Raw genomic sequence first — 56,000 nt, 5'->3', positions numbered from 1 at the left:
TCCTGTCGGCAAACTCCTCGACGATCGCTACATCCCGCTGCACCCCCAACTGGTCGAGCTCATCGCCGATTACCGTGACCGCTTCGTCGACCCTGCCCACCCGCTGCTGTTGCCGCGGGAGAACGGCATACCCATGGACCGTTACAGCGTCACCCGCTGCCTGAACAACGTCGCCACCGCCGCCGGCCTCGGCCACGTCCACCCCCATCAGATGCGCCACACCCTGGCCACTCAGGCCATCAACCGCGGCATGAGTTTGGAGGCCATCGCTGCCCTGCTGGGGCATCACTCGATGGACATGACCCTTCGCTACGCCAAGATCGCGAATCGGACCGTCGCTGATGAGTACTTCGCCGTCACTGAGAAGGTCGAAGCGCTCTACGCCGCCCACGACCCCGACAACCTCGACGGCGAGAACACCGCACTACCGGCCTCCGTAGCCGGCCCGGAGATGGCCCGCCTGCACCGCGAGATGCATCAGCGGATGCTGGGCAATGGCTTCTGCACACGACCTCCGGCGCTGGATTGCACCTTCGAGTCGGTCTGCGAGACCTGCACGTTCTTCCAGACCTCGATCGCCTTCCGACCGACGTTGCAGGCCCAGTACGACCACGCCGCCGAACATGATCAACAAGGGCGTCAGCAGCTCTTCGCGGGCCTCCTCAGAGGCCTCGACCAGCCCGCGTCCTGACCCCCTTGACACCGATCACCTGCATAAGCGGGATGACCGTGCGCTTCGCGCGCACCGCGGGATGACCACGAAGTTGTCACGGCTCCGAGCTCCCGTCTTCCACGTCCTGCGCCGCTGACGTCCGCTCAGAGGACATCGCCTGCCCGCTCAGCGGTGCGTGAGCGGTCCAGCGGTGTGTAGTGGCTGGTGGCTGCTCACCCTCGATCGCGGTGAGGAGGTCGAGCAGGGCGGATCGGTCGCGTGCCAGGTCCGCCAGGTCCCCACCGGCCTCGACGTGCGTGCGCAGGACGTCCCCGGCCACCGTGTGGGCCTGCGGGCCGAGGAGGCGGCTGATGTGGTCGTGGATGAAGTGCAGGACCTCATCGGGTACGCCGCCTCGGGCGTAGGACTCCTCCAGGAGCAGCCACGCGCGGAGAGCGTCGAGGGCCTCAACCAGGTGCCTGCCTTCGTCGGCGGCGTTTTCCAGCTCGTCATCACCGTCCATCGCATGATCCTGACAGCGGCACCGCGCACCAGGACTCATCCGCACTTCGCCACGATCGCGACGTCGCTGGCAGCTCAGGACCGCGCACAACGCGGGATGACCGTGAAGTCGATGTGTCTCCGGGTCAGCTGCCGTGCACGATGGGCCGGTGCTGCAACCGCTGGTCGTCCCCGTAATCACCGGGGAGTCCGTCACTCTGCGTCCCTTCGAGGCCAGCGACGTCGACGCTGTGCTCGAAGCGACGACGGATCCACTGATTCCCTTGATCACCAGTGTGCCGGACACCGCAGATCACGAGCTCGCTGCCGCGTTCGTGGCGCGCCAGCACGAGCGGGCGGTGACGGGCGTGGGCTACTCGTTCGCGGTGGAGTCCGGGTCGGTGTGCGTCGGGCAGATCGGCCTGTGGTTGCGCGACCTTGATCAGGGACGGGCCACGATCGGTTACTGGATCCGGCCCGGCAGTCGCCGGCGAGGTCACGCCGCTGACGCCCTGAGCGCCGTGACTGGGTGGGCGTGGAGCTTGCCGGAGGTGCACCGTCTTCAGCTCTACATCGAGCCGTACAACGTCGGGTCCTGGCGCACTGCGGAGCGGGCCGGGTATGCGCGAGAGGGGCTGCTCCGCTCGTGGGAGGTCGTCGGGGATGAGCGGCGGGACATGTTCATGTACGGGATGACGCGGCCGCATTGAGCTGACGGCGGCCCTGCTGCAGCTGGCTGTTGTGCTCCCGTTCGGCCTTGGAGACCGCGCGCAAATCGGCATGTGAGGTTGTCGGTGCACCCAAGAACGCGCACAACGCGGGATGACCGCGACCTTGGGGGCGACGGGATGATCGGGTCTGTCACAGACCCAAGCTCTGACGCAGGTTGGCGTCAGTCACGATGGCTCGCAGGCTCTCGGGGGTGAAAGGAGACCCGGGGGGGAGGCGGTCGAGGTGCTCGGTCGGCCCTGCGTCTTCGACACCGATGGTCGCGGTCGCGGTAACCATGCCCCCGTCGAGGGTGACCAGGGTGGCGAACGGCTCGTTGCTGAGGTCGGCGGACAGGGGTTGGGGGTTCTCCTGATCCCCTCCGGTCCCGGTGGTGGACGTTCCCGGCCCAATAGTGCCGGTGATCAGACGGCTGCCGTCGGCCAGGACCACCTCGGTGCACCCGCTGACGTCCCCACCGTCGCAATTTGTCAGTGGTTCCCGCGGGCTCAGGGGGCCGGGGGCCACCTGCAGGAAGAGTTCCGTGGACGGGTCGGTGCTCCGGTCGTTGAGGCTGGCGCCCCATCCGGGTGTCGCCTCGTCATCGCGGGGCAGGGCTGAGACCGCGGTGACGTGTTTGCTGGGGACGGTGCTGGAGACGGCCTGATCGAGTGCCTGAACGACCTGGTCGCGGTCAAGGGCTCCGGCGGTGGCCGCGGGGACGACACGCAGGTCGTGGTGGGTGGGGGCGATGCGGCTCATCCCCATGACCGCCGTTGCGGCGAGGAGGACGGCTGGAGTGGCGACTGCGGTGCGCCGTGCCCAGCGCCGACGACGCCCGCGGCGTTGGATCGCGACCAGGTCGACCATGAGGTCTGGGGCCTGGAGGCTGTGGACCGCTGAGCTCAACGCCGAAGCCAAGGGGTCGCCGTCGTCATGGAACGAGCGGGGCTGCGTGGTCATGGCCGTCCTTCCTGCAGAGCATGTGTCGACGTCTCGTCGGAGCGGGCCGGTGTCCCGCTCGTGTAGGTCGGGTAGGTGAGGCCGAGGTGGGCCTGGAGGTTCGTGCGGGCGCGGTGGGCTTGGCTCTTGACCGTGCCCTCGCTGCAGTCCAGGGTGTCGGCGACTTCGGCCACGCTCAGGTCCTCGACGTAGCGCAGCAGCACCACTGCGCGCTGCCGCGGTGGTAGGGCGGTGAGTGCGTTCAGCAGGTCCAGGCTGAGTGCGGAGTCCACGCCGATGGCTGCGGGGTCGGGATCGCCGGCGGTGGTCGCGGAGACTTCGCGGCGTCGCCAGCTGCGCCGTTCGTCGGAGATCAGCCGCCGCAACATGGTCGTGCGCGCGTAGGCGAAGGCCTCGCCGTCGTTGCGGCGCACCCGGCCCCACGCGGCGCACACCCGTTCCAGGGTGTCTTGCACCAAATCGTCTGCCCGGTGCCAGTCGCGGCACCACGCGAACGCCAGGCGACGCAGTCGCGGCATCGCGTGGACCGCGAATGCGGCGAACGACTCGTCCGTGTCTCTTCGCATGTCCCACCTCCTGCTCTCACTACGCATCAGCGGGGCGGGAGGTTGTCGCCCGGGGGGAGAGTCTTCCGCGGTGCTGACCGCGTTCGACGCACGCCACGACCACGGTGTCGTGCCCGGGGCGCCATAGGTTCGCTGTCACGGTCGGGGATGGCGGGCGGCGCGGACTTTCCGTGCACACACCGAGGCCAACGGCGTGACCTGGCCGTCGCCGGCGGCCGGGACCGCGCATAACGCGGGATGACCATGCGATTCCGAGCAATGCGGGTGACCACGCGATTGTCCCGCGGGACAGGTCGCTACGGGCCTACGGTGATCACCGAAGGCAGCATCGCTGCCTGAACGGAAGGCTTGGCCGATGCGTGCTTGTGCTGCAGTGGTGCTGGTCCCTCTGCTGTTGCTGGGGGTCAGCTGTTCGCAGACTCCCGAACAGCAGCCCGACGCAGCGCCGACGACCCCAGCGACCTCCGCGGCGACTTCGTCCACCCCTTCGGGGACGGCCCGTCCCCCGCTCCCGGCGGTGCAGCCGCTGCAGTCGGTGGCGCAGTTCTACGCATCCGACCCCGCTGGCGCTCTGGGGCCCTCCGGTGCGGACGGTGCGCCACTGTTAGACGAAACCCAGGCCGGGAGTGTCACCTACGCCCTGCCCGATGTTCAGCAGGACGCGGCCCTCACCGTGGGCTTCACCTGCGATGCTCACGTCGCAGTGAGTGTCGAGATCGGAGACGCCGGCCAGTCGGGCGGTTACAGCAGTAGCAGCACGGACTGCGCCGGCATGGTCGGGTCCTACACGACGCCAGCTTTGGACCCCGGCCACTTGCCCCGGTCGGTGTCGGTGTCGGCGCCGGCAAACGTGTGGGTGTCTGTGGCCGTGTACGGCGTCACGACGCAGGAGCAGGCGGCGTCGTAGGTGTTCTGGCGAGATCACGCATGACGGGGACGTGGTTCTGGTCCAGGTCTCGCACGCTCGGACGTCGGCAAAACTGCGACGTCGCTACCAGCTCAGGACCGCGCACACCGCGGGATGACCGTGCGTTCCGCGCGCACCGTGACGTCGCGTACCGCGCAGCACAGCTGCAGGGCCCACTCCGCGGGATCAGCGCACCCGTGAAGCGGGCCGCCGGGTCACTGCGGCGCAGGAAGCGTCAGTGCCTGCAGACGCGGGTCGGTCACGATCGCCCGCAGGGCATCTGCCGTGGCCGGTGAGTTCGCTGGGTAGACGCTGTCAACGGGGATGTCGGGGGCGGCGATGGAGGCCGTGGCGGCGATCGACCGGCCATCGGGAAAGTCCAGCGACGCGAACGGCTCGACTGGTCGGGCGGGCTCGGGCATCGACCCCAACTGCACAAGCGTTTGCCTTGTACCGACCGTCAAGAAGCTGCCGTCGGCCAGCGTCTGCTGGGAGCAGGAGGCGCTGTCAGCGCACAGCACGTCCATGTCGCTGAAGTCCTTCGGGGCGGTCCGTCTCACCTCAACTCCAAGGGTGACTGCCGGCGAGGTGACGTTGCTGGTCGCCTCCCAGATCACGTTCGTGACACCAGGTGATCGCCAGCCTTGGACACTGCTGCCAGCGGACCAGCCCGGCAGGTGAGTATCGACAACGGTGGCCAGGGTGTCAGCGGCCGCGGCGGTCACACTGGGCTCAATTTCCACGGCGCCGCCTTGATCGGTCTTCAGCGGTGTCGGGGCCGGCTCGGATTGACCCAGGACAGGACCGGCCACGGACAGGCCCAACGCCGTAGGTTCCAGCAGATGCGCCCCACCGACAGCCCCGGCGGTCAACAGGACAGCGGCTAGGGAGCCGACGCCCCAGCGGGTCCGGCGTTGACGGCGCAGTCTGCTGCGCCCGCGGCCGGTGGCCTCGGCGATGAAGGCAGTGGAGTCCCCCACGGGGCCGGCGGCGGCGGGGTGAGTCCCCTCGAGTGGTGTAACTCCGGCCCGCCTCAGGACCCGCCCCAGCGTGTCCCACCAAGCAGGTGAGGGCCACCGCGTGAAGCTCTGCGAGTACCCGCCAAGGAACTCGTAGAAGGAGATCAACGCGATGGCCCTCATGGACCAGTCTGCCCTGTCCACCCTCACCGAAGCACTCACCACTGCCGACGACGGCACCTTCATGCGCCGAATCCTGCAAGGCGCCCTGCAAGCCCTCATCGATGCCGAAGCCGAGCACCACATCGGCGCCGGCCACCACGAACGCTCAGCCGGGCGCACGACCCAGCGCAACGGCACCCGCGACCGCCTCGTCGCCACCACCGCAGGTGACCTCGCACTGAAGATCCCCAAGACCAGGACGGGGTCGTTCTTCCCGACCCTGCTGCACCCTCGCCGGCGCATCGACCGGGCCCTGCACGCCGTCGTCATGGAGGCCTACGTCCACGGCGTATCCACCCGCAAGGTCGACGACCTCGTCGAGGCCCTGGGCGCTGAATCGGGCATCTCCAAGTCCGAGGTGTCCCGCATCTGCGCCGACCTCGACACCGAGGTCGCCACCTTCACCAGCCGCCCGTTGGACGCGCAGGCGACCCCATACGTGTTCCTCGATGCGACGTACTGCAAGGCCCGCGTCGGCGGTGACCAGCACGGCAAGGGCGCACGTGTCGTCTCTCAAGCAGTCGTCATCGCCACCGGCGTCACCGCGGATGGACACCGGGAAGTATTGGGCTGCAACGTCGGAGACGCCGAGACGTTGGCGTTCTGGAAGGAGTTCCTGACCTCACTGCGCGAGCGGGGTCTGCACGGGGTGCAGCTGGTGATCTCCGACCAGCACCGCGGTCTGGTCTCGGCGATCGAGCAGAGCATGACCGGCGCGTCCTGGCAGCGATGCCGGGTCCACTTCATGCGCAACGTCTTGAGTCGGGTCACGAAGGGGCAGTCAGACGCGGTCGCGGCGATGGTCCGCACCATCTTCGTCCAGCCCACCGCGGAGGCTGTCGGTGAGCAGGTCCGCGTCGTCGCCGACACCCTGCGCGCGCAGTTCCCTGCGGTCGCGGAGATGCTGGATGAGGCCGGTCCGGACGTGACGGCGTTCGCGGTGTTCCCCGAGGCGCACTGGAAGAAGATCTGGTCGACGAACCCGATCGAACGCCTGAATCGGGAGGTCAAGCGCCGCACTGACGTGGTGGGGATCTTTCCCAACGCCAAGGCCCTGCTGCGTCTGGCCGGGTGCGTGCTGATCGAGGCCCACGATGAGTGGCAGTCCGGGGAACGTCGCTACCTCTCCGAGGCCTCCATGGCCTTGCTGACTCCGCCCGAACCCACCGTCCTGCCCACCGCCGCGGTCACCGTGAACCCCGACACGGTCACCCCGCTCGACAGGACCGCCGCCCTCACGGCATAGTCCGAAACCGCAGCGCTTCACGCGCAGGAGTTACACCACTTCACGGGACTCCATCCGGCGGCGTGCAGGTCAGCGCGTAGGGCGGCGGGGAAGGAATCGTGGTTCTCGGTGTTCATGAGCGGTTCCAATCCACGAAAGAGGCAGCGGAGGAGGCGGTGGGGGAGGGAGTGTCTGGATTCGACCGGTCCGGCTGGGGCCGCTGCTTAGCCGCGAGGTCGGGCAGTGTCTGGCGCAACCGGGCCAGCGCGCGTGAGGCCTGGCTCTTGACGGTGCCGACGCTGATGTCGAGCAGGTCAGCGACCTGCTCGTCGCTGCGGTCGTCGAGGTAGCGCAGGACGATCACGGCACGTTGTCGTGGTGGCAGGGGACGCAGGACGGCCAGGAGGTCGGCGCGCTGTTCCAGGTCCACCAGCGGCTGAGAGCGTTCGGGGCCGGCGAGGTGGTCGTCGACGTCGCGGACGGCTTCGTGGCGGTGGGAGCGGCTGCGCCAGCGTGAGGTGGCGGCATTGGCCAGGGCACGACGGGCGTAGGCGCTGGGGTCTTGGATGCGGGGCCAGCGGGCATACATCTTGGCGTAGACGTCTTGGAGGAGGTCTTCACCGATGTGGAAGTCGCCGGCCAGTAGTCGGGCGATGCGCCGCAGCTGCGGGGTTGCCTCGTTGGCCCAGGAGGTGAAGTGCTCTTCCCGGTTCATGTCGTCCACACTGCCCTGACGCAGGGACTTCAAGATCTGGTTGCACGTCGAGGCGGTGTTTTTAAGCAGACCCTGATGTGGCTCAGGTACTGCTCGAGTTCCGTCTCCTCCGCTCGTCGATCGAAGCATGAAGTCGCCGCCGAGGATCGCCCGTATCGCGGGATGACCGAGCATTCCTGGGTGCGGTCGGCCTGACATCCTCCAGCGATGAGCAAGCCAAGCACCGTGTCGATTGATGCCCTACGGACGTCATTGATCCGGGTACTCGGTGAGGTGCAGCGTCGCCATGGCGATGAGATCGACCTGGAGGTCGACGCCTACTGGGCGTTGCCGGCGAGACACGCCTACGACCTCGACGTCCCCCCGCCCGCAGCGGCACACACGGTGGCCAGCCTGGTTGACGACCTCGACGCAGTGCGTGAGCTTGCGAACGGGCCAGACGAGGATTTGGACGACGAGTCAGGCGTCATCGTGTGGCATGACCTGGCGCACCTGGTGGGAGTGCTGCAGCGGCTGGCGGCTGTGGACCTGCCCTAACCGTACCGGTGCCTATCCGGCGATGACCTGCCTTGATCATCGTGTCCGCGGCCCGCTCGGTCATCGGCAAGAGCGTGACGTCACCGGCCGCCCGCGACGGCGCACAACGCGGGATGACCGAGTGGTCGTCAACGGGCGCGCCTGACTGGCAGCCCGCCGGTCAGCAGGTCTCCATCGGCCCGGCTGCGACGGGAGCCGAAGCGTCTCGATCCAGCGGTCGTGACCATGCGACTTCTTGCTGCAACTGCCCGCTGTGACGGAAGAGCTCGACCTGACGGGTCTCCGCGAGGGCGTCGGCCAGCTCGTCACGGTCGGCCGCGGTGAAGCCGAGTCGCTGCCAGAAGGGGCCTGAGCGGCGGCTGAACAGCCAGGCGCGTTCGGCGCCCTCTGCAGCAGCTCGCTGCAGTGCCCAGCTGGCCAGCTCCAGTCCGGTTCCGCTTCCTCGAAGGTGCTTCTCCACGGCCACGCTGCGGATGAGCGCGTGGCGTCCGTCTTTGGACAGCTCGTACCCGGTGCTGCCATGGACCCGCCCGTGCTCATCGCGCAGGAGCCACAGGCGCATCTCGGGGTCGTCCAGGCCGCTGAGGGTGAGGTCTGCCCGGGCGAGAAAGTCGAGCAGGTCGGGGACGTCGCTGGGGGTCATGCGGGCCAGGTCGATCATGGCCACGAGGGTAGATCGAGCGGTGTTCGTCCCTGATTCGTCGTCCGACATCGCCACCAGCGTGAAGTCGCCCGCCGCAGGCGACGGCGCACACAACGCGGGATGACCGTGCGTATCGTCACCGTTGCCCTCAAGACTCTGAGCTGACCCATACAGGGCAAGATCGACAGGAGTGCTCGTCGAGGTCAGTAGCCTCAGCCTGTGCACCTGGGGCCCGGGGTCTACGTCGGACCGATCTTCATCGTTGCGGGCTTGCTGCTGATCATTTGGCGCCGCCCGGTAGGTCACCGCTTGGGCAAGGTCTGGCCGCGGCACGAACTGGCGACGCCTGTGGGCGCGGCTTCGTTCGGGATCTCGAGCGTGATCGGTGGAGGTATCGCCGTGCTCGCCGGCTTCGGCATCACAGAGTGGTGGCCCTTGTAGGGGCATCTTCCCTTCCAACCCGCGCCGCAGCCGAACTACGACCGCGGACGGCGGGATGACCGTGCGCTTCGCGCGCACCGCGGGATGACCGCGACGTCGCTCGCCCGTGGGTCTCAGCGAACGGGAGGACCTGCCTGCCAACGGAAGCGGTCCACCACCGCGCGGACGGCCGGAACCCGATCGAGAAGTACCAACAGGCCAAAGCCGAAAAGGCCGCCTACGGCGTTGGACAACAGGTCGTTGACGTCTGCGATGTGACCTCCGCCCAGGGTGTTGGCGGTGACGAACTGGGTGACTTCGATGGTTGCGCTGATCGCCGTTGCGACGGCCAGAACGCGCGTCCATGAGGGACGAGTCATCACCAGGGCCACCAGGATCCCCACCGGGACGAAGACGGCGACGTTCAACGCGGCGTCGGCGGGTTCGTACCCCGCCACGGGAACGACGTTCAAGAAGTCTGACCACGGTCCGGTGCTGGCGGGCTTGTCCAGGAAGATCGGGAAAACGGTATTAGCGATGATGCCGGCGAGGTAGACGCACAGAGCGGCGGCCACAGCGGCCCGTGGCAGTGACAAGCGATCACGTCGTCGCAGCGACCAGAGCAGGCCCAGGAAGGCTGCGCCGGCGATCGGGACCACGACGGGGAGGACAGGTACCTGGCGGAACAACGTCTCAGCTCCTGGTGTGAGCACTGCCGTACTCGTGCTGTCGGTGGGGCTGCGGGCGAGGTGATCATCGCAGTGATCTGCTGATGGGCGGTGGACCGTTGTGGTGGCCCTTGCTCCCCGCAGGCCTCGCGCTCTCCATCGCGTACTCAGCGGTACGTGGTGCCAGTGGGCTTGGGCTGCGGCGTGCCCGTCTCGGTGTGAGTCGACAGCGCGCTCATCGACACGAGCGTGAAGTCGCGGCCGGCCGTGATCGCACCCGGAGGGCGGGATGACCGTGAGATCGACCGCACGGTGGTGTCGCGCGGCGATCAGCAGTTCAGGCAGGCAAGTCGGCCGCACGGAGGGGACGCAGACACCACGGAGCGCAAAGCCAAGCTGCGGTCGAGGCGACGACTCCAGCCAGGACGATCCACCCGAGCCGACCCATCTCGGGCCCCAGGCTCCACGCCGTCGCCAGAGCGATGAGGACACCGCTGCACACCGCCAGCAGCGTCCGGGCGAGCAGAACGTGTCGACGGACCACGTGTACCGCCAGGCAGCCTCCTACGGCGCCGGTCCCCACACCGAAGAGCGCCCCGAACGCGGCGCCGAACCCACCGCCGAAGAACAGAGCGGCGCCGGTGGAGAACCCATCGTCGCTCAGCAGTGAGGAGGTCCCGGCGACCGCTCCACCGATGGCTCCGATCAGCGCGCCGGCGGTTGCGGTGCGGGCGGTACCGGCCCAGCGGCGGCGGTACTCGTCCTTGGTCATCGGCGGCCTCTCAGCCTGGATCCACCACCGAATGACCGATGAGCTCGTGGTGACCTGCCGAAGGCAGGTCACCACGAGCAGGGCATCAGATAGCCGCCGACCGGGTGTCGGCTCTTCCACGGCGATTCCTGGTCGTGCCCTCTCGGGCGGTGGGCGTCGGGCAGTGCTCAGATCCGGCGGGTCACGACCGGCTGATGCCGGTCGATCTCAACGATGGCGGCCAACACGTTCTCCAAGCCGGACTGCCAGGGCCAGCCGGACGGGGCGTGCAACCGCAGCCGACGAGCCGAGAACGCGACCCGCGCAGGCAAGCTGATCAGCTTGCCCCGGATCGTCCCAGCACGTTCGCGACGGTGGGTCGTCCCCGCCAACGCGGCAATGGCTCGGGTCAGGTTGTGCGTGATCGCGGCCAACACCAACCAGGCAGCGTTGGCCTGGAACTTCCCCGACGGCAGATGCGCCAACGGCCCGTCCTTGGCCTCGGCGATCACCGACTCGATCACCGCGTGCGCGCGGTGATCTTTCTCCGCGACCAGCATCGGCAGCGGGGAGTCGGTGAACACCGCGTGATAGCGATAGGTCTCGAACAACTCACCCTGCCCCCGACCGAGAGCGGCGGGGTTCAACCGTTTGACGCGGCGGACGATCAACCGCGCCCTCACGTGCTCAGCCTTCCTGCGGCCGGTGAACGCGGTGTAGGTCGTCTCGGCGACCTCGGCATCAGAAACCCAGCGCCGGTCGTCTTCATCCCAGACCGCGTCGGTGTACTTGATCGGCGTCCAGGCATCGTCGGCGATGCCCGCGATCGCCCGCCGGACAGCGGGATTGCTGCGAGCGGTGAGGGAGAAGCGGGCCCGGCCGCGGCGGGCGGCGGCGATCACGGCGTGGTTGTAGTAAGCCGAATCGGCCCGCACGATCACCAACCCGCCACCGGTAGCCGCACCAGCACCAGCACCAGCACCGGTGCCGGTGCCGGTGCCGGCGCCGGTGCCGGTGCCGGTGCCGGTGCGTTTGAGGGTCGCCAGGGCATCGCCCAGTAGTTTCGGCGCACCCTTAGCGCTGGCGACCGATCCCTTTCGCAAGCGGGTTCCCACGATCACCGGCGTGCTGGCCGGGGTGGTCGCGGTCACCAGCATCGCGTTCAGGCCTTTGACTTTCGAGTAGCCGTATCCGGCGCCCTGCTTGGCGTAGCCGTAGGTCTGGCGGATGGTGTCGTCGACATCGACGTAGAGGATCTGGTCGGCATCGGCCAGTAGCGGTGACCCAACCGCGGCGGTCGTGGTCTGCAGGCCGGTCAGGAACCGGGCCGCGACGGCGTCGAGTTGGCGGACGTGGCCGTGAGTGAAGGTCCGCAGGAACGTCCCCAAGGTCGAGGGGGCGCGGACGTCGTCGAACAGTTTCGTGCTCGCGCCGTGTCGCAGGACGTCCATGTCGTCGATGCTGTCGGCGCCGACTAACATCCCGGCGACCAGGCCGGTGGCCTTGGCCGCAGCGTTAGCCGACCCGGGCCCGGCGAGGGTGAGGTGCTGGCCGAGCAGGTCGTGCAGGCCCGCGGTCTGGGCCAGTTGCAGGGCCGGGGCCAGGCCGGCGTGGGCGATGAGGTTTGGGTCGTCGAAGGTGATCGAGGACGCCGCCGCGGTGGTGGGGAGGGCGTGCGAGACTTGCATTTGGCGGGTGTCTTCCTTGCTGCTGCGTTGGAACCGTAGAGAAGTCCCATCGTTGCAGGTCAGAAGCCACCCGCCGCCTCACGTACTGGCCCCCGCAGCATCACGGGACGGTGGATCCAGGCTCAGGCGGTGTGGGTGCCGTAGTGGGCACGCTGAGGTGATCGTCGCATTGCCGGCACCGTCGTGTGGGAGATCCGGGCGGTTGATGTTGGCTCTGGTCTGTGCCAGTCGCCGGGCGGCAGAACAACCATTCGCAATTCGCCAAGAGCGTTAAGTTGTCGGCCGCTGCCGACCGCGCGCACCGCGGGATGACCGTGCCCTTAGCGCGCACCGCAAGACGTGCTGACAGCTGCCGCGACATGCGGGTCCGCATCGGCACCACAGCCACCCCCTCCCCCACCGGGCGGGCGCGTGATCAACGGTTTCCGCCTCGCCGATCCCGGCCTGTCAGGTGCGGTCAGGTGCGGTGACGACCCCGGTAGTCCGCAGGCCAGTCCGTGCGCTTGCGGAATGAGCGAGCCGCAGGCTTGAGCTGCCTCAGCCAGTCACCACGACGGGTGGCTGCACGACGCTCAACTTTGCGCTTCGTGGCGGCTGTCCGCGCGATTGCCTCCTGCTGCTTCACGGCGCGTAGTGCGGCGTCCTCGGCCGCGGAGCGAAAGCCCCGGCGGAGGTCCAGAACGATCCAGCCCGTCAACGTCAGCGCCGCTGCGGATCCCAGGAGGGTCAAGGCCAAGCCCAGCGACCGGTCGGTGTAGTCGGCCAAGCGCACGTTGGTGACGTCGTGGGGGTCGTAGGTGACCTGCACGACCTGCCCGACCCGCAGGTGTTCCGTGCGTGGCGGACAGTCCAGGAAGAGCAGGTCGCCCACGTCGGCGCGTACGTCGAAGGAGGCGGACCTGCCGTCCAGAGGGCCGCAGGTGACATCGGTGACCACGGCAGAAGTCGTCACGCCACGGGTGCGGAGGTCGTCGTCGAGACTCAGGGTCAGCGTGCCCGCGCCAAGGCCCAGGAACCCTGTCCCCGCCAGCCACAGCACGATGCCCTTGGCGTAGAACATCCGCGGAATGCGTGGGACGGGTTGGACGCGGGCGGTGGTGGGCTGAGTGCGTTCTGCTGCAGCAGGATCGGCCATGTCGATCTCCACCCTGGTCTGTGTGACCTCCACCTCGGTCGGTGCAGCACCTGCGGCAGGCTCAGATGCGCCGTGAGCGGTTCCATGATCTCACTGCGGGGCGGTGGTCGGGGTGGTGATGCCCCCGATCGGACGACGTCGGCAGGAGACGCCCATCGTCATCGATCACGATCGTGGAGGGCGCCCTGGCCGGAGGCCTCGGCGGGATGACCGGACGTTTCGGTGCGGATCAGGTGGGCCTCGGGTAGCCGATCGAGACGATGTCCTCGCCGAGCTGCGCCAGCGTCCGCTGGGGGTTGAGTCGTTGCACCAGATCTTCGCGCAGTGGCTGCAGCGCGAGGACATGAGCGATGTCGTCACGCTCGAGTTCGGTCTCGTAGTAGTCCGCAGCGAAGCTGCGGTAAGCCTCAGGGGAGGTGCCGGGATCGGCGTCGAACTCAGCCAGCAGCCACCCGCTGCCGTCGTTGAGATCGGCGGGGACGCTGCCGCGCAGCTGCACCGGGTGCCAGCGCTGCTCGCCTCCCGGGTGAGGGCCCCTCTCCGCGTCCGGTGCGAGGTGCAGCCACCAGCAGGCCAGGGTGAGCAGCGGTAGGTCCCCATCGGTGAAGGCCACTTCAGCAGCTGCACCGCGCAGCGGCTGAGGGACGGCGGCGAGCCAGTCGAGGTCGAAGGGTTCGCCGTAAGGGCTCATCGGGCTCTCGTGATCGAAGCCGCGCAGCCACGCCCCGTCGGGGGTGAAGGTGATCGACCAGGAGTTGCCGGAGCCGTCGTCCATCGACGCCAGTTGCTCTGTGGGGCTCCAGGAGGCGTCGAAGGAGTAGTAGCGGTCGGTGGGATCCTCGGCCTGGATCGCGTCCAGCATTGCTAGGCCCTGGCAGTGCTGGCGCAGCTCCTGCGGGTTCGGCAGCCGGCGGGCGAGCTGGACTACGCCGGCGGGCAGCGTGGTCGTCTCGAGGGGTTGGGTGTGTCGGCGTGGCCACCTCATCGCGCCAGCATGTCGCAGCCGGGTGCGGGGGGTGCTCTTTCAGCGGCACCAGCGGCTTGGCCTTGGTCATGACGCTCCTGTTCCTCGACTGCGATCGGGTGCTGTCAGGTGCAGGTAGCCAAGATCCGTCGAGTTGTGACCGCCGGTGGTGCACCAGACTCACCCACGCAGTCTTGAGAGGCTCCGACACCTTCGACGGATCGTGAGGACACGGGTCTGGCACGTGCGGTTGGTCCAGGTTCACCTTCGACGGTCAGGACCGCTTCAGAAAGGCCGCGCCGGGTTGGCGCCGGGTGCAGTTGAGTCAGGTGGGGTGCTACGAGCGGTGTGGCGTGCTGCGGACACTCGCTCACGCAGCCGACTGAAGTTGTAGCGCAGGGTCCGCCGCAACGGATGAGTAGCTTCGGCGGCGAGCGCAGTCTGGTAGTCGCCCAGAGGTATCCAGCCAATCCAGGCCTGACCGACAGCGACGTGGCTGAGACTGGGCTGCTCCCCTGCTGCTGCGGCGACCTGAAACCAATCCAAATCGCCGCTGATCAGGTTGACACCCCCGAACGCCCGGGTTTGGCGCTGGAACTCACTCCAGCTACCGCCCGGCACCGACAGCGGTGCCTGGAGGGACGCGTGGACAGCCCACCGGGTGCCACCAGGTCGTGCGGGAACCGGCATCTGCAGGAAGCCCAGGGCGTCGATGGGGACACGACGACCCGAGGACGTCTTGAACAGGGTCATGGATTCGGGATCGTCGGGGCGGTGATCCACACGCAGTTCGGCGATTTCCGGGATCGCCCGCTCGTGGAGATCAGCGGTGATGGAGTCGAAGTCCAAGCGCGCCAGGTCCGATTCCCGGACCTGCAACGTCTCCCACTTGGTGAGGACCGTAGGCCTGGTCAGGTCCCAGGTACCGGAGGGCAAGGCCGCCCATGTCGTGGGAGTCATGTCGTCACCGTCGTCATCCGCTCGTGCCTGTTTACCCGTGAGGTGGGTGTGTGGGGTGTCGTGTCTGTGAAGCGTCGACGGGGACGGTAGCCGACGCCCACACGGCCGCCTGGTCTGCTCGTAGGTCGCGCCTGCTTGGACGTGAACCCACCGAGGCCGCGATCAGGGTGGGATGCAACAGCATCACTGGCTGGGGCCATGAGGTGGTTACGGCTTGAATAACGTCCGCAGCGTGCATGTCGTCGTGCATTGCCAGCCTGTCCACTTCGGTGCCCCGTGCACTGACGACGGCCTCCGTCGGCCTGGTTCGGTTCGGTCCTTGCAGGAACTGGCGGTCTTGGGAGGTGGCCATGGTTGCCGAGTCGCTTCCTGTGGGGAGCAGAGCGTCACAGGTCAGTTGTGTGAGCGGATGACCTCGCGGCGGGCCTGATTCGTCGATCGAAGGTCAGTCCGGCCTTCCCACCGTTAGATCCGCAGACCCCATCACGCCCCGCTCCCTGCCTTGACGCCGCCCGCGCGCGCTGAGGAGTCGAGATCCCGATGGGCGGTGTGGTCGCTGACGATGGGGTAAGAGCTGAGCGTGGGGGTCGTCGTGGGCGCCTGCATGCGGCGTGGGCGCAGACGTGAGCGCAGTGAGGCCACCAGTAGGGGTGGGGTGAACAGCACGATCGGGTGCGACATCAGGTGCGTGACGGCCTGCAGAACGTCTGCTGCCCGCGCGTCGCCGGCGCCGGCCAGGCGAGCGACCTCCGCCCCCCACCAGCCAACGACTGCCTCGACGGGTCGCGCTCGTTGCGGGGTGGTGAGCAGTTGACGGTCCTGGGAGGTGGCCATCGTCCAGGGCAGATTCGCCGAACGCGCGAGGCTTCGCTGCAGGCGGGGGGTGTTCAGGTTGCCGTGTTGTGCCTTCTTGAAGGCTCGCTCCAGCAGCCGCCCCTGGCAGGCGGCCACGGTGATACCGCTGCCGTAGACGGGGTTCAGTGCGCACAAGGCGTCCCCGACGACGATGAGCCCGCTAGGCCAGCGCCGGCCGCGGCCGTAGTGGTGGCGGACGTTGGCGGTCTGGCGGTGGACGACCACATCGCTGACGGGAGTCATGTCCTTGACCATGTCCAGCGCCATCGGGTCCGGCAGCTTGGCCAGGTGCTCCATGAACTCATCGCCATCGCGGCCCGGGCGATGGTCACCTCGTCCCACCGAGGTGACCTGCCAGTACCCGTCTTCGATAGGACTCACGATGCACCCGCGACTCTGCTTGGCCGAGACCAGCATGAGCACGCCGGGGCCGGGAGGACGGGAGCTGGTGAAACGCCGGGTGGCGTAGCCGACGCGGGCATCGATCGTGGTCGTCGCTACCGGCGGCACGCCCAGTTGCTTCAGCCACGTGGGCAGTCGGGAGGAGCGCCCCGAGGCGTCGATGACCAGGTCGGCGACGAGGGCGTCGGAGTGGTCGCTGGAGTGGTCGTCCTGCGTCGTCGAGGGACTGTCCGTCGTCGAGGCGTTGTCCGTCGTCACGGGAATGTCCGTCGAGGCGTTATCGGTCGAGGCGTTGTCGGTCGACTGCAACTGCAGAGTCCAGGTGCCCGAGGAGTTCTGGCGCAGCGCCTGCACACGCCGTTGCTGAAGCACCTGCACGTTGGGCAGGGCCAGAACTCGCTTCCTGATCACGTGTTCCAGCAGCGTCCTGGAGGAACAGACCAGGGGAAACCCGTAGTCCCCGCGCGGGGCCCAGCCGTCGGCGCTGAGCAGGGCCATGAGCCCGACCTTGAACTCCGGGGCGCCGCGCTGGATGAGCTCGTCATGCAGGCCGGGGAGGAGATGTTCGGCTGAGACCAGACCGCGGTGCAGGAGGATGTGGGTCTGATCGCTCTGCGGAACGCCTCCGCGCGGTTGGGGTGTGGTCGGGATGCCGTCACGTTCGATGATCGTGACGTGGTGCCCCGAGGCGGCGGCGGCGGCGGCAGCGAACAAGCCGGCGAAGCTGGCACCGATGACGCTGACGTTCAGAGGCTTGACCTTGTTCACTGGTCCCCATCGATTCTGGTGAGTAGGCGGTCGTTTCTGTGCGTGCGCGTTCTCACTCGTTCTTGTTCGATCTCACTCGATCTCACTCGATCATCGCCACGAAGCCTGCGGTTCCAGCTTCCTGGACCTCGGGGCTGCGCAGAGCCCGCCACAGCAGACGCAAGTAGGCCACGGCTTCGTCGACATCGCGCGGGCTGATGGTCAAGATCGGGGTCACCGACCGGGGGCGCGCGCCCTCGTCTCCGCTGGCCAGGCGATCGAGGTGGAGCTGAATCGCCGCACTGGCGCAGGCAGCATCAGCTCGGGCCGTGGACTGCAACGGGCCTTCGGTGATCCGCCGCCACCACCGCCCAGCCGAGGAGGGGGCGAAACCGCCCACCACCGACAGGACAGCCCGGGCAAGGCTGGCGGCAGGACGACCCAGGCGTCGACGCAGGAAGGACGGCTGCTCCAGTCGCAGTAGTTGCTCGACGCGGCTGCGTGCAGTGGGGCTGAGGTCGTCGGCGGCCTGGACCAGAGCGTCCATGATCTCGCTGGCCATCCGGGCTCGCTGCGCGTACAGCTCATCGCGCTCGGACTGGGTCCTCTGATCGGCCTCCGGCTCGTAGGCGGTGCGGTACACGCCCTGCAGCAGCCGCCAGGGAGCGCGTAGCGCGATGACGTCCTCACGCCACAGCTGCATGAACACGCGGGTGCTGCGAGCGCGGACGGTGTCGACGATCGGGGCGACGCAGCAGCCGAGGATGAGCAGGGTGGGTGTGAGCACCTGGCAGGCGAGCTGGGCGATGGCTGCTTCCTGCTCGGTCCACATCGGTTTCCCGCGCATCCAGGTGAACGCCTGCACGCTCTGGATCAAGACGGTGCCTTGGGCGATGACCGCCCCGGTAGCCACGAGGCGCAGACTCAACCGGACGGCGGGTTCACGCTCGCGTCGCGCCTCCCGCCAGCACAGTACGGAGAGGAGGGCGCCCACGAACGGGCCGTAGATCTGGGCTCCGAGGGCGGCGATGAATCCGGCGACGTGGGGGGAGTAGTAGGTGACGTACTCATTGAGGGCGCCGGTGCGCGGCACCGGGGCTTGGAAGAACCACGGCGCGATGGTGAGCAACGAGCAGGCCGCGAAGGCGCCATGGTTGGCGAAGAGGAGGCGGGTGGTCCACCGACCGGTGCGCTGAGGTGGTTGGACGGTGTGGATGATCGCGTCGGCGGCGTTCATGCCGGCCCACATGAGCACGACGGTCCCGATGATCCAGGGCACTCCTGGGGCGGTGACGCCTTCGAGCCACCACACGAGGGGTCTGATGCTGAAGAACGCTGCCACCGTCAGGCCGGCGACGGCGAACCACTGAGCGCGCTGGGCTTTGCGCCCGATCGCGGCGAGGTCGTCTGTGCTGCGAGCGGCACTGGGGCTGGGCTGGGCCAGGCGCAGGGCCCGCAGCTGCGCGGGGGTCAGGTTGCCGGTGAGCAGGTCTCGCAGGGCGAAGGCAGCCACCGCGCCCAGGAGACAGGTGGCGGCGGGAGCCCAGCCGATGACTTCAGCTAGTCGGCTCATGCGTTGTCCCTCGTCGAGCCAGGACCAAACCCAGACCGGAGGCCGGTGGCAGTTCCTTCTGCTGCATCCACGGGGCCATGTAGTGCTGGAGCAGGCCGGCGATCAGTTCGACTTCGCGCTCTTCCTCATCGTCCACGTTGCAGCGGAACTGCTGGTAGCCCCCGGCGTGCTCGAGGCCATCGGGCCCGGGTGAGGTCAGACGCGCCTGGACGCTGAGTTGGTGGTGGGGCCGCACGATCAGGTGCCCCAGCTCGTGAAGGAGTAGGCGCCGCCCGCGCATGGACTTCTTGTGGTCCTCGGCGAGCAGGATCAGGATGCTGCGCCGGGCCGGCGCGCGGTCGACCCAGGCCGACACCTCTGCGGGCATGTGCAGAAGACGGCCGTGACGACCCCGCTGAGTGATCTTGATGGGGCGTCCCTCCTGCTTGCGCAGGACGATCAGCAGGCGGCGCAGGGAGGTGCCGGGCCGGATGCCCAGGCGTTCCAGGCGTTCGACACAGCGCTGAACGCGCGCGGCGTCGCTGACGTCGGTCCTCTCCCGCAGCGCGGAGGTAGACCGTTGCGGCTCCTGGCTCATCAGCTCGTTCACGATCTTCATCCCTCCCAGACCTCCAGCCACGCCACGTCATGCGACGTCATGCCGTGACGTGCTACGTCATGCCGTGTCGTGCAACGGCCACTTCGCGTCGAGGTGCCCGTGCTCACTCCGTCTTTGCGCGGGCACATCCTTGCACCGTTGCGTGAGCAGAACAGCTCTAGAACTTCAATCATCAATCAGGTGCCGGGACGTGCTACGCCGAACTACCTCGGCGCAGCGCCCGGATCTGGAAGCGCATCACCCTCATCCCGAAGGGCCCCGTCGATCAACGCGTTGATCATGTTCAGCTCGCGGGCGCTGAGGTTTCGCGCTCGCATGGCCAGGCTGGCGATACGTTCATTGTCCAGAGCATCAACGGCGTGCAGCTTGCGGTTGATGCGCTCCAGTTCCTCGTTACTCTCGAAGAAGTATCCGGGCCAGACCCTGAAGATTCGCGCTAGACACTCGAGCTGCTGCTTTGTTGGATTGTCCTTGATCCCGCGCCGTAAGTCATGCAGGAAGCCGACCGAAAGAGGAACGCCTTGAGCTTTCGCGGCGGCACTGACCTGCCGCATGCTCCAAGGCTGCCCGTCGTCGCGCACACGGAGGTTGAACAGGTACTCCAGGCGAGCCGCGAGATCCACCATCGCGTCCTGAGGGTGCGTGCGCTCCGAGGACCTCTGCAGGTTCAGCGAATCATCATCGACAGACCCATGACCCACTGTCGCTAGGGATTCTCCACCCACGTCAGCGAAGGGCTCCTCGGACGACTCGACTGGCGCACTGCTGCTCGTCACTGCATTTCCTTCAGGAAGGGGGTCGAAGAAGAATCCGGCCTTGACGCCAAAGAAGGCCGCCAGGGTTCGCAGAGTGTCAGCACTCGGATTCCTTTTCGTGCCGATGCGCAAGGCGTTGATGTAGGCGGCACTTACGCCCTTGGTGTTGATCTCAGCCGCCACCCGCTCGACAGTGACCGGATTTCCCTCCCCGTCACGGTACGTACGCAGAAGATGGTCTAAGGCACGAGCAATCGTTGGTCGGTCTTGGTCATCCCCGCGTTGTTCCACTGCTCTCCCCCACCATCACGACTCCCCCACCGGCACCCACTACCAGCGGCATCCGTTCCTGCGGCCTAGATCCTGCCTCCACGACACCATCCGGGCCGGGCCCGGACCGCACCCACCGCCTCGCCTGCTCACCTCGAGCGAGGCGGGCACGGCGGCCCACCCGGCGATCCGGGAGGTCGGGCGACTGTAGCGACAGCATGGGTCGACTCCTCTCGTGACGTTCGCAGTGCGGACAGTCGGGCTAGGCGTGTGCTCCGAGGCATGCTTTCATAGCGCCGTGAGCCGCGGTACTGGGACGCCAGGTATCGATCCAGGACCTTCACGGTCCATGAGCTAGTACCGGTAGTTGCGTACTTGACCACTCGATGAGCCGGGCGACCGACCTGAGACTGACCGACCTGAGACTGACCGGCACGACACCACGTTGCCTACCCGCACGACCAGAAGCTCAAGCGGGAACGTCAGGAAGGAGCACAGCATCGTGTCGCTGCCCACGACGCTGCCCCACTCTTCGACGACTGCGGAGAAGACGACTCCAGCGATCACGACTGCAGAGACCACGACTGCAGGGTCGCGGATCCTGGGCCCCCTCCAGCTCCTCGCTCCCCAGGATAGCGAGACGGGACCGGGCGAGTTCACCCTCGACAGCGGTGTGGCCCAGCAGTGCCGGCAGATGGTCGCCTCCATCCAGCTCCCTCGGCCGCTGACGATGCGCAACCTCATCCAGTCCGTGGCCGCCCAGCTCGGCGTGCGCATCCGCGCGCACCAGCAGTCCCTCACCGACCCCGAAGTCTCAGGACTCATCGCCCAGAAGAAGTCCGGCCTGATCATCGTGAGCTGGCCCCAGGACTACGAGAAGACCCACCCCTGGTGGACAGCCCTGTGCGTGGGTCACGAACTGGGTCACCTGATGTGCAACCACCTGGCCAGGAAGGCGCAGTACAGCCGCTGCCAGATCGGTGTGAGCGTCGCCGACAACGCCGACGAAGCTGCAGCCGAATACTTCGGCACCCTGCTCGCTGAACGCATTGAAGCGCAGGAGACCACTACCGCTCGTCGGCGCGTGATCGATCTGCGCGAGCGCGACGAACTCGACCGTGACGGCGTGGCCGGCAACTTCACCCGGCTGCTGCGTGGGTGACCTGAGCGGAGTCAGCCTGACCGGGATCGTCTCGATCCTGGCGGTCACGGCTCTTGCCACCTGGTTGTTCGCCGACACCTATCGCGCGTGCACCCAAGGCATCCGAGAACAGCGCCGCCGTGCCCAACCAGCGGGCGAGGAGTACCGCGGCCACCCTCGTCCTGAGAAGCAGCCCGACACCGATGACCGCCAAGCCCGACACATGCTCTGGTGGACCGTGGGTTGCCTGACGTTAGGAGCCCTCGCCCAGACCGCTCCGGTCAGCACCCTCATCGATCGCGCCCACCCCGGGTGGAGCAAGGCCGTCCTGCACCTCTTCGGCGCGCTGGCCGCTGGATGCCTCCTGCAGCTGCTGCGTCTCCTGCTGGGTCTGTGCCCCCGGCGTCCTCGCTGGCTGAACGGCGCCATGGTCATCACTGCCCTGCTGGTGGTCACACCCCTCGTGCTCGACCCTCCACGGACACCGCACCTGTTCGAGCCCACCTGGGCCGCGCTCGTGCACTGGCTCGCCTCACTGGGCCTGCTGTCCTGGTCCTTGGGCGCAACCTCCATCGCGTGCTTCGCCATCGCCGCGCAAGCCGAGGCCCGCGCCGCCGGGGTCGGCATACGCCTGGTCGCCGTCGGTTGCCTGATCGGTCTGGGCTACGTCGCGACCTGCCTGATCCTGCTGACCTACACCGTCATCACCGGCGAAACGCCACCCCTCACCCACGGCAGAGGTCTGGACGTGACGCTGCAGCAGCTCGCCGAGGTCGTCATCGTCACTGGTCTCGTGTGGACCAGCCTCGACCGTCTTCTGCAGCGCATGCTCCGCCGGAAACAAGACCCCAGGCGAGGACGAGCCGGTCGAGGCCACCGCCGACGCCAGCTCCTCGAGCACCCACGACTGCTCCTAGGCCGGCGTCACCAAGAGCGCCTCCACCAACAACTACTGCTCGAGCTGGAAGACGTACGCCCGTGGTGGTCGGCGCTGGCGCGGTCGATGCCGCAGCTGGTCCACTTCCCCCAGCAGACCGCAGCCGCGCCGAAGAACGCCACCGACGCAGGCTTCCAGCGTCGGCGCATGATGTCGGAGATCCACGACATCGAACGGATCGCGGTGGCCTACGTCGACCACGAGGACCAAGAACAGATCCGCTCACTGGCTCTCACCCACGGCCTACGCCCCGGCCCCCAGCTCGACACCGTCATCTGGCAGGCCTGCATGCTCCTCGGCCTCGAACGGTACCGCGCCCACGCACCGCGCAAGAGCCTTCCCCTCGAGGTGCCCGTCCCGCGCGGGGCCAGCCTGGCTGAAGCCACCACCATGCTCAGTCAGGCCCTACACGGCGTACACCCGCTGCGCGAGCAACTCCTCCACGTCCTGCACGACAACGCGCTGATCAGATCCGCGAGGTAACGAGCGTGAACACGTCTCAGCCCCCCACTCCGATGTCCCCGAAACCACCTCCCCCCGAAAGCACTCCAACCCCGCCGGGCGATCGGCAACCCGCCGCCGCCTCATCCCCGCAGGTGTTGAGCCCGCAGCGACTCGCCGAAGTCAACGAGGTCTAGCGCCACCTGGCGCTCGCGGAGTTCGCTGCAGAGAGCCGCATCGGCTTCCACCTGGCCTACCTGCGCACCTTCGCGTCCCCGCGCGTGGCCGGCTTGCTCAGCCACACCGGGCAGATGCAGGAGGAACCGCGTCGCCGAGGCAGCGACACCGGCCTCTTCATGTACGAGCTGATCCACCACGGCCTGGGCAGCGAGGTGGGCGAGGAGGTGGTGCGACGGCTCAACGCGATGCACCACCGCTTCTCCATCCGCAACGACGACTACCTCTGGATCCTGGGGACCTTCGTGGTCCTCGGGGTGCGCACGATCCGCCGCTTCGGGTGGCGAGAGCTGAGTAGCGCGGAGGTCGAGGCCAGCATGGACTGGTACCGCGAACTCGGCGCTCGCATGGGCCTGTCCGACATCCCGACGACGTTCGAGGAGTTCGACCGCTGGTTCAGCGACTACGAGCAGACACAGCTGCGCTCATCCCCCGCCGGCCGACGACTCATCACCGCCACCCTCGACACCGTCTTCGACCCCGTGCCGCGACCGCTACGTCCCTTGGCGATCCGGGCCGCGGCGGTGCTACTGGAAGAACCGGCCCGGTCATCACTGGGGTTCTCTGCACCGGGGCCCATCGTGGCGATGGGGGTGCAGACACTGTTCCGGTGGCGAGCACTGCGTCGGCGGCGGCAGTCGACACCTCCGAGCTGGTTCGTGCCGGGGGCAGCGACCAGCGTCTACCCGCAGGGCTACGAACTCAACGACCTGGGACCACGCGAGAAATGATCCCAACGCGCAAGACCCGGGACCTGGCACCCGTTGCCCCGCCTCGCCTCGCCCCACCTCGCCGTACGACACGAGGTAAACCCGGTCCTGGACATCAGGGGTGACAAGTTGTCACCCCTGACACGCCCATCCCCTAACAACGCGGATTGAGCATGTCAGGGCTGTAGCGTGGCGTCATCGCCGACCCGGAGACGAGCCATGCCCCAGCAAGCCACGATCACCGAACCCCCCATCGGGGGAACGCGCGCTCAAGCCCTGTTGGGTGTGAACCCCGCCCAGCTGAACCGCCTGCGCGAGACGGGCCTACTGGGCGACGAAGACACCCTGCGCGCGATGCAGACCGAGGGCGGGCACTGGCGCTACGACGAGGCCCGCGTGCGCGAACTCGCCACACGTCCCTGGGTGGAACTGCCCAGCCCCTCCCCCGACCTTGCCATCCACCTCGCTCCCCTCACCCCGGATCCCCTGCACCGCGGCGGACGCCGGTACCAGGGCTGGCACGCCTTCGCCCCCACCCACGGCTTGAACCCCGCTGAACGTGAGGACGCGTGGGCAGGGTGGTGGATCTGCCGGCCCGAGCACTACCTCGGAGCGACCCTGGTCGGTGACGTCTGCGGCTTCGTCGTCGAGGTGGCCGCCATCCGCGGCTTCCACCTCGCCGACGACGGGCGGGTGCGCTTCGAGCTGAGCCGGGCGAGCAAGCAGATGCGGGCGCGCTACGCCGGGCGACGCTTCCGCGCCGCGCAGGGAGCAGCCGTTCAACCCCTGGGCCCGACGCTGACAGCCACCACCGCCGGGGCCCGAACCAGGACGCCATCGAGTTCGGCATCGACAACGACATCGACGACAGCGACGACAGCGCCAAGGACGGCGCGAACCGTCACCCCCTCAACGTCACGATCGACAGGAGATCCCCGATGAGACCCGCCCCCTGGAAGGTTCGCCCCGTCGCGACCGTGTGGCTGGACTACGTCAGCGGTGTCGGCGTCACCGACAGCGGTGCCCGCGTCACCCCCAAGATCACCGGACGCCGCAAACGACCGGTCCTGGTCGACCTGCTCGACACCGCCCACAACCTCTCCGCCGAACGGATCATGCTGACCGGGAAGGTCCCCCAGCAGGGCCTGGGTGAGCAGCACTGGCTCATCACCGAAACCCCCGGCTGGAGCGCCGGGGGGCACTGGCTCTCCAGTCCCCCCACCGGGCGCTTCACCCACGACATCACCGGCCGCAAGCTGGAGGTGCGCCTGGCCTCGGAGTGGTTCACCTCCCCCGACGCCTCCCTCACCCCCGACGAAGCCCGTCAGGCCTGGGTCGCCACCTCGGAGGCGTTGAAGTCCGTCGCCCGCGATGCGGAACTGCTGAAGTCCCCGGCCGCGACGGGGACGCAGTTGTGGGCGCAGTCCCTGCCCCGGACCCTGGATCCCGAACCCCTCGACCCCGAGACTGCTGAGTTGTTGCACCGCACCGCCGGGCAGCACCGCATCGAACACCTCACCACCGGCGCCGGTGCCTGCGCGTGCGGGTCCTGCCGGCCGCTGGTCGACGTGGGTGAGCAACCTCGGGGTGGGTTCGCCTACGTCGACGGCCGCTTCATGTACGCCGCCCTCTGCCGCGAACTCGGCACCGGCCCCGCACGGCGCCTGACCGGGGAGCAGGCCGAGGAACTCCTGGAGTCCAACCCTTACGCCCGCGCCCGCTTCCACGTCCGCTTCACCGTCAGAGAAGGCTGGGACACCCTCGGCCTGCTGCCCGTCGCCCACGAGGACGCCGACGAGGGCTGGCACTACCCCAACGTCCCCGGCGCCCACGGTGAGACCTGGGTCGATGGCGTGGAACTGAAGATCGCCCTGGACCAGGGCTGGGGCATCGAGTTCCTCGACGGCCTCGAGTTCACCAAGGCCCGCGTCCTGGACACCTGGGCCGACCGACTCCGCCGCGCCCGTGAGCGCCTGGCAGGGGCTCAGGACCTGCCCCCGTCGGTGCGGGCGGCGGCGGTCAGCGCGATGCGCGCGATCCTCATCCAGGGCATCGGCGCGTTCGCCTCCCGGGGACGGGAGACCACGCAGGTCGTGTGGTCGGCACGTGAGGTGCCACCCGCGGCCGCGTCCACGTTGGTGCGCTACGGAGAGGCGTTCGTGTTCCGCACCCGCGCGCCGCGCCCGCAGGGTCAGGCCGCAGCGCTGTACCGCCCGGAACTGGCCGCGCAGGTGTGGTCGCGGGGTCGGGCCCGGGTGCTGGAGTGCCCCACGGCCCTGTCCAAGCGCCTGCCCGGGGTGGGCCTGGCCAGCTTGGGAGGTGCGTTGGAGGTCGACCCGGCGACGTTGCTGGCGGTCAACGGTGACGCGATCTACACCACCGAGGTCCCGGGATGGTCGCTACCGGTCTCCGTCGGTGGTGGTGATGACGGTGACGTCGGGCGGATGCGCCTGCAGGGGTGGCTGCCTGCGGTGAAGCTGCCGACGACCGCCGCGGAGCGCAACCGGTTGCGCCAGCGCGCGGAGGCAGCCGGGACGAGCTCAACCGCCCCGCCGCAGTCCTCCGAGATCCTGGCGAACACGGCCGTGGCCCCGGTCGCCGGGATGCCGGCGGAGGTGGCCGGTGCCTGACCCGTCGACGCCCAGCGCGGCCGACCTCATCGCGAACCTGCGCGCCTACGGCCTCAGCGTCAGTGAGATCGCCCGCGAGCTCGGCCGCTCCCCCCGCATGATCCGCAAGGTGGTCCAGGGCGAGAGCAGTGGACAGCTGTACGTCCCCGCCCTGAACGAGCTGGTCCAGACCGGGCGTACTCAGGCGCCACCGGCGCGCCGGCGCGGGCGCGACGGTGAGCTCGTGCGGGTGCGCGCGCCGCGCGGAGCGGCCGAACCGACGCGCCGCCCGCAGGAGGACACCGGAGCCGCGCAGGCCGGGGGTGCGGGGCAGACGCCGGCGCCTCCCCCCGGCGGCCGCGGGCGCTCTTCGGCTTCGACCGGATCTGCAGCGCGACCTGGGACCTTCAGTGACAGCACGACCTACCTGCCGGGCGGGGTGCGGCAGCACACGGTGACGGCACCGCGCAGTGAAGGCAGCGGGCGGGAGCGGGCTCGCCAGGGCCTGCTGGGGGCGTTGCGCCGCGCCGCGCGCAGCCAGCGCGGGGGCCGCAAGAACGTCCGCTTCCGCGTGACCCTGCAGAACGGGACGACCGTCGAGGTCGGCGCCAAGGGCGGCTACGCCGTCTCCAAGGCCCTCGCACGCTCGCGCAGCGAGGGCGACGACCCGTTCGCCTGGCTCGCCGGGGAGGTCGCCGACCGGCAGTACCTGCAGAAGACCTTGGCCCGGGAGAACCTGAACATCGTCGGGGTGGAGGCAACGATCTACTGATCGCCGCACCGAATTCGGGTCACTGAGCTCTTCTCTGTAGCGGCTGGACGGTAACTGTGCGTCATGTGGTGCGGTCGTGCTCGAGATGCAGCACGACCAGGACCGCGGCGGTGATGGCGCCGATCCGCCAGGGGCAGAGGGTGACCTTCTGCAAGACGCGGTAGTTCTTCAGCCTGGCGTTGCCTTGCTCAGCACGGGCTCGTACGTGCGCATGGACACGGTTGAAACTACGTTCGGAGACGGTCAGGTCCCCGTCCTTGGGCTGCTTGTTCGGGCAGATGAGCCGGTCGCGTTCGCCTTCGTAGCCCAGGTCGGCGAGGACCTTGTGGTCGGCGGCGGTGAACTCATCCAGCGCGTCGAGGAGATCGGGATGAGTGCGGGCGCAGGTGGTGTCGTGCTCGCGGCCCGGTCGTAGCGGCGAGACCCAGATTGGCCAGCCGTCGGGAGCGGTGAGTACCTGGACGTTGCCGCCGTGGCGGCGGTGCTTACCTGACCACCAGAGGTCTACTCGCTGCCCTTCGCGCCTGCCTCTTCGCATCGTAGGTCCATGCACGCCAACGCGGTTGGTCGCCACCAGCGTGCCGTCAAGGCTTACATGAGTGTGGCCGGCGGCGTGCGCGGCCAGCAGTGCCGAGCGCAGCCCGGGCGCCTGGGCAGCCAGGACGTCGAGGGCCTCGTGCACGTAGCGGTAGGCGGTAGAGGTTCCCATGGCGTTGTCGCGGGCCAGTTGCGACACCCGTACGGCATCGAGTAGGAACCGGCAGATCAGCACCGCCTGAGCGAAGCAGCCCAGCACCCGCCGCCCAGCGCGCGTCCCCACCTTGAATCGGTGACGCAGCAGGAGGGTGGCGATGTGCTGGACGGTGGCCCGGGAAGTGGGCAGTACAGCGGTGTAGGTGACAGGATGAGACACGGTGGAGCTCCGGTGGTGGATGTTGCTGTAGGAAGCCCTCCGTTTACCGGAGTTTCACCTCCACCCGCCACCTCAGCCCTTGCGGCACCACCACCGGCGTCACCGCCCGTGACCGTCAGGCCGCTACTGAGAATGGCTCACTGAGCCCTTGTCAGTAGCACCGGGCCGGTGGCGGAGGGTGACGGCGACGGGTTTGATGGTCGGCAGTAAGGACGGAACCCCGGAGGATGGTCATTCCTCTCACAGTCCGACCGTCCCTACCGGAGTCCCGCCGTGCTCGATCCTGTCACCTACCGCGCCGTGCTGCCCATCTCCCGCGCCACGGTCACCTACGTCGCCGAGTTGCTGCACCGGGACCAGCAGATGCGTGGAACCCGCCGCGGCCGCCGGCGACTGAGGCCCTTCGACCAGGCGGTGCTGTTCTGCCGCTGGCTGGTCGATGCGATCCGGATGCGCCAGCTCGCCGTCGACAACGTGATCGGGCTCAAGACCGCCTACCGCTACATCCACGAAACCCTCGACGTCCTGGCCGGGCAGGTGCCTTCGCTGGTCGGGGCGTTGCTGGCCGCCCGGACCGCCGGCCACAGCCACGTCATGATCGACGGAACCCTCATCGCAACCGACCGAGTCTCGGTGAAAGGACCAACTGCAGGAGTAAACCTCTGGTGGTCGGGCAAGCACCATCACCACGGCGGTAACATCCAAGTCGTCACCGCACCCGACGGCTGGCCGATCTGGGTTTCTCCCGTCCGCCCCGGACGCGAGCACGACACGACCTGCGCCCGAGCCCACCCGGGCCTCCTGGACTCCCTCACCGCATGGCGCGACGAGGAGCACGCCGTTCTGGCCGACCTGGGTTACGAAGGTGAACGCGGCCGCCTCACCTGCCCGACCAAGCACGTCAAGGGCCAGAACTTGACCGAAGACCAGGCCTGTTTCAACGCACTGCACTCCGCCACTCGCGCCGTCGCCGAACGCGGCAACTCCCTGCTGAAGAACACCTTCAAGGCCCTCAAGCACGTCACCCTCTGCCCCTGGCGCATCGGGGCGATCGTCGCTGCTGCCCTCATCGTCCTCCACCGCGAACACGACCGCACGACGTGACGCACCGTCATGATCAAGTCGCTACTGACAAAGGCTCACTGGCCGCCGGGTCCGGTTCCGGTCTCCAGTCCAGTCCTGAACGACCTGATCACAGTCGTCGGCGGTGGTGAACCACCCGTGTTTGAGGACCTGGCGGGTCACAATCCCGAACACCGACTCGATCGGATTCACCCACGAGGCGTGCTTTGGGGTGAAGGAGACCTCGATGTCGGGATGCTCGGCCAGCCAGGCCGTGGTGGCCCGACTGGTGTGCGCCGGCCCGTTGTCCATGATCACTACGAAGTCGTTGCCGTGGACGCCCTTGAGGTGCTCGAGGATCTCGATGAGCGCCGCCGAGTTCATCCGCGACCGGGACCGGATCATCGAGACGGCTCCGGTGGCGCAGTCCTGAACGCCGTACCAGGACACGGTGCCCTTGCGGACGTACTCGAACTCCCGTCGCACGGTGCCGTCACCGGCGCGGGTATCGGCGCGGACAGGGGTCCGGACCGGGTGAGCGGTCTTCTCGTCCAAGCTCAGGACCGGTCTCCCACCGATCCGTGCGTTGCTGACAGCGTGTTGCACGGCAATCACTTTGGCGTCGAAGTCGGGGGCGGGGCGGCGGTGGATCCAGCCGTGGACGCGGTGCACCTTCAAGCCCAGCCCGTTCAACGTGGTGGTGACCCAGGAGCAGGTCACGCCCCAGTTCAGGTTCCACATCGCCTCGCGTAGGGCGTGGTGGGTCCACAACGGGTATGGGCCTGGTCGTTGGGTGGTGGCCACGGTTACCAGGTCGCGGACAGCTGCGTCGGGGTAGAGGACCGGGCGGCCGCAGCGGGGTGCGTCCAGCAGTCCCTGCAGGCCGTCGGCGCTGACTCGCTGCGCCCACTTGCGGACGGTGTTGCGGGTGGTGTCGTGGGCGGTGGTGACTGAGCCTGGATCCACCGTCCCGTGATGCTGCGGGGGCCAGTACGTGAGGCGGCGGGTGGCTTCTGACCTGCAACGATGGGACTTCTCTACGGTTCCAACGCAGCAGCAAGGAAGACACCCGCCAAATGCAAGTCTCGCACGCCCTCCCCACCACCGCGGCGGCGTCCTCGATCACCTTCGACGACCCAAACCTCATCGCCCACGCCGGCCTGGCCCCGGCCCTGCAACTGGCCCAGACCGCGGGCCTGCACGACCTGCTCGGCCAGCACCTCACCCTCGCCGGGCCCGGGTCGGCTAACGCTGCGGCCAAGGCCACCGGCCTGGTCGCCGGGATGTTAGTCGGCGCCGACAGCATCGACGACATGGACGTCCTGCGACACGGCGCGAACACGAAACTGTTCGACGACGTCCGCGCCCCCTCGACCTTGGGGACGTTCCTGCGGACCTTCACTCACGGCCACGTCCGCCAACTCGACGCCGTCGCGGCCCGGTTCCTGACCGGCCTGCAGACCACGACCGCCGCGGTTGGGTCACCGCTACTGGCCGATGCCGACCAGATCCTCTACGTCGATGTCGACGACACCATCCGCCAGACCTACGGCTACGCCAAGCAGGGCGCCGGATACGGCTACTCGAAAGTCAAAGGCCTGAACGCGATGCTGGTGACCGCGACCACCCCGGCCAGCACGCCGGTGATCGTGGGAACCCGCTTGCGAAAGGGATCGGTCGCCAGCGCTAAGGGTGCGCCGAAACTACTGGGCGATGCCCTAGCGACCCTCAAACGCACCGGCACCGGCACCGGCACCGGCACCGGTGCTGGTGCTGGTGCTGGTGCGGCTACCGGTGGCGGGTTGGTGATCGTGCGGGCCGATTCGGCCTACTACAACCACGCCGTGATCGCCGCCGCCCGCCGCGGCCGGGCCCGCTTCTCCCTCACCGCTCGCAGCAATCCCGCTGTCCGGCGGGCGATCGCGGGCATCGCCGACGATGCCTGGACGCCGATCAAGTACACCGACGCGGTCTGGGATGAAGACGACCGGCGCTGGGTTTCTGATGCCGAGGTCGCCGAGACGACCTACACCGCGTTCACCGGCCGCAGGAAGGCTGAGCACGTGAGGGCGCGGTTGATCGTCCGCCGCGTCAAACGGTTGAACCCCGCCGCTCTCGGTCGGGGGCAGGGTGAGTTGTTCGAGACCTATCGCTATCACGCGGTGTTCACCGACTCCCCGCTGCCGATGCTGGTCGCGGAGAAAGATCACCGCGCGCACGCGGTGATCGAGTCGGTGATCGCCGAGGCCAAGGACGGGCCGTTGGCGCATCTGCCGTCGGGGAAGTTCCAGGCCAACGCTGCCTGGTTGGTGTTGGCCGCGATCACGCACAACCTGACCCGAGCCATTGCCGCGTTGGCGGGGACGACCCACCGTCGCGAACGTGCTGGGACGATCCGGGGCAAGCTGATCAGCTTGCCTGCGCGGGTCGCGTTCTCGGCTCGTCGGCTGCGGTTGCACGCCCCGTCCGGCTGGCCCTGGCAGTCCGGCTTGGAGAACGTGTTGGCCGCCATCGTTGAAATCGACCGGCATCAGCCGGTCGTGACCCGCCGGATCTGAGCACTGCCCGACGCCCACCGCCCGAGAGGGCACGACCAGGAATCGCCGTGGAAGAGCCAACACCCGGTCGGCAGCTATCTGATGCCCTGCTCGTGGTGACCTGCCTTCGGCAGGTCACCACGAGCTCATCGGTCATTCGGTGGTGGATCCAGGCTGAGCGCAAGGACTTCTTGGTAGCGGCCAGGACGATACGGGCTCGGAAGGCCAGTCGTTGCGCCACGCCGGGATGGGCAGCGACGTAGTGCAGTTGCTGCTCGATAGTCTCGGCCGTGCGCGGTATCGTCGGAAGTGCTGTACCCACGGCCACCGACGGTGTCGTATCCTTGATCACGCGGCTGGTAGCGAGATGTGCAGGTCATGTGATCAAGGACTCTTCGAGCTGACCACTAGTGTCCCGCACTTGAGTTTCGCTCGATAAGTCGTAGGTTCGTCTCATGGCCCGGACTGGACGTCCCAAACCCGAGCTGGTGCTGAGTGATGAGGAGCGGGATCAGTTGCAGCGCTGGGCGCGTCGCCACACTTCGTCCTAGGCGTTGGCGTTGCGTTCTCGGATCGTGCTGGAGTGCGAGCACTGCGCCAACAATCAGGAGGTCGCAGCCCGGCTGGGCTGCTCTCAAGCCACGGTCGGGAAATGGCGCAGCCGTTTCGTCACCGACCGGCTTGACGGGCTCAGTGACGAGCCGCGCCCAGGACGTCCCGCCTCGATCACCGCCGAGCAGGTGGAGGCGGTGGTGATCGACACCTTGGAGTCGACGCCCGCCAACGCTACGCACTGGAGCCGGTCGAAGATGGCCCAGCGCAGCGGGTTGAGTCCCACCACGATCGGTCGGATCTGGAAGGCGTTCGGTCTCAAACCGCACCGTAGTGACGGGATCAAGCTGTCCAACGATCCCCTGTTCGTGGAGAAGGTCCATGACGTCGTGGGGCTCTACCTGAACCCACCGGGGTCGGCGGTGGTGCTGTGTGTGGACGAGAAGTCCCAGGTCCAGGCCCTTGCCCGTTCTCAGCCGGCGTTCCCGATGATGCCGGGCATGCCGGAGAAGCGGACGCATGATTACATCCGCCACAACACCACGACCTTGTTCGCCGCGCTGAACATCGCCGACGGCGCGGTGATCTCAGCGACCCACCGTCGGCACCGGTCGGTGGAGTTCAAGAAGTTCCTGACCAAGATTGACCAGGAGGTTCCCGATGACCTCGAGGTGCACGTCGTCTGCGACGACTACGGAACCCACAAGCACCCCACGATCGAGGCGTGGCTGAGGAGGCATCCGCGCTTCGTTCTGCACTTCACCCCGACTTACTCTTCCTGGTTGAATCAGGTTGAGCGTCTCTTCGCTTACGTCACTGATGATTTGCTGCGCCGCAGTGACCACCGCAGCGTTCAGGCCCTTGAAGCCGACCTGCGGGCTTGGGCAGCAGCCTGGAGCGAGAATCCGAAGCCGTTCATCTGGGCCAAGTCCGCGGACGAGATCCTTGCCTCACTTGGACGACTTTTGCAGCGGATTACGGGTGGAGGACACTAGACTGCGGCGGTGAACGCGCCCTTCTTCCTCGACTGCGACACCGGCATCGACGACGCCATGGCCATCGGCTGGCTGGCGGCGACCCCGGGGGTCGACCTCGTCGGTGTCTCCACCGTCAGCGGCAACCTGGACGCCGCCGGCGGCGCCCGCAACACGCTGGACCTGCTGGCCATGATGGGCCGGCCCGACGTCCCCGTCAGCGTCGGCGCCCACGACTTCCTCGACCACGCCTACTCCGGTGGCGCGCCCGAGGTCCACGGCGTGAACGGGATCGGCGAGGTGACGCTGCCGCGCGCCGCGGCCGAGCCGACCGGCACGAGCGGCGCGCAGGCCATCGTCGACGCCGCCCGTGCGCACCCCGGTGAACTCGACCTGCTGGCCATCGGGCCCTTCACCAACGTCGCCCTCGCCCTGGAACTCGAACCCCGACTGCCCGAACTCGTCGGGAGGTTCACCGTCATGGGTGGGGCCGCGATGGCACCGGGGAACGTGTCGGCGCTGGCGGAGGCGAACGTCGCCAACGACCCGCTCGCCGCCCACACCGTGTTCACCGCGGGTTTCGACCTGACGATGATCGGCCTCGACGTCACGATGAAGCACGTCTTCGAGGAATCGCACCGCCAGGAACTCCTCGCCGTGGGAACCCCCGTCACCACGGCCATCGCGCAGATGCTCGAGTACTACTACGCGTTCTACGCCCAGCGCTACGGCCGGCCCTGCGCCGTCCTGCACGACCCGCTGGCCGCGGCCGTCGCGACCGGCGAGGTGGAGCTCGCGGTGGCCCCGACCGTTCCCGTCGTCGTCGACCACACCGACGGGCCGGGCCGCGGGCAGACGATCGCCGACCTGCGCGACGTCTACCAGGGTTTCCCGACGGCCTACCCGGGCGGCACCCGGGTCGCCCTGGAGATCCCCGGGGACTTCGCCGGAACCCTGCTCGAGCGGTTGTCCCGGCTCTGAAAACGGTTGGTGGAGTGCGGGTCCCACTGCCTAGCCTGAACCGGTGATCAGACACCCGCACGCCGGTGAGGAGGCCCGCCGCCTCGCCGAGGCCGCACCGTGCTGCTGACCCAGGTGGGCAGCGGGGTGCACGGCACCGCCCTCGCCGGTCAGGACGACCGCGACGAACTCGGCCTGTGCCTGGAGCCCGTGGAGTTCGTGACCGGTCTCGCCCGGGTGCGCACCCCGGGCGGTCGCGAGATCCCCTTCGAGCAGTACGAACTGCACACCGCCTGGGCCCGCCCGCGCGGGCTGGCCGAGAAGTCCGGCCCGGGGGACCTCGACGTCGTCGTGTACAGCGCCCGGAAGTGGGCGCGGCTGGCCCTGGCCGGGAACCCCACGGTGCTGCTGCCGTTGTGGGTTCCCGACACCGAGGTCGTCGCGGTGACCGACGCCGGCCGGGAACTGCGCGAGAACGCCCACCGCTTCGCCTCGCGCACGACCGGACGACGGTTCCTGGGCTACCTGCGGTCGCAGCGCGCCGCGTTCCTCGGTGAACGTGGTCGTCGGGCCGCGGTGCGGGCGCGACGCTCCGGTCCCGGCTACGCCCCGAAACCGGCCACCCACGCGCTGCGCCTCGGGCTGCAGGGCCTGGAGCTGCTGCGCACCGGCCGGGTCACGTTGCCCGTGCCGGGCCCGGAGCTGGACGCGTTGCGCTCGGTGCGCCGGGGCGAGTGGGCCTTGACCGACGTCGAGGCGTGGGTCGCGGACCTGGAGGTCGACCTGCTCGTCGCGGTCGGGGCGAGCGACCTCCCGGAGTCCGGCGACCGGGCCTGGGTGGACGGCTGGCTGACGCGGTCCCACCAGGAGTTCTGGGCCCGCTGAACCTTCCCCGCGGCTGCCTCGTTGTGCCCGCCGTGGGGAAGAGTGTGCGTGACGGTGCGATCGCGCTGGCGGTGTCGGTGCTGGTCTGCGCCGCCCTGGCCTTCTACGCCGGGGTGGCGCTGTCGCAGGGGGCCGCGGCGATCGCCGGCATCGGGCTGGTCGCGTGCGCCGCGGTGGCCGTGGGTTCGCGCCGTGACCGCTGGTCGGGCCCGGCGGACCGGGTGACGCTGGCCCGGACGGTGCTCGTGGGTGGGTGCGCGACGGTCGCGGTCCTCGCCCTCACCGGAGTCGTCGGGCCGCGCCCCTGGTGGCTGGTCGGGCTCGCCGTCCCGGCGTTGGTGCTCGACGGCGTCGACGGCTACGTCGCGCGCCGCACCGGTACCGCGACGCCCGCCGGCGCCCGGTTGGACATGGAGGTCGACGCCGCCCTGCTGCTGGTGCTCTCGCTGACCGCGGCGCTCACCCAGGGGTTCTGGGTGATCGCCATCGGCGCGATGCGCTACCTGTGGGTCGGCGCGGCCCGCGTCCTGCCGCGACTGCGGGGCGAGTTGCCGTTCCGCTACTCCCGCAAGGTGTTCGCCGTCGTCCAGGCCGTCGCGTTGATCCTCGCCCTGGTCCCGGTCGTGCCGGTTCCGGCGGCACGGGCCGGGTTGGTCCTGGCCCTGGCCTGCCTGGTGTTCTCCTTCGGGCGGGACACCCTGACCCTGCTAGCCCACCGCAGCGGCGAGGCGGTCGATCGTCGTCGTCCAGCCCTCCCGGATGCCCAGGCCGAACCAGTGCTCGACCTGACCCGGCTCGAGGTTCTCCGAGAGGCTGAGTCGGGCCGTCATGCGCGTTCCGTCGTCGGTGGCGACGAAGTCCAGTGACACCAGGGGAGTGGCGTCGACGTCGTCGGGGTCGAGTTCCGGCCAGCCCCCCACCGCCCCCCAGCTGAACACCAGACGGTGCGGGGCGTCGATCTGCAGGTAGCGTCCACCGGTCGCGTAGCGGCGACCTCCCGGCCCTTCCTGGAGCAGGACCCTCCAGTACCCCCCGACGCGCAGGTCCACGCTCGGTTCCGACTGCGCTGCAGGCAGTCCCGAGAACCACTCCAGCTCTCCGGGTTCGGTCCACGCCGCGAACACCCGTTCCGGGGCGACGGGGTAGTCGCGGAACAGGGTGATGCTGCGTCCTGTGGTCTCGGTGCTCGGTCCCGTGCTCATGGTGTCTCCTTCGACAGGTGCTCGGCGAGTCGGTCGAACCGGTCGGTGAAGAACCGGCGGTAGTCGTCCATCCAGTCGTCGACGGCCCGCAGGGGTTCGGTGGCGAGCCGGCAGGGCCGCCACTGCGCCCGCCGGCCCTTGACCACGAGTCCGGCGCTCTCCAGGACCGTGAGGTGCCGGGAGATCGCGGGCAACGTCATCGCGTGCGGCGCGGCGAGTTCGTTCACGGTCGCCTCACCCCGGGCGAGCTGGGCGAGCAGGGCTCGACGGGTGGGGTCGGCGAGGGCGGCGAAGGTGACGCTCAACTGGTCATCCACGTGGGTCTCCGGTACTTGACGACTTCGACAAGTACAGCGCGACGGCCGGTCGCCGTCAACCCCGGGAGACGGGTCGGACCGGGGGATCCGGGCGGCGGCGGGCGTCGAGGACGTCACCGACGGCGGCGGCCGCACCCAGCAGGCGGGCCAGGGTGCGGGTCCCGGTGAGGGGTTCACGCCCGCCGGCACCCCACAGGTGTGGGCACCACCGGCGCAGTAGGGCGACGAAGACCTCGACCTGCAGGAGGTTGGCGAGCACGAAGAAGAGGGCGAGCACGGGACCGGCGCCGGTGGCCACGTTGAGCGACCAGGTGAGCAGGGCCAGCAGGGCGACGTCCAGACGGCGGGTCCCGGCGTCACGCTGCACGGCGAACCACGCCGCCGACACACCCGCCGCGGGCCACACGAGGCTCAGGCTGGTGCCGTCCATGATCGTGGTGTGTCCCAGGAGGACGGCGACCGCGAAGACGAGGGCGAAGCCGAGGCTGCGCGCCGCCGACCGGACGGCGAGGGTCGTCGTGCTCACCGGCGCCTCCCGCGCGTCGACCGTCCCCGGGCTCTGGAGACGGGCTCAGTCGTGACCATCGACGCGGTACGGCAACTGATTGACCCTGACCTGCCCCTGACGGCGCTCGACCGCCGCGGAAGGGGTGACGTGCCGGGGAGGGCGTCTCGTCCGTAGATTGTCATAATGTCGATTATCGGCTTGACTCACAGCGTGGTGATCCGTCGCCGAAGGGGCGCTCCGAACCAGCCATCGACCCGTCGGTTCCCACGTTTCCGGCTCGCCCACCGACCCGACGCGTCGACTCGATGCGTCAACGCATCCCGCATCGACCACCACGCCGTCGCGTTCGTCCGCGTGCGCGACGACCTCGCGGTCGTCCACCACCCACGCGGTGACCTCGCACCCGGACGACCACGACGCTCGGCCGGCGCGATCCGCACGGTGACCCCACACCCGGACCAGCGGCCCGCCGCCCGAACTCCGCATAACGACGAATATGCGGACGACTCCCCCGTTCCAGATCTCCTCTGCACTGAAACAAAACCGTTGCGGCACAACGGAAGTGCTTGACACAACTCCCCCAGTGCGACATGATCGTCACATGACTCCCCCGTCGTCCGGGGTTCCCGAGGTCGTGACCTCCTCGACGTCGCTGCAGGCCGCTCTCGACGCCTACGACGTCGCACGACTCCCCCGCAAGGAATCCCCGCACACCACCGACGCCCGGCGGCGTGACGTCGCCGTCCTGCTCCCCCGGCTGCGACGTTTCGCCGGTGAGGAACTCCTGGTGGCCGACCTCACGGTCCGCGCCCTGCGCGCGGCGTTCGCGGAGTTCGCCGCCGACCACGCACGGAGTTCCATCGCCCGCTGCTGGTCGACGTGGAACGGGTTCTGCTCCTTCCTCGTGGCGGAGGACGCGTTGCCGGGCAACCCGATGGGCGGTGTGCAGCGACCGCGCCCGGACCGCACGGGTCCCAAACCCCTGCGCGGGGAACGCACGCCGGAACTGTTGCTGTCCTCGGTCGCGCTCGACCGGCCCGGGGCTCGTGATCCGTGGCCGGAGCGGGACCTCGCGGTGGTGGCGACGTTGCTCGTGAGCGGCATCCGCAGCGCGGAACTGCTGGGGCTGCGGGTGGGTGACCTGGCCGGCGCTGACGGTGATCAGCGTCTGCGGGTCCTGGGCAAGGGCAACGCCGAGCGCAGCGTGCCCGTCGAGGCGGCGTTGGCGGAGGTCCTGCAGACCTACCTGGCCTCGCGTCGTGCGCGCTTCGCCCGCCCCGCGGTGCTGCCGCTGGACGCGGCGATGTTCGTCGACACCCGTGGCACGGCCCTGACCCGCAACCAGCTGCAGTACCTCGTCCGCACCGCCTACCGGGCGGCCGGGATCCACGACCGGGTGGCGCGGGGTGCCTCGGTGCACGCTCTGCGCCACACCTTCGCGACCGAGGTCGTCGCCGCCGGGGGAAGCGCCGTGGAGATCATGCGGCTGCTGGGCCACCAGAGCCTCACGACGTCCCAGCAGTACATCGACGTGGCCGCCCAGGAGCTGCGGTCCGCGGCCGCGGGCAACCGCACCTACGCCGCGTTGCGCGGTGTCTCGGCAGGGTCGTCGGTGTCGGCACAGGGGTGAGCAGGCACGCGCGACCGCGCACGCCGGACGCGCGGCGTGAGATGATCCTGGGGAGATTTCCACGAGCGAAGAGGACAGGCATGCCCAGCAACAGGCGCACGCAGTGCGCCAACAAGATGCCCTGGCCGGCCGGCAACCACCGCAGCCTCGAGCGCTTCCTGGACGAAGCCGAACGTGCGGGCACCCTCGACACCATCGCCGAGCACCCCGCGGCCGCCACGGCTCTCGCGCAGCCGCCCTACAGCCTGGACGCCGCCAGCGTGGGCACCGTCCTGCGGGACGCGGACAGCCGCGAGCAGGCCGCCGCCTACGTCAACGGCTGGCACCACTGGCTGCAGGCCGTCGGTGACGACTACCCGGACACGGCCTCCTCGGTCGAGGCCTTCGCCGCCTTCACCTCGGAGATCACCTCCGAGCACTGGGACGCCCACGGCGAGGACACCTCCTTCGACGACTTCTTCATCTCCCTCGTCGACGCCGCCGTCGCCGCGAAGAAGTCCGGTACCCCGACGCGGGAAGCGCTCGACACGCTCACCGGCGCCACCTCGGACTGACCGTCCCCGTCGCCGGGCCCCGTCAGGGGCCCGGCCGGTGCGTTTCCTCGAGGGGAACGTTCAGCTCGGGGGCAACGTCTCCCGCCACGGCTCCCCGAGGGCGATCTGCCGCAGGTGGGTCGCGATGAGACCGACGTCGTCGAGCCCTTCGGCGACCGAGCGGACGAGGCGTTGGCCGTGGTCGGCGTCCGGTCGCAACGTCTTGATCCCGTTGCGGTCCAGGGCGGCCAGCGCGACGAACAACGCGATCCCCGGGTTCAGTGCTGAGTCGAACGGCCGCGTCGTGGCGATGGCGTGCATCAGAGCGCCCGCCTGCTCGTACTCGTCGCGGTAGACGCGTTCACCGTCGACGTCGACGGCAGGCCGCGACGCAGCGGCCACCAGGGCCCCCACGTCGCGGATGCGGACGGGTTCCTCGGCGAGCCAGTCGGCGAGTTCGCTGATCTGGGCGACGGTCAGGAAGCGGGGACGCTCGGGGATCACCGAGCGCGCAGCGCTTCCCACAGCGCGGGGTTGCTGGTGGCGATGCGTTCGGCGATCGTCGCGATCTCCTCCTCCTGCTCGCGCGTGGACTGCTCGAGCATCGATTCGAAGAGCTTCTGCCGCGAGACACCGGGGTTGCGTCGCTGGAGGTCGTCCAGCATGCGTTCGTGCTCCTCCGAGAGGCGGAGGGTCATCTGGGCCATGCGATCCAGGGTACCCCAGTGATGTCGCGTGATGTCAGGCGTTGCGGCGTTCCCGCTGGTACGTCGTCCACGCCTCGGTGCACCGCTCGCAGCGACAACCGACGTTGCGGTAGCCGTTGGCCGAACCGTGCCGCGGATCAGCGGGATCGGCCAGGAACGCCGCCTTGCGCTCCGCCGCGGAGGGGCGCGCCACGGCCACCCCCACGCCCAGGTCGGCCCGCCAGACCCGCACCGTCGGGTGACTGACGCCGAGCACCCGGCCCGCCTCCTGCTGGGAGAGGTGGGCCGTGGCCTCGACGGCCTGCTGCCAGCTGTCGTGCCCGCAGCGGCGGGCGATCTCGTCACGGTCGTAGCGGGGCACGGCAGCAGCGTAGGACGCGCACTCCCCCTTGACGCCGACGAACATGTTCGTCGCGATCGTGTTCGTGACTCGTCGACCGCTCACCATCGTGGGCGCCGGCCTCACCCTCGCCTGCGTCCTGCACGTCCACGGTGTCGACGCCCTCGTCCTCGACCTCTCCGCTGGGGCGCCAGGCTCACCGCCACCCACCCCCACCCCGACGGCGGCCACACCCTCACCCTCGCCGACGGCACCACCACGACCACCGACCTCCTCGTCGGCGCCGACGGCGCCTGGTCGCGGGTACGGCCCCTCCTGACCCCCGCGGTCCCCGCCTACAGCGGCATCTCCTTCGTCGAGTTCGACCTCGTCGACGCCGACGCACGCCACCATCTCGCCGCCGACACCGTCGGCCCGGGGATGCTCTTCGCCCTCGGTCAGGACCAGGGATTCCTCGCCCACCGCGAGACCGACGGCAGCCTCCACGTCTACGCCGGCCTCCGCGTCCCCGAGAACCGGACCCGGCGGCGCATCGACACCCGCACCGCCCTCCTCACCGCCTTCGACGGCTGGGACGAGAGCCTGCTCCGCCTCGTCCACGAAGCCGACAGCGGCTTCACCCCCCGCCCCGTCCACGCCCTCCCCACCGGACTCACCTGGGACCGGGTCCCCGGGGTCACCCTCCTCGACGGCGCCGAACTCGCCCGCGCCCTGCTCGAACACCCCGACGACTCCGAGACGGCGCTCGCGGGCTACGAGGCGGCCCGCAACCTCGACCTGATCTTCTGCGCCGACTCACCCGCGCCGCTGGTCGAGCAGTTCGCGATCCACGCCGCGACGGCCGCCGGAGCCCGGGCGTGACCCCCACCCCGCTCAGCTGCCGGGAACGACCCGCGAAACCCCCGCTGAGTCGCGACGCGATCGTGGACGTCGCCCTGCGCCTGATGGACGCCGACGGCCTCGAACGGCTCACGATGCGGAAGCTGGCCGCCGCCCTCGACACCGGCCCGGCGTCGTTGTACGTCTACGTGCGCAACACCGCCGAACTGCACGCGGCGATCCTCGACCGCCTGCTGCTGGACCTCGAGCCTCCGGTGGAGGGGGACTGGCGTGAACGCCTCGTCGCGCAGTTCAGCGGCTACACCGAACTGCTCTTCCGCCACCCCGGACTGGCCCGTTCGCTGGTCGCGGTCCGTCCCACCGGTCCGCAGTTCCTCGCGTTCGTGGACCGGGCGCTCGGGGAGCTGCACCGGGGCCACGTCCCCGCACGCCAGGCGGCGTGGGGGGTGGACCTGCTGCTGCAGCTGGCCACGGCCACCGCCGCGGAGCAGGCCACCCGTCGCGACTCCCCCGACACCGACGACGCGGTCGAGCAGGACGCCGTCCGCCACCACGACGGAGACCTCGTCCACCTCGACCGGGTGGGCGAGGAACTCTTCTCCGGAACCGGGCGGGACCGTCTGCGCTGGGCGTTGCGAGCCCTGCTGCACGGCATCGTCGCCGTCACCCCCACCCGGGGGGTGAGCCCGGCGCTACCGTGAGGCCCGTGACGACCGCGGAGATCTCAGGACTTCCCCCGGTCAGCCTGCGGGCGTGGCGGCCCGAGGAAGCTGAACGGCTCTACGACCTGTTGCGCCGCAACGAGGTCATCCAGTGGTTCGGGGAGGCGGCGCGCGTCCCGCTGGCCGAGGTCACCCAGGCCCGCCACCGCATCGAGCAGTGGGCGCTGACCGCGCAACCCCCGCTGGGCACGCGCGCCATCGTCACCCCCGACCGCCTCGAACCCGTCGGCAGCGTCCTGCTCTTCACCGCACCGAACTCCGAGCACGGTGAGGTGGAGGTCGGCTGGTACCTCCACCCCGACGCCGTCGGCCACGGCTACGCGGCAGCGGCGGCCCTCACCGCCGTCCACGACGCCTTCGACGCGGGTCACGACGAGGTGTGGGCCCTCACCCACACCCACAACCTCCGCAGCCGTGCGACGGCCAGCCGGATCGGGATGCGCGACCTCGGCATCGTCGACGGCCTCTGGCACGACGGCCGGTCGCAACTGTTCGTGATCACGAACCCGTCGGGCCGGTTCCCGGTCTGAGGAACCCGGGCTCCTCGGACCGGAGGAGGTCACTCCGCGACGACGGAACGGCGGTCGCGTTCGGCGAGGACGCCGTCCCAGTCGACGCCGCAGGCCGCGGCGATGGAGCGCAGGGCGTCCAGGGCCGCGGCGTGCAGACCTCCGGCGAGACCCGCGGTGGCCTCGTCGCCGGCGCTCTCGGCCGCGGCGAGCAACTGGTCGAGGTTGCCGGTCAGGGCGGTGAAGCTGTCGGCCACGGGGGCCGGGGGCTGGGAGTGCTCGATGTCGGTCACCTGCTCAGGGTGGCGGCTGGCGGCGGAGTCGGCGACCGCACCACCCCGAGCCCACCCGGACCCGGACCTCAGGCGTCGGCGAGGAAGCGCTGCAGCACCCGCACGCCGAACTCCAGGGCGTCCACCGGAACGCGCTCGTCGATCCCGTGGAACATGCCCGCGAAGTCCATCCCCGCCGGCAACCGCAGCGGCGCGAAACCGTAGCCGCGGATCCCCAGGTGCGAGAACGACTTGTTGTCGGTACCCCCGGACAGGCAGTACGGCAGCACCTTCGCCCCCGGGTCCTCCGCCAGCAGGGCGGCCTGCATGCGGTCCACCAACGGGGTGGCGAACTCCGTCTCCAGCGCGACGCTCTGGTTGACGACCTCGACGTCGACGCGCTCGCCCGCGAGGTCGCGGATGACCTCCATGAGCTGTTCCTGACGTCCCGGCAGGAACCGGGTGTCGATGAGGGCGCTCGCCGTGCCCGGGATCACGTTGTGCTTGTACCCGGCGTCCAGCGCGGTGGGGTTCGCGGTGTTCTGCAGGGTGGCCCCGACCCAGCGGGCGGTCGTGCCGAGCTTCGCGAGCAGCGCCGAGGGATCGGTCTCCTCGAACGCCACCCCGGTGATCTCGGAGACACCCTCGAGGAACTGCCGCACGGTGGCGGTGTACTCCAACGGCCAGGAGTACTCACCGATCCGCGTCACCGCGGCGCACAACCGGGTCACGGCGTTGTCGGTGCCGACCTGCGACCCGTGGCCCGCACGACCGTGGGCGACCAGACGCAACCAGGCCAGTCCCTTCTCGGCCGTCTGCAGCAGGTAGGTGCGTTGCCCGTCGAGGTCGACGGAGAAACCCCCGACCTCGCTGACGGCCTCGGTGACCCCCTCGAACAGTTCGGGGCGCTCGTGCACCAGCCACTCCGCACCCTGCACGCCCGCGGCCTCCTCGTCGGCGAGGAACGCGAAGACGATGTCGCGCGGGGGTTTGGTCCCCTGGCGGGCCATGTCGCGCAGGACGGCGAGCAGCATCGCGTCCATGTCCTTCATGTCGACCGCGCCACGACCCCAGAGACAGCCGTCGGCGATCTCACCGGAGAACGGGTCGACCTTCCAGTCGGCCGCCTGCGCCGGGACGACGTCGAGGTGGCCGTGCATCAGCAGCGCGCCGCGCCCGGCGGTTCCCCGCTCGTCACCGGGCACCCGCACGACCACGTTGCCGCGCTTGGGGAACCCCTCGACGTACTCGGGCTGCAGGCCGACCTCGTGCAGGAGTTCCATGACGTGCTCGGCCGCGACGCGCTCCCCCGGACCCGAACCGTCGCCGTAGTTGGAGGTGTCGATGCGCAGGAGATCGCGACACAGGTCCACGACCTCCGCCTCGGCCGCGCCCGTCCCGTTCGTCCCGTTCGTCGTGTCCGCGCTCACCTGCGCCACCGTAGAGCGTGCCGCCCCCGGGAGCGCGTCTCGGGTAGCGTCCCGGTGCCATGGACAGCTCCCGCGCGACCACCGACGACGGCGACTGGTCGGTGGACGCCCCGCGGGGACTGAGCGACACCGTCCACGACGCGATCCTCGAACTCCTGATGAACCGGGGCCTGGAGCCCGGCTCGGCGCTGCGGACCCAGACCCTCGCCGTCCGCCTCGGCGTCTCCGCCACCCCGGTCCGGGAGGCGCTGGCCCGCCTGGAGGGCTCGGGCCTCGTGGTCCGCAGCGCCCGCCGCGGCTACCGGGCCGCGCCGCTGCTCTCGGCGGAGGAGCTCGCCCAGCTCGTCGACGTCCGGCTGCTGGTGGAACCCGGCAACGCCGAGCGTGCCTGCGTCCGCACCGACGACGCCTTCGTCGCCCGGCTGTGGAGCGCGGTCGAGGACCAGCGCTCCGCGCCCACCGGTCCGGGCTACGCCGGCTTCAAGCACTACCTGGAGGCCGACTGGTCCTTCCACGAGCTGGTCGCGGAGGGGACGGGCAACCCGTTCATCGTCCGGACCCTGGACTCCTTCCGCGGTTTCGTGCAGCGTCTGCACCAGGTCGAGGAACGGGTGAGCGATGCGGACGAGAGCGTCTCGGAGCACGAGGCGATCGTGCGCGCCTTCGAGCAGCGCGATCCGGCGGGCGCCGCGCAGGCCATGCGCGCGCACCTGCAGGGTGTCCTGGACCGGGCGGTCGAGTGAACACGCCGGGAGGCGCTCGCCTTCTGGCGTGATTTTCTATAGAATCTGACTCAACGGACGACCTTTTGGAGTGACACCGTGAGCGACGACGCGCACACCCCGACGAGCACTCGCGTGTTCGACGGCTTCCCGGACGTGCTGACCCGCCAGAACTGGCCGATCACCGTCCCGATGATGCCGCACCCGCACGTCCTGAAGGACGGCACCACGGTGCAGGAGCAGTCCGCCGAGGGGTGGGCGCAGACGCTCGAGGTCATGACCGACGCGGGCTACACGAGCATCGACCCGACCGACACCTGGATCCGGATCGCGGACCTCTCCCCCGAGCGTCTCGACGAGTTCTCGGCCACGGTGCGTCAGGCCGGGCTGACGATCCCGGCGTTCTCGACCTCGCGTCGTTCGGTGATGGACCACGAGAAGGCCGACGAGAACCTCGCCTACTCCCACCGCGCCATCGACGCGTGCGCCGCGATCGGCATCCCGGTCGTGAACTTCGGGTTCATGCGCGGTTTCACCCCCGACCAGGCCAAGGCCCTGTGGTTCTGGCTGCAGCCCGGCTACTCCGACGACTTCAGCGACGACGTCCGCGCCGTCGCCGTCGCGAAGATCAAGGAACTGGCCGCGCACGCCCAGAGCGTCGGCGTCCAGATCGCCCTGGAGATGTACGAGGACACCTACCTCGGCACCGCCGACGGCATGGTGCAGTTCGTCCAGGACGTGGGTTTCGACAACGTCGGCCTCAACCCGGACTTCGGCAACATCCTGCGCCTGCACCGCGAGGTGGAGCCGTGGGAGGAGATCGCCGCCAAGACGTTCCCCTACACGAACTACTGGCACCTCAAGAACTACTACCGCGACGAGGAACCCGGCACCGGTTCCGTCCGCACCCACCCGGCTCCCCTGGAGTTCGGCACGATCAACTACCGCAAGGCGATCACGATGGCCATCGAGGCCGGGTTCCGGGGCGCCTTCTGCGTGGAACACTACGGCGGCGACAGCATCAGCGTCGGCGCCACGAACCGCGAGTACATCCGTCGCGTCCTGCCCAGGGCGACGACCTGGAAGCAGTTCAGCAGCTCCGCCGTGAACCACTGAGCGATCGAAGGAGACCGTTCGCATGACGAAGATCTTCGGGGACCCGTCCTCGTTCGTCGACGATTCCGTTGCCGGATTCGTGGACCTCTACTCCCGCTTCGTGCAGCCGGTCCCGCACGGGGTGATCCGCTCCACCGCCACCCCCGACGGGAAGGTCGCCGTCATCGCCGGTGGCGGGTCCGGGCACTACCCGGCCTTCGCCGGCTACGTCGGACCGGGTCTGGCCGACGCCGCTGTGTGCGGTAACGTCTTCGCCTCCCCCTCCACCCGCTGGGTCTACGACGTCGCCAAGGCCGCGAACCGCGGTGGCGGGGTCCTGCTGGGTTTCGGCAACTACGCCGGTGACATCCTCAACTTCGGCCTCGCCGCGGAACGCCTGCGCGCCGAGGGCATCCCCGCGGAACTGCTCGTCGTGACCGACGACGTCGCCTCCGAGGGCCAGGGCGCCAACGGGGAACGCCGGGGCATCGCCGGGGACGTCGTCGCCTTCAAGATCGCCGGTGCCGCCGCGGAGGCCGGTTACGACTTCGAGGACGTCGTGCGGGTCTCCCGTCACGTCAACGACGTCACCCGCTCGATGGGCATCGCCTTCGCCGGCTGCACCCTCCCCGGTGAGACCGAGCCGTTGTTCACCGTCACCCCGGGGAACATGGCCATCGGGCTCGGCATCCACGGTGAGCCGGGGATCTCCGAGGAGCCCATCGGTACCCCGGAGGAGATCGCGACCCTGCTCGTGGAGAAGGTCCTCGCCGGCAAGCCCGACGACGCGCCGGACTCCGGGCGGATCGCGGTGCTGGTCAACGGCCTCGGCTCCACCAAGTACGAGGAGCTGTTCCTGCTCTACGTGCCCATCGCGAAGCAGCTGCGCGCCGCGGGCTACGAGATCGTCGCCCCCCAGGTCGGGGAACTCGTCACCAGCCTGGACATGGCGGGTTGCTCGCTCACGGTGACGTGGCTGGACGAGGAACTCGAGAAGCTGTGGACGGACCCGGCGCAGTGCCCGGCGCTCAGCGTCGGCGCGAGCATCGAGACGACCCCGGCCCCGACGTACGTCGTCCCCGAGGACGAGGTCGCCGACTACAGCGGCACTCCCGCGGCGGCGCAGGAGTCGGGGCAGAAGATCGCCGGGCTCATCGAGGCCGTGCGTGAGGTCCTCAAGGACGCGGAAGCGGAACTCGGGCGCATCGACGCCATCGCCGGTGACGGCGACCACGGCACCGGCATGGTCAACGGCTCCGTCGCGGCCGCGCAGGCGGCCCGGACGGCGGCCGACGCCGGGGCCGGTGCCGCGTCGACGTTGTCCGCGGCGGGTGCGGCGTGGGCCGACCGTGCCGGCGGCACCTCCGGGGTGATCTGGGGCGTGCTGCTGCACGCGTTCGCCGAGAAGCTCGGCGACGAGGGCACGCCGACGCCGGAGCAGGTCTCCGAAGGCGCCACCGCGTCGGTGGAGGCCGTGATGCGCCTCGCGGGTGCCCGCGTCGGCAACAAGACGATGCTCGACTCCCAGGTCCCCTTCGCGGAGACCCTCGCCGAGCGGATCGGCGCCGGTGACGACCTGAAGACGGCCTTCACCACGGCGTCGCAGGCGGCGACCGACGCGGCCGAGGCGACGAAGCAGCTGCGGCCGCAGATCGGGCGGGCGCGGCCGTTGGCGGAGCGTTCCATCGGTCACCCCGACGCCGGTGCCGTCTCGCTCGCGCTGGTGACGCGCACCGTCGCCGAGAAGCTCTGAGGAAGGAAAGCGCATGACTGATCTGCAGTGGCGTGTGGTGCTGGCCGCCGACGAGGCCGGTGTCTCCTACAAGAACGCCATCAAGGCCGACCTGCTGAAGGACCCCCGGGTCAAGGAGGTCCTCGACGTCGGCGTCGGGAGCGACACGGACAAGACGGCCTACCCCCACGTCGCCGTCGCCGCCGCCCGCAAGATCGCCGCGGGTGAGGCGGATCGCGGGATCTTCGTCTGCGGGACGGGCATGGGCGTGGCGATCGCGGCGAACAAGGTCCCGGGGATCCGGGCCTCCGTCGCCCACGACTCCTTCTCCGTGGAGCGTCTGGTGCTCTCCAACAACGCCCAGGTCCTGACCCTGGGCGAGCGGGTCATCGGCAAGGAGCTCGCCCGCCGTCTGGCGAAGGAGTTCCTGGGCTACGTCTTCGACGAGACCTCCGCCTCGGCGGAGAAGGTCGACGCCATCACCGGGTACGAGACCGCGACGGAGGGCGAGGCAGGTACCGTCGGTTCCTGCTGATGCCCACCTAGATCTGGAGCCCGCGCACCATGACGACTCGTCCCCGCCCGCTCGTCGGGGTCAGCCTGAAGATGTACTTCTCCCTGGCCCGCACGCGCAGCTACCTCGCCGACGTCGCGACCCTCGGTCGCGACGTGGCGGGTAGCGGCGTGGACGCGTTCGTCATCCCCGACTTCCTCAACATCACCACCGGCATCGACCTCCTGCGCGGCACGGGTATCGCCGTGGGCGCTCAGGACGCCTCCTGGGAGGACTTCGGGGCGCTGACCGGCGAGGTGTCGCCGGCGGCGCTGCGCGAGGCCGGTGCGCGGTTCGTCGAGATCGGGCACGCCGAACGCCGGCGCATGTTCGCCGAGGACGACATCGTGACCGCCCGCAAGGCGGCCGCGGCCGCCCGCAACGGGCTGGTCCCGCTGATCTGCATCGGCGAGAACGTGCGCATCGACGTCCCCGACGCAGCCCGCACCACGATCAGCCAGGTGCTGGCCGCGCTCGAGGACGTGCCCTCCGAGGCCGAGGTCGTCATCGGCTACGAACCGAACTGGGCCATCGGGCAGACCGAACCGGCCCCGCCGGAGCACGTCGTCGGGGTCACCACCCGCTTGCGCGACGCCCTCGCGCACCGTCGCGGGGTCACCCGCATCCTCTACGGCGGCAGCGCCGGCCCTGGCATGTTCACCGACGTCGCCGAGGGCGTGGACGGCCTGTTCCTGGGCCGCTTCGCCCACGACGTCGCCAACTTCCGGCTCGTGATCCAGGAGATCGCGGACCACCCGCTCAACGCACACCACACCGACACGGACGACGGACCGGCCGACCGCGCCTGAGGCGCAGGAGGTCCGGTTCACCGTCGAACCAGCCACCACCACACCAGGAGACCTCCCGTGCCTCTCGCACCCCGCACCGACAAGATCACCAAGGTCGCCCAGATCGGCACCGGCTACATGGGCGGCGGCATCGCCCAGTCGCTGGCGCTGGCCGGCAACGACGTGTGGCTCGCCGACGCCGACAAGGAGTCGACGCAGCGCAACTACGAGCGCCTCCTGAAGGAGTCGGAACTCTTCGAGGCCCAGGGGCTGTTCCCCGCGGGCAGCACCGACACCCTCAAGGAGAAGTTCCACCCCGCGGACTCCATCGAGGAGGCCGTCGCCGACGTCCACTTCGTCGAGGAAGCCGTCTTCGAGGACCCGCAGGTCAAGAAGGACGTCCTCTCCCGCGTGGAGAAGGCCGTCACCCCCGGCACCATCATCGGCACCAACACCTCGACCATCCCGGTGAAGGTCCTGTCCGAGGCGTTCGAGGACGCGTCGATGTTCCTCACCGTGCACTTCTCCAACCCCGCGCCGTTCATCCCGGGTGTCGAGCTCGTGATGGGTGAGGCGACCAACCCGGCCGTCCTGCCGCTCATCGAGGACCTGCTCACCCGCGCCGGCCGCCGTGGCGCGCAGGTGAAGGACGTCCCCGGTTTCGTCCTGAACCGCCTGCAGTACGTGCTGCTGAAGGAGGCCATGTCGGTCGTCGAGGAGGGTGTCGCCACCCCCGCCGACGTCGACACGATCGTCTCCACGACCTTCGGTTTCCGGCTGCCGTTCTTCGGGCCGTTCGCGATCGCCGACATGGCCGGGCTCGACGTCTACGCCAAGGGCTTCAAGGTCCTCGAGGGCCACTTCGGCGAGCGTCTCTCCGCCCCGGCGAACCTCACCGCGCTCGTCGACGCCGGCAAGTACGGCACGAAGACCGGTTCCGGGTTCCTCGAGCTCGAGCCGGAGAAGCTGGCCGCGCTGATCGACTACCGCAACAAGGCCTACCAGAAGATGGGCGAGCTCCTCGCCGAGCTCGGCCCGTCGCCGCTGGCGGAATGAGTTCCTGACCGCTCCGAACTCGCCTCGGTTCGCCGGGGCGGGTTCGACGGCACCCGCGAGACCTGAGTGGGGCGTGGACCTTCCGTGTCCACGCCCCACTCGTCCTCGGCCTCCGGGCCATCGCCCAGGTGCCCTGCCCCACCCTCCTCAGCCGACGCGGGGCGACGACGGTACGCCGTGTCCACGGCGCGCATCGTGAACGCGGCGATCGAGGTCCTGGACGCCGGTGGCGTGGACGCGTTGTCGAGACGGAACTCGACGCGCTGGGTACCCGAACCCTTCCAGTTCGACGCCGCACCGCTGCTCGTGCACGACGTCGTCGGTGTCGCGAGTCAGCACGACGCCGCGACGAGGCTCCCCGGCGCTCAGCCCGGACGGTGGTTCGACCGGTCGACGTTCCTGAGCGACGCGACGTCGGCGCTCACTGACGAGGTCGACGGGCACCTGAACCCCGGCCTCTCGTCGGCGCAGGTCAGTCGAGACAGAACTCGTTCCCTTCGGGGTCGGCGAGCACCAGGTGCCCGGCTCCGAGGGGTGGGGCGGGTTCGAGACGGGCGACCCGGTGCGCGCCGAGGCCGACGAGGCGGTCAGCCTCGCGCTCCAACGCCGCCATCCGTTCCGGTCCGGTGAGTCCGGGGGCGGCACGGACGTCCAGGTGCAGCCGGTTCTTGACCCGCTTCTCCTCGGGGACCCGTTGGAAGAACACCCGCGGTCCGGATCCGGACGGGTCCACGACGGCCGAGGCGTCGTTGCGCTGCTCCTCGGGTACCTGCCAGGCGTCGAGCGCCGCGGCCCAGGTGTCGAAACCCGGTGGCGGCCCCTGGACCCGGTAGCCGAGGGCTTCCGCCCAGAACCCGGCGAGGCGGGCCGGGTCGGCGCAGTCGATCGTGATCTGCAGTTCCCGCACCACGTCAGACCTCCTTCGTGCGGAACAGGTCGCGCAGCAGCGACACCTCGGCCAGGTGGTGGATGAGTTCGCGGTGGATGTGCAGGACGAGGGCCGCCCTCGGGGTGTCGGCGTACCCCTCTTCCGCGGGTCCGCAGGGTTCGAGCAGGGCGTCCTCGCCCCACGACTCCACCCCGGCGAGCCAGGTCGCGTACTCGGTGTCGAGTTGGCGCAGGGCGGTCGCGGCGTCCGGGGCGTAGTCGAAGGTGAAGTAGTCGGTGGCCGCCCGGCCGAAGTGCGCGGCGTTCCTGAGGGCCAGGCAGCCGACGATCACGTGTCCGAGCCGCCAGGCGATGGTCGTCAGGGGCGGGGGACTCGGTTCGGGGTACGCGAAGTCGATCGTCATCGCCCCCGACCCACCCCGCACGGGTGCGGTGCTGCTCCCCCGGGGACGGACGTTCCAGCTGCCTGGGGACGGTTCCCAGAAGTACTCCTCGTCGGTGAGCCCGTCGAGTCCCCTCCGCACCTGGTGCTCCCAGTGCCGGTCCATCTGATCCCGCAGGAGTCGGTTCCAGCTGTGATCGCTCATGGCACCACCGTGACGCCGATCGCGGACAGGATCGGTCCGCGATCGGTGCCAGGATCGCGGGATGGGCGGGGAAGGGACCACCGAGCGCGTGCTCCGGATGCTCGGCCTGCTCCAACGGCGGAGGTCCTGGACGGCGGCCGAGCTGGCCGCGGAGCTCGGGGTGACCGAACGCTCGATCCGTCGCGACGCCGAGCGGCTGCGTTCCCTGGGCTACCCCGTGCGGGCGACCTCCGGCGTGGGTGGCGGGTACCGGCTCGGCGCCGGCGCGCGGATGCCGCCGTTGCTCCTCGACGACGAGGAGGCGATCGCCACCGCCGTCTCGTTGCGCCTGGCCAGCGGCGGAACCGTCAGCGGGGCGGCCGAGGCGGCCCTGCGGGCGCTGGCCAAGCTCGACCAGGTCATGCCACCCCGGCTGCGCGAACAGGTCCGCGCCGTGCACGCCGCCACCGACACCCTGGTCCCGGACGGGGTGACGATCGACGCGGACGTCCTCGTCACCTTCGCCCGCGCCTGCCGCGACCTGCTCCGGGTCCGCTTCCACTACCCCGCCCGCGAAGGGGGCGAGAGCGAGCGGACGGTGGAACCGGTGCGGATGGTCACGACCGGTCGGCGGTGGTACCTCATGGCCTTCGACGTCGACCGCGACGACTGGCGCACGTTCCGGCTGGACCGCATGCGCGACGTCCGCGCGACGACGTGGCGGTTCCGCCCGCGGCAGCACCCGGACCCGGTGGAGCACGTCCAGCGCTCCGTCACCACGGTCCCCTACCGCTGGCTCGTCCGGGTCCGCCTGCACGCCCCGGCCCGGACGGTCCGCGAACTCGTCCCTCCGACGATCGGCCTCGTGCACGACGAGGGGCCCCACTGCGTCCTCGAGGTCGGCGGCGACGACCTCGACTGGATCGCCGCCCACATCGCCCGGCTCAGGATCCCCGCCGAGGTCCTGGAACCGCCGGAACTGCGGGAGGCCGCCACCCGGCTGGCCCGCACCCTGCGGGACCTGGGCACCGCCGGGGCAGGGTAGAACTCCCCCGTTCAGGCGCGGTCGTGGAGGGTGATCTGGTAGCCGTCGGGGTCGGCGAAGGTGAACGTGCGCCCGAAGGGCCCGTCGATCGGCGCCGAGACGATGCGGTGGCCGCCGGCGACGAGGGCGTCGTGGATGTCCTGGACGTCGTCGGCGTGCAACCAGATCGCCGCTCCGACGCCCGGCTGCGCGACGGCGCCGAGGTCGGTGCCCGGCACGACGTCGCGCAGGGCGAAGGCGATGGGCGCGGTCTCGAAGACCACGGCGTGCGGGGGACCGGCCGGGGAGCGGAGGAGACCGAGGTAGTGCTCGTAGAACTCCTGGGAGGCGGCGAGGTCGCTCGCCTGCAGCGAGATGAAGTCGGGTCCGGTGACCGGCACGAGGGTGTCCCTTCCGTCTGTGTCCGTCTGTGTCAGGTGCCTGACATGCAGAACGTATGTCAGAGAGCTGACACAGGTCAAGACCCACACCCCGACGCAGGACCGGTAGCGTGGCGGCCGTGAACCCCTACGTGACCTTCGCGATCCTCCGGGTCGGGTTCCTCGTCCTCCCCCTGGCCGTCCTGACCCTCCTCGGAGTCCGGCCACCGCTCTCCATCGCCGTCGCCGTGGTCCTCTCCGTCGTCCTGTCCGCGGTGTTCCTGCGCGACCAGCGCCGCCGGATCGCCGACCGGATCACCGCACGGGCGCAACGCCGCACCCGCTGACGTGACCCGCGACGCGACCCCTGACGTCGTGGTCGTCGGCGCCGGCCCGACCGGGACGTTCCTGGCCTGCGAACTCCGACTGCACGGCATCCACGTCCTCGTCCTGGAACGCGACCCCGCCCCCTCCGACCGCGTCCGCGGCCTCGGACTGCACGTGCGCAGCGTCGAGATCCTCGACAGCCGCGACCTCCTCGACCGCTTCACCCCGCACGGGAGGACGTTCACCCCCGCGGGCTACGTCGCCGGCATCGACCGTCCCTGGCCGGCGCTCGCCACCAGCCACAACGCCATCCTCGGGGTCCCGCAGACCACGACGGAACGCCTGCTCACCGAACGCGCCCTCGAACTGGGCGTCACCCTCCGCCGGGGCACCGGACTGAGCGGCCTCACCCAGGACGACGACGGGGTCACCGTCGAACTCACCGACGGGAAGCGGCTCCGCACCCGCTACCTCGTCGGCTGCGACGGCGGGCGCAGCACCGTCCGGAAACTCCTCGGGACCGCCTTCACCGGTGAACCCGCGCGGCACGAGACGCTCATCGCCGAGGTCCGCCTCAGCGCACCCGAGGACGAGGTGACCGCCGTCGTCACCGCCGTGCGCGAGCGGCTCCGGGGTTTCGGCGCGGGCCCGCTCGGCGACGGGTTCCACCGCGTCGTCGTCCCCGCCGCCGGCGTCACCCCGGGCCACGAGGACCCCACCCTCGACGAACTCCGCAGCCGGCTCCGCCACCACGCCGGTACCGACTTCGGCGCCCACGACCCGCGCTGGCTCTCCCGCTTCAACGACGCCACCCGCCAGGCCGAGCAGTACCGCACCGGACGGGTCCTCCTCGCCGGCGACGCCGCCCACGTCCACCCGCCCACCGGCGGACAAGGCCTCAACCTCGGCCTGCAGGACGCCTTCAACCTCGGCTGGAAACTCGCCGCCGAGGTCGCCGGCCGCGCTCCCGCAGGACTGCTGGACACGTACCACGCGGAACGGCACCCCGTCGGCGCCGACGTCCTCGACCTCGTCACCGCCCTCTCCGAACTCGGCCGCGACGATCCCGGCCCCCGCGCCACGAAACGTCTCCTCGCCGGGCTCATGGACCTCGAGACCGTGAACCGCGCCCTGGTCGAACGCATCACCGGCCTCGCGATCCGCTACGACCTCGGCGGCCACCACGACCTCGTCGGCCGCCGGCTCCGCGACGTCCACCAGCCCACCGGCCAGTGGCTCCTCACCCACCGCGGCACGTTCCCGCCCGACCCCCGGACGCCCTCCGTGGAGGTCCGCGTCGACACCCACCTCAGCGTCCCCGCCGCCCTCGTCCGCCCCGACGGCCACGTCGCCTGGGTCGGCGAGGACCCCCACGACCTGCACGAACGCCTCCCCCGCTGGTTCGGCCCGCTAGGCTGACCCGTCGTGGCAGAACAGGTCTCCTTCCTCAGCACCACCGGCCAGAAGCTCGCCGGCCTGCTCGACCTGCCCGAGGGACAGGTCCGCGGGTGGGGGATCTTCGCCCACGGGTTCACCCTCGGCAAGGACTCCCCCGCCGCCTCCCGCATCTGCAAGGGCCTCGCCGCCGAGGGCATCGGCATGCTCCGCTTCGACAACCTCGGCCTCGGCGACTCCGAAGGCGACTGGGGCGACGGGTCCTTCACCCACAAGGTGTCCGACACCGTCCTCGCCGCCGGGTTCATGGCTGAACGCGGAACCCCCGCCGCCCTCCTCGTCGGACACTCCTTCGGCGGTGCCGCCGTCATCGCCGCCGCGCACCGCATCCCCGACCTGCAGGCCGTCGTCAGCATCGCCTCGCCCTCCGAACCCCGCCACGTCGAGCACAACTACGACGCCCTCGTCGAACGCGTCATGTCCGAAGGTCACGCCGAGTGGATGGTCGGAGGCCGCGCCCTCACCCTCAAACGCGCCTTCATCGAGGACGTCCGCACCGCAGACCTCAAGCAGCAGATCCACCGGCTCTCGGTCCCGCTGCTCGTGATGCACTCCCCCACCGACGACACCGTCAGCATCGACAACGCCAGTGAGATCTTCAAGGCCGCCAAGCACCCCCGGAGCTTCATCTCCCTCGAAGGCTCCGACCACCTGCTCATCGCCCGCGGCCAGGCCCGCCGCGCCGCGCACATCATCAGCGCCTGGGCCGACCAGTACCTCAAGGACGTCTCCCCGCCCACGAGCGTCTGATCAGGAAGGGACGGGCAGGTCCAGACCGTCCAGGACCCGCTCCCCCTCGCCGGAGACCCGCAGGACCACCCGCCGCCGGTCCGCAGGATCCAGACCCCGGTACAGCAACCCCAGGTCCACCAACGCGTCGACCGCCCGGCTCGCCGTCGCCGGCGCCATCACGAGAACCTCCACCAGGTCGCTCATCGACGCCCCCGGCCGCTGCGCCACCAGCGCCAGGCACCGCCACCGATCCACCGTCAGATCACTACCGCGCAACGCCTCGGCCAGGAGGTTCTGCAACAGCGCCGCCGCCCGCAACCGGTCGAGCAACTCGACCGCCGGACTCGTCGGGACCGCAACCACCACCCGACCTCCTCGCTCGTGGGATCGTGGCCAGCATGCCAGACAGCTACCGCGTCGCGCTGGCCGTCCCCCGCCGCGGACCCGCCGGCATGTTCGGACTGTCCTGCCGCGTCGCCGCCCACCTCGCCGCCGAGGAGGTCAACGCCCACGGCGGCATCGGCGGCCGCCCCCTGGAACTCCTCGACGTCGACGCCG

General features: G+C 69.6%; 62 protein-coding genes and 2 pseudogenes (2 of these 64 only partly in view). 34 read left to right on the top strand and 30 right to left on the bottom strand.

Annotation, left to right across the window (positions count from 1 at the left end):
* Positions 1-691 carry the 3' portion of a tyrosine-type recombinase/integrase gene (locus SJY07_RS24620; RefSeq protein WP_380161905.1) on the top strand. The gene continues 545 nt to the left of window position 1, outside the view, so the window shows 691 of its 1,236 coding nt (coding positions 546-1,236); its start codon lies beyond the left edge, outside the window; its stop codon occupies positions 689-691.
* A gap of 76 nt (positions 692-767) precedes the next feature.
* On the opposite strand, the gene SJY07_RS24615 is transcribed toward SJY07_RS24620, so the two are convergent.
* A complete protein-coding gene (locus SJY07_RS24615) occupies positions 768-1,175 on the bottom strand; it encodes a hypothetical protein (RefSeq protein WP_380161904.1) in 408 nt (135 codons plus the stop codon).
* 148 nt (positions 1,176-1,323) lie between these two features.
* On the opposite strand from SJY07_RS24615, the gene SJY07_RS24610 reads away from it, so the two are divergent.
* Positions 1,324-1,863 (top strand): GNAT family N-acetyltransferase, encoded by a 540-nt coding sequence (locus SJY07_RS24610; RefSeq protein WP_380161903.1) that lies wholly within the window; start codon positions 1,324-1,326, stop codon positions 1,861-1,863.
* Between the two features lie 151 nt (positions 1,864-2,014).
* On the opposite strand, the gene SJY07_RS24605 is transcribed toward SJY07_RS24610, so the two are convergent.
* Positions 2,015-2,824, bottom strand: a complete 810-nt coding sequence (locus tag SJY07_RS24605) for a hypothetical protein (RefSeq protein ID WP_380161902.1) — start codon at positions 2,822-2,824, stop codon at positions 2,015-2,017.
* The gene (locus tag SJY07_RS24600; RefSeq protein ID WP_380161901.1) at positions 2,821-3,390 is read right to left on the bottom strand and encodes an RNA polymerase sigma factor; all 570 of its coding nucleotides are present in this window, start codon (positions 3,388-3,390) and stop codon (positions 2,821-2,823) included. The genes SJY07_RS24605 and SJY07_RS24600 overlap by 4 nt, the downstream gene beginning before the upstream one ends.
* A gap of 517 nt (positions 3,391-3,907) precedes the next feature.
* Between SJY07_RS24600 and SJY07_RS24595 the strand changes: the two genes are divergently transcribed.
* Positions 3,908-4,297, top strand: a complete 390-nt coding sequence (locus SJY07_RS24595; RefSeq protein WP_380161900.1) for a hypothetical protein — start codon at positions 3,908-3,910, stop codon at positions 4,295-4,297.
* Between the two features lie 215 nt (positions 4,298-4,512).
* Here SJY07_RS24595 and SJY07_RS24590 read toward each other — a convergent pair whose 3' ends face one another.
* Positions 4,513-5,121 (bottom strand): hypothetical protein, encoded by a 609-nt coding sequence (locus tag SJY07_RS24590; RefSeq protein WP_380161899.1) that lies wholly within the window; start codon positions 5,119-5,121, stop codon positions 4,513-4,515.
* Positions 5,122-5,428: 307 nt separating this feature from the next.
* Here SJY07_RS24590 and SJY07_RS24585 point away from each other — a divergent pair, with 307 nt between their 5' ends.
* Positions 5,429-6,724, top strand: coding sequence for an IS256 family transposase (locus tag SJY07_RS24585; RefSeq protein WP_380156340.1), 1,296 nt, complete (start codon positions 5,429-5,431; stop codon positions 6,722-6,724).
* A 112-nt stretch (positions 6,725-6,836) separates the two neighbouring features.
* On the opposite strand, the gene SJY07_RS24580 is transcribed toward SJY07_RS24585, so the two are convergent.
* Complete coding sequence (locus tag SJY07_RS24580) at positions 6,837-7,418, bottom strand: SigE family RNA polymerase sigma factor (protein ID WP_380161898.1); 582 nt, start codon at positions 7,416-7,418, stop codon at positions 6,837-6,839.
* Between the two features lie 207 nt (positions 7,419-7,625).
* Here SJY07_RS24580 and SJY07_RS24575 point away from each other — a divergent pair, with 207 nt between their 5' ends.
* The gene (locus tag SJY07_RS24575) at positions 7,626-7,955 is read left to right on the top strand and encodes a hypothetical protein (protein ID WP_380161897.1); all 330 of its coding nucleotides are present in this window, start codon (positions 7,626-7,628) and stop codon (positions 7,953-7,955) included.
* Positions 7,956-8,115: 160 nt separating this feature from the next.
* Here the strand turns inward: SJY07_RS24575 and SJY07_RS24570 are convergent, their stop codons facing one another.
* Entirely contained in the window at positions 8,116-8,616 is a 501-nt protein-coding gene (locus SJY07_RS24570) for a GNAT family N-acetyltransferase (protein ID WP_380161896.1), read from the bottom strand.
* A 201-nt stretch (positions 8,617-8,817) separates the two neighbouring features.
* On the opposite strand from SJY07_RS24570, the gene SJY07_RS24565 reads away from it, so the two are divergent.
* Complete coding sequence (locus SJY07_RS24565) at positions 8,818-9,039, top strand: hypothetical protein (RefSeq protein WP_380161895.1); 222 nt, start codon at positions 8,818-8,820, stop codon at positions 9,037-9,039.
* A 113-nt stretch (positions 9,040-9,152) separates the two neighbouring features.
* Here the strand turns inward: SJY07_RS24565 and SJY07_RS24560 are convergent, their stop codons facing one another.
* From SJY07_RS24560 to SJY07_RS24515, 10 genes are all read right to left on the bottom strand, one after another.
* Positions 9,153-9,677 carry a VanZ family protein gene (locus SJY07_RS24560; protein WP_380161894.1) on the bottom strand — a complete coding sequence of 175 codons (525 nt, stop codon included), beginning with the start codon at positions 9,675-9,677 and terminating at the stop codon, positions 9,153-9,155.
* Between the two features lie 346 nt (positions 9,678-10,023).
* Positions 10,024-10,458 (bottom strand): hypothetical protein, encoded by a 435-nt coding sequence (locus SJY07_RS24555; RefSeq protein WP_380161893.1) that lies wholly within the window; start codon positions 10,456-10,458, stop codon positions 10,024-10,026.
* A gap of 167 nt (positions 10,459-10,625) precedes the next feature.
* Positions 10,626-12,125: an IS1380 family transposase gene (locus SJY07_RS24550; RefSeq protein WP_380156095.1), complete on the bottom strand. Its 1,500-nt coding sequence runs from the start codon at positions 12,123-12,125 to the stop codon at positions 10,626-10,628.
* Positions 12,126-12,582: 457 nt separating this feature from the next.
* A complete protein-coding gene (locus tag SJY07_RS24545) occupies positions 12,583-13,272 on the bottom strand; it encodes a hypothetical protein (protein ID WP_380161892.1) in 690 nt (229 codons plus the stop codon).
* A 217-nt stretch (positions 13,273-13,489) separates the two neighbouring features.
* Positions 13,490-14,245 carry a hypothetical protein gene (locus tag SJY07_RS24540; RefSeq protein WP_380161891.1) on the bottom strand — a complete coding sequence of 252 codons (756 nt, stop codon included), beginning with the start codon at positions 14,243-14,245 and terminating at the stop codon, positions 13,490-13,492.
* 264 nt (positions 14,246-14,509) lie between these two features.
* Complete coding sequence (locus tag SJY07_RS24535; protein WP_380161890.1) at positions 14,510-15,184, bottom strand: hypothetical protein; 675 nt, start codon at positions 15,182-15,184, stop codon at positions 14,510-14,512.
* Between the two features lie 483 nt (positions 15,185-15,667).
* Complete coding sequence (locus SJY07_RS24530; protein WP_380161889.1) at positions 15,668-17,209, bottom strand: NAD(P)/FAD-dependent oxidoreductase; 1,542 nt, start codon at positions 17,207-17,209, stop codon at positions 15,668-15,670.
* 82 nt (positions 17,210-17,291) lie between these two features.
* On the bottom strand, positions 17,292-18,761 hold the full coding sequence (locus tag SJY07_RS24525) for a hypothetical protein (protein ID WP_380161888.1): 1,470 nt from the start codon (positions 18,759-18,761) through the stop codon (positions 17,292-17,294).
* Complete coding sequence (locus SJY07_RS24520; RefSeq protein ID WP_380161887.1) at positions 18,745-19,359, bottom strand: hypothetical protein; 615 nt, start codon at positions 19,357-19,359, stop codon at positions 18,745-18,747. The genes SJY07_RS24525 and SJY07_RS24520 overlap by 17 nt, the downstream gene beginning before the upstream one ends.
* Before the next feature lie 203 nt (positions 19,360-19,562).
* Positions 19,563-20,297, bottom strand: a complete 735-nt coding sequence (locus SJY07_RS24515) for an XRE family transcriptional regulator (RefSeq protein WP_380161886.1) — start codon at positions 20,295-20,297, stop codon at positions 19,563-19,565.
* A 589-nt stretch (positions 20,298-20,886) separates the two neighbouring features.
* Here SJY07_RS24515 and SJY07_RS24510 point away from each other — a divergent pair.
* From SJY07_RS24510 to SJY07_RS24485, 6 genes are all read left to right on the top strand, one after another.
* Entirely contained in the window at positions 20,887-21,546 is a 660-nt protein-coding gene (locus SJY07_RS24510; RefSeq protein ID WP_380161885.1) for a hypothetical protein, read from the top strand.
* A 64-nt stretch (positions 21,547-21,610) separates the two neighbouring features.
* Positions 21,611-22,945: a hypothetical protein gene (locus SJY07_RS24505; protein WP_380161884.1), complete on the top strand. Its 1,335-nt coding sequence runs from the start codon at positions 21,611-21,613 to the stop codon at positions 22,943-22,945.
* Positions 22,946-23,184: 239 nt separating this feature from the next.
* Complete coding sequence (locus SJY07_RS24500) at positions 23,185-23,871, top strand: oxygenase MpaB family protein (RefSeq protein ID WP_380161883.1); 687 nt, start codon at positions 23,185-23,187, stop codon at positions 23,869-23,871.
* Between the two features lie 198 nt (positions 23,872-24,069).
* Entirely contained in the window at positions 24,070-24,792 is a 723-nt protein-coding gene (locus SJY07_RS24495) for a hypothetical protein (RefSeq protein WP_380161882.1), read from the top strand.
* Positions 24,789-26,480, top strand: a complete 1,692-nt coding sequence (locus SJY07_RS24490) for a hypothetical protein (RefSeq protein WP_380161881.1) — start codon at positions 24,789-24,791, stop codon at positions 26,478-26,480. The genes SJY07_RS24495 and SJY07_RS24490 overlap by 4 nt, the downstream gene beginning before the upstream one ends.
* Positions 26,473-27,231 carry a hypothetical protein gene (locus SJY07_RS24485; protein WP_380161880.1) on the top strand — a complete coding sequence of 253 codons (759 nt, stop codon included), beginning with the start codon at positions 26,473-26,475 and terminating at the stop codon, positions 27,229-27,231. Before SJY07_RS24490 ends, SJY07_RS24485 begins: the two co-directional genes overlap by 8 nt.
* A 61-nt stretch (positions 27,232-27,292) precedes the next feature.
* Here SJY07_RS24485 and SJY07_RS24480 read toward each other — a convergent pair whose 3' ends face one another.
* Complete coding sequence (locus SJY07_RS24480) at positions 27,293-28,165, bottom strand: transposase family protein (protein ID WP_380162516.1); 873 nt, start codon at positions 28,163-28,165, stop codon at positions 27,293-27,295.
* 279 nt (positions 28,166-28,444) lie between these two features.
* Here SJY07_RS24480 and SJY07_RS24475 point away from each other — a divergent pair, with 279 nt between their 5' ends.
* On the top strand, positions 28,445-29,248 hold the full coding sequence (locus SJY07_RS24475) for a transposase family protein (RefSeq protein WP_380162514.1): 804 nt from the start codon (positions 28,445-28,447) through the stop codon (positions 29,246-29,248).
* A 21-nt stretch (positions 29,249-29,269) separates the two neighbouring features.
* Here the strand turns inward: SJY07_RS24475 and SJY07_RS24470 are convergent, their stop codons facing one another.
* The gene (locus SJY07_RS24470; RefSeq protein ID WP_380161879.1) at positions 29,270-30,172 is read right to left on the bottom strand and encodes an IS630 family transposase; all 903 of its coding nucleotides are present in this window, start codon (positions 30,170-30,172) and stop codon (positions 29,270-29,272) included.
* 110 nt (positions 30,173-30,282) lie between these two features.
* Here SJY07_RS24470 and SJY07_RS24465 point away from each other — a divergent pair, with 110 nt between their 5' ends.
* From SJY07_RS24465 to SJY07_RS24445, 5 genes and pseudogenes are all read left to right on the top strand, one after another.
* Positions 30,283-31,764, top strand: coding sequence for an IS1380 family transposase (locus SJY07_RS24465; RefSeq protein WP_380156286.1), 1,482 nt, complete (start codon positions 30,283-30,285; stop codon positions 31,762-31,764).
* Between the two features lie 434 nt (positions 31,765-32,198).
* A pseudogene (locus SJY07_RS24460) lies at positions 32,199-33,290 on the top strand (IS630 family transposase).
* Positions 33,291-33,299: 9 nt separating this feature from the next.
* The gene (locus SJY07_RS24455; protein ID WP_380161878.1) at positions 33,300-34,250 is read left to right on the top strand and encodes a nucleoside hydrolase; all 951 of its coding nucleotides are present in this window, start codon (positions 33,300-33,302) and stop codon (positions 34,248-34,250) included.
* Between the two features lie 99 nt (positions 34,251-34,349).
* Positions 34,350-35,114 carry a DNA polymerase beta superfamily protein gene (locus SJY07_RS24450; protein WP_380161877.1) on the top strand — a complete coding sequence of 255 codons (765 nt, stop codon included), beginning with the start codon at positions 34,350-34,352 and terminating at the stop codon, positions 35,112-35,114.
* A gap of 23 nt (positions 35,115-35,137) precedes the next feature.
* Positions 35,138-35,770: pseudogene (locus SJY07_RS24445) on the top strand (CDP-alcohol phosphatidyltransferase family protein); the annotation flags it as partial.
* Between the two features lie 51 nt (positions 35,771-35,821).
* Here the strand turns inward: SJY07_RS24445 and SJY07_RS24440 are convergent.
* From SJY07_RS24440 to SJY07_RS24430, 3 genes are read right to left on the bottom strand one after another with little or no spacing between them, the layout of a single operon-like run.
* Positions 35,822-36,316 carry an SRPBCC domain-containing protein gene (locus SJY07_RS24440; RefSeq protein WP_380161876.1) on the bottom strand — a complete coding sequence of 165 codons (495 nt, stop codon included), beginning with the start codon at positions 36,314-36,316 and terminating at the stop codon, positions 35,822-35,824.
* Positions 36,313-36,633 carry an ArsR/SmtB family transcription factor gene (locus SJY07_RS24435; RefSeq protein WP_380161875.1) on the bottom strand — a complete coding sequence of 107 codons (321 nt, stop codon included), beginning with the start codon at positions 36,631-36,633 and terminating at the stop codon, positions 36,313-36,315. Before SJY07_RS24435 ends, SJY07_RS24440 begins: the two co-directional genes overlap by 4 nt.
* Positions 36,634-36,688: 55 nt before the next feature.
* Positions 36,689-37,159, bottom strand: coding sequence for a hypothetical protein (locus SJY07_RS24430; protein WP_380161874.1), 471 nt, complete (start codon positions 37,157-37,159; stop codon positions 36,689-36,691).
* A 583-nt stretch (positions 37,160-37,742) separates the two neighbouring features.
* On the opposite strand from SJY07_RS24430, the gene SJY07_RS24425 reads away from it, so the two are divergent.
* Positions 37,743-38,771 (top strand): tyrosine-type recombinase/integrase, encoded by a 1,029-nt coding sequence (locus tag SJY07_RS24425; RefSeq protein WP_380161873.1) that lies wholly within the window; start codon positions 37,743-37,745, stop codon positions 38,769-38,771.
* 80 nt (positions 38,772-38,851) lie between these two features.
* Positions 38,852-39,325 carry a hypothetical protein gene (locus SJY07_RS24420; RefSeq protein ID WP_328291609.1) on the top strand — a complete coding sequence of 158 codons (474 nt, stop codon included), beginning with the start codon at positions 38,852-38,854 and terminating at the stop codon, positions 39,323-39,325.
* 60 nt (positions 39,326-39,385) lie between these two features.
* Here the strand turns inward: SJY07_RS24420 and SJY07_RS24415 are convergent, their stop codons facing one another.
* Genes SJY07_RS24415 through SJY07_RS24405 form a run of 3 tightly spaced genes read right to left on the bottom strand, consistent with a single transcriptional unit; the run spans position 39,386 to position 40,372 of the window.
* A complete protein-coding gene (locus SJY07_RS24415) occupies positions 39,386-39,829 on the bottom strand; it encodes a hypothetical protein (protein WP_328291610.1) in 444 nt (147 codons plus the stop codon).
* Complete coding sequence (locus tag SJY07_RS24410; protein ID WP_328291611.1) at positions 39,805-40,011, bottom strand: hypothetical protein; 207 nt, start codon at positions 40,009-40,011, stop codon at positions 39,805-39,807. Before SJY07_RS24410 ends, SJY07_RS24415 begins: the two co-directional genes overlap by 25 nt.
* Before the next feature lie 34 nt (positions 40,012-40,045).
* The gene (locus SJY07_RS24405; protein WP_328291612.1) at positions 40,046-40,372 is read right to left on the bottom strand and encodes a hypothetical protein; all 327 of its coding nucleotides are present in this window, start codon (positions 40,370-40,372) and stop codon (positions 40,046-40,048) included.
* A gap of 399 nt (positions 40,373-40,771) precedes the next feature.
* Here SJY07_RS24405 and SJY07_RS24400 point away from each other — a divergent pair, with 399 nt between their 5' ends.
* Genes SJY07_RS24400 through SJY07_RS24390 form a run of 3 tightly spaced genes read left to right on the top strand, consistent with a single transcriptional unit; the run spans position 40,772 to position 42,443 of the window.
* A complete protein-coding gene (locus SJY07_RS24400) occupies positions 40,772-41,212 on the top strand; it encodes a hypothetical protein (RefSeq protein WP_380161872.1) in 441 nt (146 codons plus the stop codon).
* Positions 41,209-41,892, top strand: coding sequence for a TetR/AcrR family transcriptional regulator (locus tag SJY07_RS24395; protein WP_380161871.1), 684 nt, complete (start codon positions 41,209-41,211; stop codon positions 41,890-41,892). The genes SJY07_RS24400 and SJY07_RS24395 overlap by 4 nt, the downstream gene beginning before the upstream one ends.
* 5 nt (positions 41,893-41,897) lie before the next feature.
* Positions 41,898-42,443, top strand: coding sequence for a GNAT family N-acetyltransferase (locus SJY07_RS24390; RefSeq protein ID WP_328291615.1), 546 nt, complete (start codon positions 41,898-41,900; stop codon positions 42,441-42,443).
* Positions 42,444-42,472: 29 nt separating this feature from the next.
* On the opposite strand, the gene SJY07_RS24385 is transcribed toward SJY07_RS24390, so the two are convergent.
* Positions 42,473-42,715 (bottom strand): hypothetical protein, encoded by a 243-nt coding sequence (locus SJY07_RS24385; RefSeq protein WP_328291616.1) that lies wholly within the window; start codon positions 42,713-42,715, stop codon positions 42,473-42,475.
* 68 nt (positions 42,716-42,783) lie between these two features.
* Entirely contained in the window at positions 42,784-44,124 is a 1,341-nt protein-coding gene (locus tag SJY07_RS24380; RefSeq protein ID WP_380161870.1) for a M20/M25/M40 family metallo-hydrolase, read from the bottom strand.
* A gap of 59 nt (positions 44,125-44,183) precedes the next feature.
* Here SJY07_RS24380 and SJY07_RS24375 point away from each other — a divergent pair, with 59 nt between their 5' ends.
* From SJY07_RS24375 to SJY07_RS24350, 6 genes are all read left to right on the top strand, one after another.
* Positions 44,184-44,867: a GntR family transcriptional regulator gene (locus SJY07_RS24375; protein ID WP_328291618.1), complete on the top strand. Its 684-nt coding sequence runs from the start codon at positions 44,184-44,186 to the stop codon at positions 44,865-44,867.
* A 78-nt stretch (positions 44,868-44,945) separates the two neighbouring features.
* A complete protein-coding gene (locus SJY07_RS24370; protein WP_380161869.1) occupies positions 44,946-45,962 on the top strand; it encodes a sugar phosphate isomerase/epimerase family protein in 1,017 nt (338 codons plus the stop codon).
* 22 nt (positions 45,963-45,984) lie between these two features.
* A complete protein-coding gene (locus SJY07_RS24365; RefSeq protein WP_380161868.1) occupies positions 45,985-47,694 on the top strand; it encodes a dihydroxyacetone kinase family protein in 1,710 nt (569 codons plus the stop codon).
* A gap of 13 nt (positions 47,695-47,707) precedes the next feature.
* On the top strand, positions 47,708-48,208 hold the full coding sequence (locus SJY07_RS24360) for a ribose-5-phosphate isomerase (RefSeq protein WP_380161867.1): 501 nt from the start codon (positions 47,708-47,710) through the stop codon (positions 48,206-48,208).
* Between the two features lie 29 nt (positions 48,209-48,237).
* Positions 48,238-49,035, top strand: coding sequence for a triose-phosphate isomerase family protein (locus tag SJY07_RS24355; protein WP_380161866.1), 798 nt, complete (start codon positions 48,238-48,240; stop codon positions 49,033-49,035).
* 57 nt (positions 49,036-49,092) lie between these two features.
* A complete protein-coding gene (locus SJY07_RS24350) occupies positions 49,093-50,070 on the top strand; it encodes a 3-hydroxyacyl-CoA dehydrogenase family protein (protein WP_328291623.1) in 978 nt (325 codons plus the stop codon).
* Positions 50,071-50,542: 472 nt separating this feature from the next.
* On the opposite strand, the gene SJY07_RS24345 is transcribed toward SJY07_RS24350, so the two are convergent.
* A complete protein-coding gene (locus SJY07_RS24345; RefSeq protein ID WP_380161865.1) occupies positions 50,543-50,980 on the bottom strand; it encodes a VOC family protein in 438 nt (145 codons plus the stop codon).
* Between the two features lies 1 nt (position 50,981).
* Positions 50,982-51,545 carry a DinB family protein gene (locus SJY07_RS24340; protein ID WP_380161864.1) on the bottom strand — a complete coding sequence of 188 codons (564 nt, stop codon included), beginning with the start codon at positions 51,543-51,545 and terminating at the stop codon, positions 50,982-50,984.
* 61 nt (positions 51,546-51,606) lie between these two features.
* On the opposite strand from SJY07_RS24340, the gene SJY07_RS24335 reads away from it, so the two are divergent.
* Entirely contained in the window at positions 51,607-52,569 is a 963-nt protein-coding gene (locus SJY07_RS24335; protein WP_380161863.1) for a helix-turn-helix transcriptional regulator, read from the top strand.
* A gap of 11 nt (positions 52,570-52,580) precedes the next feature.
* Here the strand turns inward: SJY07_RS24335 and SJY07_RS24330 are convergent, their stop codons facing one another.
* Positions 52,581-52,949 (bottom strand): VOC family protein, encoded by a 369-nt coding sequence (locus SJY07_RS24330; RefSeq protein ID WP_328291628.1) that lies wholly within the window; start codon positions 52,947-52,949, stop codon positions 52,581-52,583.
* A gap of 119 nt (positions 52,950-53,068) precedes the next feature.
* Here SJY07_RS24330 and SJY07_RS24325 point away from each other — a divergent pair, with 119 nt between their 5' ends.
* The 3 genes from SJY07_RS24325 to SJY07_RS24315 are packed head-to-tail and all read left to right on the top strand — an operon-like array spanning position 53,069 to position 55,460.
* Positions 53,069-53,275 (top strand): DUF4229 domain-containing protein, encoded by a 207-nt coding sequence (locus SJY07_RS24325; RefSeq protein ID WP_328291629.1) that lies wholly within the window; start codon positions 53,069-53,071, stop codon positions 53,273-53,275.
* A gap of 1 nt (position 53,276) precedes the next feature.
* A complete protein-coding gene (locus SJY07_RS24320; protein WP_380161862.1) occupies positions 53,277-54,674 on the top strand; it encodes an FAD-dependent monooxygenase in 1,398 nt (465 codons plus the stop codon).
* 6 nt (positions 54,675-54,680) lie between these two features.
* Positions 54,681-55,460: an alpha/beta fold hydrolase gene (locus tag SJY07_RS24315; protein WP_328291631.1), complete on the top strand. Its 780-nt coding sequence runs from the start codon at positions 54,681-54,683 to the stop codon at positions 55,458-55,460.
* On the opposite strand, the gene SJY07_RS24310 is transcribed toward SJY07_RS24315, so the two are convergent.
* Entirely contained in the window at positions 55,461-55,808 is a 348-nt protein-coding gene (locus tag SJY07_RS24310; protein ID WP_328291632.1) for a MarR family transcriptional regulator, read from the bottom strand. It abuts the gene before it with no gap.
* Positions 55,809-55,840: 32 nt separating this feature from the next.
* Here SJY07_RS24310 and SJY07_RS24305 point away from each other — a divergent pair, with 32 nt between their 5' ends.
* Positions 55,841-56,000, top strand: partial view of a substrate-binding domain-containing protein gene (locus SJY07_RS24305; RefSeq protein WP_380161861.1) — the beginning only. Its footprint extends 950 nt past the window's final position; the window shows 160 of its 1,110 coding nt (coding positions 1-160); its start codon is at positions 55,841-55,843; the stop codon falls past the right edge of the window.

The organism is Kineococcus sp. R86509 (genome assembly GCF_042466365.1).
In the GTDB taxonomy this organism is placed as follows: domain Bacteria; phylum Actinomycetota; class Actinomycetes; order Actinomycetales; family Kineococcaceae; genus Kineococcus.
This window is presented reverse-complemented; position numbering and strand designations above follow the sequence as displayed.

Coding starts and splice junctions, on each gene's coding strand:
- SJY07_RS24615 (WP_380161904.1), bottom strand. CDS start 1,175: ATGGACGGTGATGACGAGCTGGAAAACGCCGCCGACGAAGGCAGGCAC.
- SJY07_RS24605 (WP_380161902.1), bottom strand. CDS start 2,824: ATGACCACGCAGCCCCGCTCGTTCCATGACGACGGCGACCCCTTGGCT.
- SJY07_RS24600 (WP_380161901.1), bottom strand. CDS start 3,390: ATGCGAAGAGACACGGACGAGTCGTTCGCCGCATTCGCGGTCCACGCG.
- SJY07_RS24585 (WP_380156340.1), top strand. CDS start 5,429: ATGGCCCTCATGGACCAGTCTGCCCTGTCCACCCTCACCGAAGCACTC.
- SJY07_RS24580 (WP_380161898.1), bottom strand. CDS start 7,418: ATGAACCGGGAAGAGCACTTCACCTCCTGGGCCAACGAGGCAACCCCG.
- SJY07_RS24575 (WP_380161897.1), top strand. CDS start 7,626: ATGAGCAAGCCAAGCACCGTGTCGATTGATGCCCTACGGACGTCATTG.
- SJY07_RS24570 (WP_380161896.1), bottom strand. CDS start 8,616: ATGATCGACCTGGCCCGCATGACCCCCAGCGACGTCCCCGACCTGCTC.
- SJY07_RS24555 (WP_380161893.1), bottom strand. CDS start 10,458: ATGACCAAGGACGAGTACCGCCGCCGCTGGGCCGGTACCGCCCGCACC.
- SJY07_RS24550 (WP_380156095.1), bottom strand. CDS start 12,125: ATGCAAGTCTCGCACGCCCTCCCCACCACCGCGGCGGCGTCCTCGATC.
- SJY07_RS24540 (WP_380161891.1), bottom strand. CDS start 14,245: ATGAGGTGGCCACGCCGACACACCCAACCCCTCGAGACGACCACGCTG.
- SJY07_RS24535 (WP_380161890.1), bottom strand. CDS start 15,184: ATGACTCCCACGACATGGGCGGCCTTGCCCTCCGGTACCTGGGACCTG.
- SJY07_RS24525 (WP_380161888.1), bottom strand. CDS start 18,761: ATGAGCCGACTAGCTGAAGTCATCGGCTGGGCTCCCGCCGCCACCTGT.
- SJY07_RS24520 (WP_380161887.1), bottom strand. CDS start 19,359: ATGAAGATCGTGAACGAGCTGATGAGCCAGGAGCCGCAACGGTCTACC.
- SJY07_RS24495 (WP_380161882.1), top strand. CDS start 24,070: ATGCCCCAGCAAGCCACGATCACCGAACCCCCCATCGGGGGAACGCGC.
- SJY07_RS24490 (WP_380161881.1), top strand. CDS start 24,789: ATGAGACCCGCCCCCTGGAAGGTTCGCCCCGTCGCGACCGTGTGGCTG.
- SJY07_RS24465 (WP_380156286.1), top strand. CDS start 30,283: ATGCAAGTCTCGCACGCCCTCCCCACCACCGCGGCGGCGTCCTCGATC.
- SJY07_RS24440 (WP_380161876.1), bottom strand. CDS start 36,316: ATGAGCACGGGACCGAGCACCGAGACCACAGGACGCAGCATCACCCTG.
- SJY07_RS24425 (WP_380161873.1), top strand. CDS start 37,743: ATGACTCCCCCGTCGTCCGGGGTTCCCGAGGTCGTGACCTCCTCGACG.
- SJY07_RS24420 (WP_328291609.1), top strand. CDS start 38,852: ATGCCCAGCAACAGGCGCACGCAGTGCGCCAACAAGATGCCCTGGCCG.
- SJY07_RS24410 (WP_328291611.1), bottom strand. CDS start 40,011: ATGGCCCAGATGACCCTCCGCCTCTCGGAGGAGCACGAACGCATGCTG.
- SJY07_RS24400 (WP_380161872.1), top strand. CDS start 40,772: ATGCTCTTCGCCCTCGGTCAGGACCAGGGATTCCTCGCCCACCGCGAG.
- SJY07_RS24375 (WP_328291618.1), top strand. CDS start 44,184: ATGGACAGCTCCCGCGCGACCACCGACGACGGCGACTGGTCGGTGGAC.
- SJY07_RS24365 (WP_380161868.1), top strand. CDS start 45,985: ATGACGAAGATCTTCGGGGACCCGTCCTCGTTCGTCGACGATTCCGTT.
- SJY07_RS24360 (WP_380161867.1), top strand. CDS start 47,708: ATGACTGATCTGCAGTGGCGTGTGGTGCTGGCCGCCGACGAGGCCGGT.
- SJY07_RS24355 (WP_380161866.1), top strand. CDS start 48,238: ATGACGACTCGTCCCCGCCCGCTCGTCGGGGTCAGCCTGAAGATGTAC.
- SJY07_RS24340 (WP_380161864.1), bottom strand. CDS start 51,545: ATGAGCGATCACAGCTGGAACCGACTCCTGCGGGATCAGATGGACCGG.
- SJY07_RS24335 (WP_380161863.1), top strand. CDS start 51,607: ATGGGCGGGGAAGGGACCACCGAGCGCGTGCTCCGGATGCTCGGCCTG.